Genomic DNA, 57,671 nt, shown 5'->3' with positions numbered 1-57,671 from the left:
ATCTTCTCTAAGCAAAAACTCTCTCAGCAAGATTGGGAAAGTATCCAAGGGAAAAACCATCCTTTGGTTAATCGTGCTCTGAGTGCTTTTCCACCTGCTAGTACCTTCAAAATTGTCACTACAACGGCTGGATTGGAATCGGGTGAATTTTCTCCTGGTACAGTATTACAAACTTTCGGTTCCATTAACATTGGTGGAGTGACTTTTGGTGAGTGGAATCATGCGGGTTTCGGGCCGTTGGGATTTCCCAGAGCGATGGCGATGAGTAGCGATACATTCTTTTATCAAGTTGGTAGAAAAGTCGGCGGCCCAACTTTGATTAAATGGAGTCGTAAATACGGGTTTGGTCAAAGAACCGGCATTGAGTTTGCTAGTGAAGAATCAAAAGGCTTGGTTCCAGATGAGACATGGAAGCAAAAAGCTTGGAAAATGCCTTGGACTATAGGCGACACTATCAATATGTCAATTGGTCAAGGCGCTCTGCAAGTGACACCGTTACAATCAGCGATAATGTTTTCTGTCCCTGCTAATGGCGGATATCGAGTTCAGCCGCATTTGCTTAAAGACAACGAACAAGCAAAAAGCTGGCGAGAATCATTAAATATGAAGCAAACAACTATTAATGTTCTCCGAGATGGGCTGCGGAAAGTAATCACTGAGGGTACAGGTAAGCGTTTGAATGTACCATCAATTGCCCCAGCATCTGGAAAGAGTGGTACTGCTGAAGCAGGTGTCGGTCGCCCAAATCATACGTGGTTTGGTGCTTATGCCCCCGCGAATAAACCAGAAATTGTAGTTGTGGCATTTGGTGAAAACTCTGGGGATCATGGTGGTACTGTTTGCGGCCCTATGGTCTTAGAAGTACTGGAAGCATATTTTCAGCACAAGTATCCAGGTAAGTACGTGCCATCTCAATCAAAAGATTCACCAACCAGCACTGGAGATTAATTGAGGAAAGTTAAATGGATGTAATTCCAGCTATTGATTTACTAGAAGGTCGTTGCGTGCGACTTTATCAAGGAGACTACGAGCGATCGCAAGTTTTTAGCGAAAATCCTGTTGATGTTGCTCAACAGTGGGTCGATGAGGGTGCGACTAGGTTACACATAGTCGATCTAGATGGTGCGAAAGCAGGTAAAGTAGTTAACTTAAGGGCAATTGAAGCGATCGCTCAAGCTGTATCAGTGCCTATTGAAGTTGGTGGGGGATTGCGCGATCGCACTAGCGTACAACAAGTATTCAATTTAGGCGTACAGTGGGCAATTCTCGGAACCATTGCTGTAGAACAACCCCAATTAGTGCAAGAACTCTGTCAAGAGTTTCCCGAAAAAATTATCATTGGCATTGATGCCCGTAATGGATTGGTTGCAACTCGCGGCTGGTTAGAAACCTCAGAAGTTTTAGCAACTCAACTAGCCGTACAAATGCAAGAATTGGGCGCGGCTGCCATTATCTATACTGATATCCATCGTGACGGCACTCTCACAGGCCCGAATTTAGATGCTTTGCGAGAACTTACGGCTGCCATTTCTATCCCTGTAATTGCCTCTGGGGGAGTAAGTTCTGTCACCGATTTGTTGAGTCTATTGGCGTTAGAACCACAAGGCGTAACTGGGGTAATTGTCGGTCGTGCCTTGTATACTGGCGATATTTCTTTGAAGGAAGCATTACGCGCGATCGGGCCGGGACGCATTCAGGACATACCACCAAATCTAGGTTTTTCCACCTTTGCTTGACAACATGAATAATTCAGGCACAAAACTTAATTTTTTAACCGACTAGTAGTCGGTTATTTTTTAGATTTCTGGAATAGCAATTAACACTCTCGTAGTAAAGATAGCAGATTCACTAACAGTGGGTATATTTCTATGACTCGCCGCCAACCTCTTAACAATGGCAAGCCGCGTCAAACTGAGCCAGGTGCTGTCCGCTTCCAAAGCGAGAAAAATAACACCAACGAACAGCAACACAAAAAATTGGATGAAAAAGCATGAGTTACTGAAGCAGATATTTAAATCCTTAAATATATTTGGTCAAGACACCTGCTAAAAATTTTATTTTTTCAAAGTTTAAAAAGAATGGGTTACCTCTTTTATAGAGATGCTTTGATATTCGCATCTCTATTTTTGTGTGTCAAATTTTTGACTATTTCCGAAATCAGTAATATGCTTGTTGTATATAAAGCTTAGAGTCAATTTACAAGTAAAATTTTATGTCTAGCCAACAACCCAATTCCAATCAACCATCCCAGAAAATAGCGAGCACAACAAATAACAATAGAAAAAAACCTCTTAATAATGGAAAACCAGAGAAAACAGAGCAATAAATATCAATAACAAATATTGCAATCATAAATTATTTATGAAAAACAAAATCCCTGACTTTTCAAATAAGTCGGGGATATTTGGCTTTTAGTCAAATATTAATAACTTAGTAACGTCTCTCCAAACTACTTATTTATTTTTAACTTGACTTTTTGCTTGTTCTAAAGCTATTTCTTTGATTGCTTGGTATGAATTCACATTGGCAGTTCCTTCAATAGCCTTAACTGCTAAATCTTGAACTTGTTTGAGTGCTGAGTCAAGCTGTTTAGAAAGGTTTTCAATCCGGGTTTCTTGATTAGTAATTGTTTGTTCTAGAGATTGTAATCTTTGTTCGTAGAAACGCTTTTGCCCTTCTACTTCTTTAGCATATAAATCTGCTTTGACTTTGGCTTGGTAATGAGCAATTCCTTTGCCTTCTTCTGTAGCTTTTTTGAGGGCCGCTTCTTTATCTTTAGGCAAAGCTTCTACCTTAGCTTTAGACTCCTCAAATTGTTTCTCTCGCTCCGAAATTGCTTTTTCTCGTTCAGTCCATTGTTTTTCTGTTTCTTGTTGAAATTCTTCTAATTGTTTAGATAGCGCTTTCTGTCTTTGTTCGTATTCATCAGTCTCTAGTTGGCGCTGGAGTTCTAAATCATATTTATATTCTGCTGTATCTCGTTGGCGAATTTTATTGAGGTTTTCATTCCGTTCTTTAATTGTAACTTTATATTCTTCTTGTTCTTTTTGCCAAGCAATTCTTTGTTCTAGTATTTCTTGGGACAATATTTCATAACGTTGGTTAAACTCATCCTGATAAGTCTTGAAATTATTTTCGTAGGCTTCGATCGAGATATCTAATGTATTTTCAGCAACTTCTAAATTATGTAACTGTTTTAATTGTTCGACTTCCTCTTCTACATCTTGTCTAATTTCTGCCAATTTAGAAGCTTTTGTAGTTAATTGTTCTGATAATTCATTAGCAGCACTACCAAAACCCAACTGAATTTTTGCCAGGCTTTCAATTGTATAATTCATCTTTTGCTGGACAGTAGTAGGCTGATTCATAGTTATATTTTGTTCTACCTTGGGCTTTTCTTTAGTTGTAGATTGGCTATCTTTCTGGACTTGGTTAAGTTGAGATTTAAGTGCAACTGTTTCTTTTGCTAAATCTTCATATGCCTGAAGAATCTCTACTTTTGTACTTTTCTCTGTTGGTTTTTTTACTGGCACAATAAACCTCCACTAATTCAAAGGAAGATAATACAAACACTGACTATTTAGAGCTAGAACTATTAAAAGCTTTCATTGCCAAATCTTGGGACTGCTTTAATGCCGCTTGTAGTTGATTAGAAACACTTTCTATTTGTTCAGTTTGTTTTTTGATTGTCTCTTCCAAGGCTTGGATTTTTAATTCATAACTTTGTTTGTTGCCTTCCCATTCTTTATCAAATAAATCAGCTTCGATTTTAGCTCTCTGACTTGTTTCTTTAATTGCTTCTTCTCTAGCTTTCTTAACTGCTTCTTCCAATTCGCTAGGAAATGCTGAGATTTTTTGTTGATACTCTGTAAATAAAGCTTGGCGTTCGGTCAGTATTTTTTCTCGTTCTGCCCAGTCTTTATCTTTTTGTTGAGTATTTTCTTGGATTTCTCTTTCTAGGTTGCGCTTTTTGGCTTCGTAAGCATCTGTATTTAGCTTACGAGTAGTTTCTAATTTATATTGATATTCTTCTTGTTCTCGCTGGCGTTCTTTAGCAGATGAATCGTTGTATACTTGTAATGCTTCTTCATATTCTGCTTGTTCTTTCTGCCATTCTTTACGTCTAATTGCAATTTCTTTTTCTAGTGCTTCCCGCTTGCTAGCAATATCTTGCTCTAGGGTTTTTAACTTTTCTTGGTGTTCTTGAGTTAAAATATCTAACGTATCTGCTACAACTCTAATTCTTTGCAGTTCTTGTAAACGTTGAGTTGCAATTTCTATCCCTCTATTTAGCTCATCTAATTTGGAGTTTTCCTGAGCTAATTTTTCAGATAGAGAATTAACAATGCTACCAAACTCCAATTGTAAATCTGCCAAGCCTTTGACAATACTATCAACAGTGTATGTAGAAGCCGCAGCCAGAATTTCCTGGTTTTTCGCCTTTTCTGCTTCTTCTTGTTTAGTTGCTATTTTTGATTCTAGTTTTTTTCTTTCTGCCAAGATTTGTTGAAATGCTTGCATTAACTGCTGTTTGTTGTCCTTGACTGCAACTATAGTCATACTCCAACTCCTTTGAATGAGCAAAAATTTATTCGGTAGCAAGTAATACCAAGCACTACCCGATGCAGATATCAGGGTAGCTTTTAAATAAGCGTTTTTAGCACAGTGTAAATACTGGATTAAAGCAACATAAGACACTTAACCCTAAAGAAAACTGTCAATATCAGCGTCCTTGTGTTTCTCAAGTATATTTTCCTGTTTGAGGTTTATAGTATATTTGTACTAAATTATCTCAACCGAATCTGCTATTGTCAAGACAGAATTGCAGCTATTCAGGCATTAAAGATGCAAAAACGCCGAAAATAATCTTGCTCACTTGCGATCGCAGCGATCTATAATAAAGTGCATAATGTAGCCTCTGTTACTTTTTTCCCAAGAATTCACCAAGGTATAACTCATAGATGCACTGTAATTAGATAATGATCTTAATTATCTAAATTGATACAAAAACATTCCCAAACTTAAGTGATATCAATGTACACCAGTGAATCGACTAAGTATTCCGCCACGGATATTGGACAAACAAGCCGCATCCTAGTGGTAGAAGATGAAGAACTAATCCAAGAGATGCTAGCTGTAGCATTAGAAGAGGAAGGTTACGGGGTGATAACCGCTCCAGATGGGCGATCTGCTGTAGAGTACCTGAAAAGTTTTGAACCCTCTTCCGGAGAATTTCCTTTTGACTTGATCATTCTTGATTTGATGCTGCCTCAGATCAATGGACTGGATATTTGCCGCTTGCTGCGTCATCAAGGCAACCCAGTACCAATTTTAATGTTAAGTGCTAAAGGCAGTGAAACTGACCGCGTTCTGGGCTTAGAAGTAGGAGCAGATGACTACCTGACTAAACCCTTCAGTATGCGGGAATTAGTGGCTCGCTGTCGCGCTTTATTGCGTCGCCAGCGCTTAAGTACTTTGCCACAACTGCCAGTCTTGAAATACAAGGATGTCACCTTGAATCCCCAAGAGTGTCGCGTGCTGGTTCGCGGTCAAGAAGTGAGTTTGTCTCCTAAAGAATTCCGGCTGCTGGAATTGTTTATGAGTTACGCGCGCCGAGTTTGGTCGCGGGAGCAGTTGCTAGATCAAGTCTGGGGGCCGGATTTCGTTGGCGATAGCAAAACTGTAGACGTTCACATTCGTTGGCTGCGTGAAAAATTAGAGCAAGACCCCAGTCATCCAGAATATATTGTGACTGTGCGAGGTTTTGGCTATCGATTCGGATAATCTGTTGAGATAGTTGTTAGTTTTTATAAATCACAACGCAACTAGCAACTCAAACCAAATGCTCTTATTGGGATTTATTCTAGGTTTAGCGGTAGGCATTGGGTTTTGGATTTGGCAACAGGTTCAACTTAACCGCTACCTGGAGCGAGTACTCCAGCCTTTAACCTACCGCTCTTCTAAGGTGGCACTGCCGCTGATTCCTCGCTTGCGGCAAGAAATAGCAATGGTGAAGCAGCAGCGACAAGACTGGCAGCAGTCGTTGCAAACTTACCAAGACTTGTTAGATTTTGCACCAATAGGATATTTGCAGGTTGATGAAGAAAATCAACTGCTGTGGTGCAATCAGCAAGCGCGGGAAATTTTGTATTTGCAAAGATGGCAGCCAGGACAGGTGCGCTTATTGCTGGAGTTGGTGCGCTCTTACGAACTCGACCAGTTAATCGAGCAAACTCGCGATCGCCAAAAATCACAGACAATAGAGTGGATATTTCACCCTTCTTGTGATAATGCAGCAGAAATCTCAACAATTAAATCTCTGACTTTGCGCGCTTCCAGCTTGCCTTTGCCCTATGGAAAAGTAGGAGTTTTTCTGGAAAATCGCCAACCCCTGCTGGATATCAATCAAGAGCGCGATCGCTCTTTTTCCGATTTAGCTCACGAACTCAGAACGCCTTTGACTTCGATTCGTTTAGTGGCAGAAACCTTACAACCCCGCTTAGAACCCCCATTAAATCGCTGGGTTGACCGTTTGATGCAAGAAGTCGATCGGCTGATTAGTTTGGTACAAAACTGGTTAGAACTCACCCACATGGAAGCACCAAATATGCAGCTACAAACTGAAGCTGTGGATGTGCGATCGCTAATTGCATCTGTTTGGGAAACACTAGAACCATTGGCACAGCGCCAACGTTTGTCCCTGCAATATTCTGGGCCAGAAAATCTCTGGATTAAAGCAGATCCAGCCCGGATTTACCAAGTTTTTCTCAACTTGCTAGACAATAGCATCAAGTACAGTCCTCCTTGTACCAGTATTCACGTGCAAGCGAAAATCTTATCGAAAAAGGATATTTCTAGGGATAATTCAACTTCCTCATTTTTAGAAATAAATCTTATTGATTCTGGAGTAGGTTTTTCCGAAGCAGATTTGCCCCGCATTTTTGAGCGATTTTACCGAGGAGATAAAGCACGTACTCATTCTTCATTGCCAGAAAGTAATACTATTAGGTCAATTGTGGGCAATGGTTTGGGTTTAGCTATAGTTCGGCAAATTGCGATCGCTCATGGTGGTTCTATTAAAGCCATGAATCATCCAGAAACTGGTGGTGCATGGATACAACTTCAACTTCCTGAAGTTATGGCAAACTCACAAAGCTAAGACTATAGTTAAAAATATCTTCACGTTTGAGATGACAAGTGTGAAAGCTGTCCATTATGGTTCCAATCCTGAATCTCAGTTGGCACGCGCTCTTAGACGCTTAGAACGCGATGTATTGCGTATGGGAGCTTTGGTAGAACAATCATTTCGCCTCAGCCACCAAGCTTTATTTGCCCAGAACTTAACGGCAGCTGAGGAACTTCCCCGATTAGATAAAAAAATCGATCGCTTTTATAGACAAATAGAATCAGACTGTACAGCCATCATGACCATGCAAGCACCCACGGCTCAAGACTTGCGCTGCTTGAGTGCTTTTATGCAGCTAGTAAGAGACTTAGAACGCATTGGCGATTACGCTAAGGATTTAGCTGAGATTGCTATTAAAATCTTTCCTTATCCCCCTCATACGTCTCTAGCAGAAATTGCAATCATGTCTCATCACGCGCAGGCAATGCTAGCAACTAGCTTAGTAGCATTGGCTGATTTAGACGCAGCTAGTGGACGAAGTATCAAGCATCTGGATGATGCTGTAGATAATGCTTACGATCGCCTTTATCAAACTTTAGCCCAGCAACGAGATGTACCGGGCGTAGTCGAACCAATTGTGTTGCTAGCACTAGCGATTCGTTGTTTGGAACGCATGGCAGATCATGCGACTAATATCGGTCAAAGAGTAGCATACATCGTTACTGGTCAACGTTCTTAATTAATCAGAGCTTGGAGATGAATGTTCCTTGGTAGCACTCTTGAGAGTGAGTTTGCTACACTTTGTACGCAAATATAAGTAGAAGGCAGAAGGTAGGAGGCAGGAGGCAGGAGGTAAATGGCAGCTTATGACAGCATTTCATCGATTGGCATTTTACATTTAATTATGCCCATTTATTTAGTTTCATTTTATACTTTTAGCAGTATTGCATTTATATCTTTGTTGCTTAATATACTAGTAGGCTAAAAATTAATTGGTTGTCTAACATACATTTCACGAAAAGCTTACCTTTTCTTAAACTTGCACGAGTAAAGTGACCAAAGTCAGCTAACAATTACTTTCTTGCTAGCTGATGGAAGGACGTATTTAAATTGTCAGTTTTGTGAGGTGCAATGTCTAGCGACAAGCTGTTGCCTGTCTACACAATACCAAAATCAAAAATACGGCTAATCTTCAGCTATTGCCAAAAAAATACTTTGTGTTGGCAATTTCACTTTCTACGGGTCGAGCAATTGCTCTTAAAATCTGTGAATCATTGGGTAATAATTCCATCTGGCACTACCTCAGTAAAGTACTTAGGCTCGTATTTGACTGACAGCTATTGTTACCAAATACTAACTAGACTAAACTCACAGCTCAATCAACGGACAGACGCAAATATCACATCATCTAAACACATTTTTATGAAATTAAATATAAAGTCTTTCTGAAATTATTTACTACATAGATTGATAAACTCTATTGAAAATTACCTAAAAATCTATCCATTTACCGTAAATTAATTTGATTTAAAACTTATTTACGCTTTATTCTTATTTGTTTAGGTGTGAATTATTTATCAATATATAAAATTATTTTTTCTCCAAAGATTCAGAATATTGTCAACTGTTTATTTAGCAAATTATGTACTGAATATATTCTTATGAACTCACTTAAATTTTAATAGTTTTGTTTAGTTTCACACCTGAAAGTATTGTCAATATCTCTTCAAGATAGTTTCATCAATTCAAGATCAAATTTATCCAAATGTCTTCTACAAGTCTTATCCCAAATTCTCCTGTTATATCCAATAACATCTCAAAAGAACAGTTACCACAACAACTATTTACTCGTAGGGAAATCATTCCTTTATGCAACGATGTACTCTGGCGCATTGAGCGTGGTGCTGTTCGGACATTAACCTGGAATGAAGACGGAACATTCGTTACTTTAGGGTACTGGGGTTCTGGGGATCTGATTGGTTATCCCTTATCCAAAGTCCAGCCTTACCACATTGAATGTCTGACAAGTGTAGAAGCGACTATTGTACCGCCTCATTTGTGGCACTTACATATTAATGCTTTCTTGTCCCATATACAACATTCAGAAGAGCTTTTAAGCATAGTACACTATAAACCTATTTCAGTGCGTTTGTGGAAATTTTTGGTGTGGTTAAGTGAAAAATTTGGACGCAACGTAGAACAGGGTAAGTTAATTGACCTTAATGTTACCCATCAAGAGATATCAGAAGTGTTAAATACAACTAGAGTAACAGTAACACGCCTCTTACAGCAATTTGAAGAACAAGGAATAATGTTACGTTATAAACGTCGGATTATTCTACGTTTGCCAAATAAATTAACTAGAAAATAGTTCATAAAATAGTATTGACAAGTTGAGATAACTAGTCTTGTTCGAGACTCCTGGAAAAGCCTTGGAATAAAGACTTTAAATCTCAAATCCCAAATATAAAATTCAAAATTGATACAATTACTTGTGCTAATCACTGCGAATTCTGTATAATCATACCTGAAGTCGTTGGGTAAATTTCCTTAATAGCAAAAGGTTAAGTAGTTTACCATGACTTGTACTAGTTGGTGTGAGGAAAAGTAAGACAATGACCAAACCATTCTGGAATGTTTTGAAGGTCAGTCCAATTGTTGTTGCCGCTACATTTTTTGTTGCTAACAGCACCTTGGCTGCGGAAGCGAACGAACAGGGAACAAGTGTTGCTCAACTGTCCCAAGAAACTGACAACCTCGGACAAGTAACCTCCGTTTCTCAATTTTCAGACGTGCAGCCTACAGACTGGGCATTTCAAGCATTGCAGTCCTTAGTTGAGCGCTATGGCTGTATAGCAGGTTATCCCAATGGTACTTACCGTGGTAATCGTGCTTTGACTCGTTATGAATTTGCCGCTGGTTTGAATGCTTGTTTAGACCGAGTTAACGAATTGATTGCCACAGCAACAGCTGACTTAGTAACTAAACAAGACCTAGCTACCTTACAGCGCTTACAAGAAGAATTTTCCGCCGAACTTGCAACTTTACGCGGTCGTGTTGATTCCTTAGAAGCCCGTACGGCTGAGTTGGAAGCTAATCAGTTCTCCACCACCACCAAGTTAGTTGGGGAAGCAATTTTCAACGTATCTGACGTTTTTGGAGATACGAGAGTTGGTGGTGCTGACTTACAAAGCAACACCACTTTCTCTGACCGGGTGCGCTTGAACTTGTACAGCAGTTTCAGCGGTAAAGACCAGTTACAAATCCGTTTAACTGCTGGCAATATTATCTCTAACAGTGGTGTAACCGGCACTAACATGACCCGCTTGGGCTATGATGTGGCTACAGCGGATAACAGCGTTAGCATCGATAAAATCAACTATGCTTTCAATTTGAGTGATGCCATCCGCGTAAAAGTTGATGCTACTGGTGGAGAGTTATGGGAAAACGTCAATAACTTTAACCCCGACTTTGCTAGCTCTGCTAAAGGTTCTATCTCCCGTTACGGACGTTTCAGCCCCATCTATCGCCAAGGTGCTGGTGGTGCTGGTATAACTGTCACTTTCAATCCTAACGGGCCTCTCAGCATTTCAGGGGCTTATCTAGCAAGCACAGCTAATAACCCCACTGATGGTAATGGTCTTATTGATGGTGCTACTACAGCCTTTGGACAAATATCTTTTAAACCCAATAAAGCTTTTAACTTGGGTTTGAGTTACGCTCACACTTATCAAAATAATTCCAGTAATGTCAATTTGTTTGGCAGCACAGGAGGTGCTTTAGCAAACCAACCATTTGGTAGAGTTGCTACCACATCTAACAACTATGGTGTAGAAGCAACTTTCCTACCCAGCTCGAAATTTATCCTTGGTGGTTGGGCAGGTTACACTGTTGCCACAGCTGAATCTGGTGTAAATACAGGTAAAAACGCCGATGTATTCTACTGGGCTGCTACTCTGGGTCTGAGAGATTTTGGCAGAGAAGGTAATGAACTCGGTGTAATTTTTGGTCAGTCACCCAAAGTCACTGAAAGTGAAGTCGATGGTGGAGCCAATGGAGATACTTCATATCATTTAGAAGGACTTTATAAAATTAAGGTCAGTGATAATCTGCAAATTACACCCGGCTTGTTGGTAATTTTTAATCCCGAACACGACAACGCTAACGATACCACTTACGTAGGTACACTTCGTACAACCTTCAGTTTCTAAAACTAGTCATGGATTAGGAGTGCTGAGTGTGGAGTGCTGAGTGCTGAGTGCTGAGTGCTGAGTATAAACCTAGTTGCTTGATGGCTTTAAGCAATTAACACTGTCCTAACATTAGTTAGTGGCTATGGTTACAAGAAACTAAAAGTAAAAGCCCGCCTCAGGCGGGCTTTTGTTTGAAAAACAAGCTATGTGGGATTACAATCTTGCTTATTAGACAAATCTGTTGGAGGACGATCGCTACTCCACGCCCACCAAACAAAACCACAATGGCAATTATAGAACTCCTGCCATTTGCGACGATGGTTTTCTGTCATCACAGGCGATCGCCGATTAACCCAAACTTGTAGAGCTTCTAAGCTAGTTGAGCGGCAGTTAGGACAGCAAAACTCATAAGCGTGAACTGCCTTATTCGTCCATTCAGGCGGGATGGGAGCAAAAGCGTCCATGTAGTTAAAGTGTAGTCTTATTGGTTATCCAATTTAAGGCTTTGAACTTGAGGGCAAAAGGATACCATAGAATCCCGCCACACTATAAAATCACTTAACCAGTATTTTTATAACTTTATCAGGATACCATTCAACATGCTTCCAAAGCCTAGAAATAGAGCATTTTAAATTTTTAATTTTGCACAGTGGTAAGCTAATAATCATTCAAATTGCATCCCCCGAAGTTTGCTCAACGGGGGGAACCCCCCTTCGGGTTCGCAGTTCCTTCAAGTCGGCAAAGCCGCCCAACGGACTGCTCACCGCATGCAACTTCTCTTTGCGTCTCCCCTTCTCCGCATCCCCGCCTCTTTCTAAAGCAAAGGATTGTGCAACTTAAAGGCAGATTAGCTTATTAGTTACTATGCATATTATGTCCAATAATGAAAATTATGGAGCCTAACCTTGAAATTCGCCGTTTGTTAGATATAATGCCTGCTTCGGCTCGGATGACGACAAAAATCGTCAGTAAGCCACAGCAGCCAAAGATAATAGATGCTTCCTTTCCCTTACCGTGGAATCGCGATCGCCCGATATATATTAATTTTGATTTGTGGAATCGACTGACAAAACCACAACGAGACTTGCTACTGTTGCAAAAAGTTAGCTGGTTAATCGGTGTGAAGTGGTTTAAGCCAGAGCTTTATCAAGGTGTAGTACTGCTAGGTTTATTAGGTGGATTAGTTGAATCAGCACAATCGGATGTTGTGGGTGTAGCTGTAGCCGGAGGATTAAGCGCGATCGCAGCTTTACGGATTTGGCGCAATCATAAATCTCAAGAATCAGAGTTGAATGCTGATATGGCAGCGATTCGAGTCGCTGGGCGGCGCGGATACTCAGAAGTTGAAGCCGCTGGGCATTTGTTATCTGCTATTGAAGCGATCGCTCAGATTGAAGGGCATTCTAGTTTAGATTTTTCTGAGTTAATTCGTTGCCAAAACTTACGAGCGATCGCAGGATTATCGCCTGTTGGTTTGCCAAAAAGTCAATAGTGAGTTTTCGTAGAGACGCGATTAACCGTTGTCTGTACAAGAGTCAATTGTTAGCTATCATTCTGTCTAAAACGTTGCGTGTAATAGCTTGTGCGTCAGGACTAAATACAGAAGGACGTAATTGAGGTGCATTGTAATCATCTAGCCCCCAACTCCATTGCATAGAACCAGTAGCAAACACCGTTGCACCAGAATCTGTAGTATAAATGGTCATATCTGAATATTTTGTGCCACCCTTGTATCGATAAGGCGAATGGGCAATACGAATCGTATTGGCTGGCGCGTTACGAAACATGCGATCGACTTCGTAGCCTAGCAGTCCCTCAAGACGCATTTTGGCAGGTGCTTTACTATTCGTCTCCACAGATGCCGTGGTATTATCTGGATGCAATTGCGTACCAGCAAGCAACCAATCCGGTGCTGTGCGATTGATAACGATATCAGCATTTACTTGAAATGTTTCGTACATAACTCCAATTAGAGCTTCTTCTGGACGATGCACAGGTTTATTTCGCCAAAGAGTTGTGACTAGGAAATCATTCGCGGGATTATTGTCTCTAGCATAAGGATCTAATGCTGCACTTTCTTTATAAGCAACAATAGTACGGTTGATGTCTTGAGTGATGAAGCTAGACTCAAAGCGAATTTGCCAATAACAGGTATTAGCAGAAAAAAAACCAAGACTGACACCGTAATCTCTTGCTGTCTCGACATTTTGCCGCATATTTGCCGACCAATATTCATCATGACCCACTGAGAGAAATGCTTTGTGCAACCAAAGCATCGGTTTGATGCTATGGGTTTCTAAGTTGTTTTCATGTGTGTCAATGTTGGTACAGTAAGTAACATCATAACCAGAGCGTTCTAGCCACCGTACCATGTTGTATTCCCAACCAGCATTAGAAGTTTTCCTTTGCGGTTGGAAGTTAGTAAAAAATTCTCCGGCTCCTACTCCATAGGCTGCTGCTGAGTTAGGACTATTAGCGTAGGGACGGTTAAAAGAAACTTTCAATGCTTGTTTACCGCGACTGTTCCAGCGATAAAGGGACATTCCGCCCCAATTGTTATAAGCTTGGTAGGTGGTGACGCTCGATTGAAACAAAATATCGGAAGCGCGGCTATCATCACGCACTACAAAAATGATGTAGCTTTGCTTACCACTCTTACTCGCAGTCAGTTTTGCTAGATAAAAACCACTCGCCCACTGTGTTGAGTCGTGTGAGTTATCAGGAATTTTTAAAACGTATGGATCTTTCCAATTACATTCAATCAAACCTGTTGCTCGATCTACAATTGGCCTTGGTTGTTTGACTCCTGTTCGTGTAATTGCAGCAGCCATTTGCCGCCCTCCAGCACCTCCATACCAGCCCATACGAAAGATTTCTATTGTGTAGTTCGGCTCTTTTGTATTCACAAAAAATTTGATTTCGCTGCCGCGATTGATACTCGTGAGCGAAGCATAGCCTTCTATTTCTTCTTTAGTGGCAGGATTTGTAAGTTGCCAATTATAAGTACCTTTTTTTTGATTTTCAATGATTGTGGGATTATGCGATCGCTGAGATATCGGTAGATCCATAGTCCCAGTGGATGGTTGTACAATCCTCACAATAGAAATGAAAATTAGCAGGATAGAAATTACAACTTTAATAATAAATATTAATCTATTTTTGAGAAATATTATATTAGGACTTATTTTAATTAACCCGATACATGCAATATCTTTTATTTTGTGATTTTGACGCTTAATATTCATAAAAATGCAATAACAAATAGAACTTTATCTCAAAAGACAGTAGTTTTTACAAAACTCAGTGCTGAGTTATGAGTAACAAGGAGATTACTCAGCACTCTTCATGATGTAATTTTGTTCTGGTTAATACTTAATATTGGCGTAGCGATCGCTTACTTTTTACTGCCTATAAAATTTGATCGTTTGTTTTGAAATACTTGACTTTCTTGCTAACCTGAATTAGATTATGATACTATTTTGCATGTATTTTTATCTGAATTTTCAGTAAATAAATAGTTGGTAGATTTAGTAAAATTTCCAAAAATATTTTTAATTAAGGCTTGATCTTTCAGATGCAGATGCCAATTAAGCAGAATTTTTTTCACGAGTACAATCCGAAAAAATCTAAGTTATCTGTCAAATTTTGGTTTGGTTTAAGTCTAGCTTTTGCTTTATTTTATAGTTTTTTAGAACTACAACAAGCCTTTGCCAGCAAATATGTAGTACAAGATGATGCCAGAGTATATGTATTTTGGTTACAAAGATTTTTAGAGCCAGATATATTGCCCAATGACTTAATTGCCGATTATTTTGCATCTGTAACTCCGGTGGGATTTACTGCTTTCTATCGAGCTATTGGCATGGTGGGTATTGAGCCACTCTTATTAAGTAAAATATTACCAGTATTTTTGAAAATTTTGTGTATTTGCTATTGGTTTGGATTGTGTATGCAGATATTTCCAGTCCCAATGGCAGGATTTATTAGTACGCTGCTACTAGCTCAAAATCTTTCAATGCGGGATGATTTAGTTTCTGCTACACCTCGGTCTTTTATTTTTGTATTTTTCATAGCATTTTTATACTATTTGCTGCGACAATCTTTACTACCGTGTTTAGTTGCGATCGCCTTAGTCGGCTTATTCTATCCACCGTTTTTGTTCGTGATAGCTGGCATCTTAATTTTGAGGTTGTGGCAGTGGAAAGGCAAACTGCCTCATCCATCTTACAATAGTTGCGATCGCCTGTTTTCTTTTGCAGGATTGGTAACTTGTTTAATTTGTATGTTGCCTTATGCTTTGAGTTGTTCTAAGTTTGGCCCGACCATCACAGGAGTAGCAGCAAGAGAATCGCTAGGACTTGCACAAACAGGCAGAATCCCATTTTTCAGTAACGATCCTATTTGGTTTTGGTTATTTAATCAGCACAGCGGTCTGATTCCAAATGTTTTAGAACATCCCATAAATATAATTGGGTTATTTTTACCTTTAATACTTGTGTATTCGCGGCGTTTTCCTTTAACTCAGCATATTACCAATCGAGCCAAAGTTTTATCTCAAATTTCTCTCGCATCTGTGGCAATGTTTGTACTTGCCCATTTACTAATTTATCAGTTGTTTTCTCCGGCTCGTTACACGAGATATACCCTCAAATTTGTGCTGATTATCGCCGCTAGTATAGTATTAGTAGCAGTTTTAGATGCAATTTACCAGTGGGTAAAACAGCATCAATATTCATTTTGGCGACAAATTCTCCCTTTAGTATTTATCAGTTTATTAGGAATATTTTTAGTTTTTTATCCCTGCTTATTGAAACATTTCCCAAACAGCTTTTACCGTGTAGATCGAGCATCAGCAATGTATGAGTTTTTTGATAAACAACCTAAAGACATTCTCATTGCTTCTTTATCAGAAAATATAGATAATATCCCTACTTTTTCTAAAAGAACCATCTTCATCGGCTGGGAATATGCAGTTCCATATCATGTGGGCTATAATAACCAAATTATCCAAAGAGCTACTGACTTGATTCGCGCTCAGTATAGTGAAAAGGTAGCCGAATTACAAAATTTTATTCAAAAATATGGAGTAGACTTTTTTGTAGTGGATAAATCAGCATTTACACCCAAATATTTTGCTAATAACCCTTGGTTTGTACAATGGCAGTCAATAGCAAAAGATATTTCCTCAAAATTACAGCAAGGAACTATTCCAGTTTTATTACGTGACTTAGAGCGTTGTTCTGTTGTAGAAACTGAAGATTTGATTGTCTTACAGGCAGAATGTGTTAAAAAGTCTGAAGCATAAAAAACAACTTCAAACTTTAGCTTGACAGTGATAAACTTTGTACTCATAGCCATTTACTGCTGGCAAAGATTGGGTATCCGCAACACATTTTTTAACTTCCTCTGCTATGGGTGCATGAAAGTTCGCCAGCCACAAGTCAAACGGTCGTGATAGTGCTTTGATTGTATTTGCTAGTGCAGTAGTAGAAGTATTAGGGTTTTGGTCTTGATGAGCCAGCAAAAACAGAGCAGATGAAGTAAGATGATTTTGAATTTTCATTTCTCTAGCTACTCCCATCATTTCACCAATTTGCACATGAGTTATTTGGGTAGTAGCAATGAGGACTGGAACTTGAGATGTTTTTTGAATTAGTTGTACGAAAAGGTCGGGGCGGTAATATTTTTGATAACCAAGATTGCTAACAACTGTTACAGCACTGAGAAATCCCATCAACCAAATGAGGATCGCCGCTTTTTGACCGCTAATTTTCCATCTACCTATTTCTTTATTTTTGCCAATTAATTTCTGTGAATCCCAACAAACCGCAAGACTCGCGCCAAGTAAAACGATGACAGCAGGAAAGTAAACAAAGTTATAACGCGCGCCTCTTGTTAAATCTATATTCAGTAAGTAGGTGAAAATAAAAAATAAAGCGATCGCCCCAACAATTACTCCAGAAAATACTTGAGTTATCAATCGATTCTTTGGTTGTTGTAATTGCATTTTGAAGCCACGAACTAAAATTGGTGCTGCCCAAATCAGGAAAATCAGCATCACCAACCCAGAGGCAATAACAATTGCTAGCTGTGGTGCTTCAACTGGTAGCAAGTAAAGCATGGTTATCCATGCAGCGAAAGCTTGAAAAATTGGGCTTAACCAAGCAAATCCCTCCCGTGGTTGCTGTATCCAATCTGTTAATTTACTACCATAGCTATTATGTAAAAATATTGGTAGCCAAACTGCTCCGGCTGCAAAAGTGCCAATAGCAACAGCATAGATACGTCGCCAAGGAGAAGATAATAAAGAAAAAGGTTTTGCACCACTGCGACTTTGATGCCAAGCCAGCACAATTAAAACTAAAGCTTCTGTGCCAAGAGTCAGGGCGAAGAAATAATGGGTAGCTAGACCCAAAGCATTAACTAACACCCAGGAAAGTGCAATCCAAATAGGTATTTGTGTGCGGTTTTGGATGTGACGCACAGCAACTACAAAGCAAGCCAAAGAAGCAATCACCCACAAAATTGCCAAAGTGTAATGACGGGCTTCTTGTGCTAAAAAAATGCTGTATGGCGATACTGCCATCATAGCAGCGGCTAAATGACCAACTAAGCGAGAACGGAAACCCAGCCAGCCTAAGCCATAGATAGCTGGGATAGATGCAGCACCAAAAATAGCAGCCAGCGATCGCGCCCCCCATAAAGAAACTAAACCCCCTTGTGTCGGAAATAACTGCATCCACCAGTGAGCTAAGAAAAAGTAAAGCGGTGGATGGTTAGTTTCATGGCTGAGGTGCGCCCATACGTCTTGAATGGTGGCGTTTGGTTGTGGTTGCAGAGGTTGCAATAAAATATCAGGTGCGATCGCTCGATCTAGCGGTACTGGTAAAAAACTATTTCCGAGACTAAACACCAAGGTGGAAAACTCATCAGTCCATGGAGGCTTACTAGTCAAGTTGGTTAAGCGCAAGCCCAGTCCAATGAGGAACCAAATCAGGCACAGCAAGGGATGAAGCCAGCGAGAAGGAATAGCGACGTACCGATTATACAAATGCATCCTTTATTAAACAGAAATTTCACTTAGCAGAGGTAGGCAGTGAGATTGTCTTGTTGCAATGGTTGGTATGCACGCCCAACAAAAGTTTTACTGCTATGCCTTTAACAAGTAAATTTGCAAATATGTAGACTTGATATTTTAGATTTAAGTTCGATGTCAACTCAAATATCCTAAGTGTGATTATTTCACATCTGTTACGCGCCAGCTTAATTTCAAGTTAACCCAGAAATTCCAAACGGTAGCAACTGCGATCGCTATTAAGTTAGCGATGTAGCGGTTAGGAATCAAGAAATTAAATACCAAGTTCAACACCAGAACATTCAAAACCAGTCCGGCAAGGCAAATGATGTTGAATTTCAAAAAGCGCTTGAGCCGATGTCGCCATTCTTGCTGCCTCATGCTGACATCAGCAAACGTCCAAGCGTCATTCCACAAGAAATTATTCACAATTGCAATTTCGCCAGCAATAATTTTACTGCGCGTCAAGGGCAAAGCTAAAGTAGTTGGGTCGCTGAGTAAATACAGTATTGCCATATCCACAAATACCCCACTCAGCCCAACTAAACCAAAGCGCAAGAATCTACCAATGGGAAAATTCATTTGTTGATTGACTCGTCCTAGCCTTCCTGTAGATAGCCGCAACCGCACTAAGTGGTGAATGTATTCCACATATTGCTTCCATGTGACTTTACTTTCACCTTCTTTGCGCTCGCAAAATACGTAACCTACTTCAGTAATTTCCCCTACTTTTCCCCGGCCAATAACTTCCAAGAGAATTTTGTATCCTACAGGATTGAGCGTAACATTAGCGATCGCACTCCGACGCACCATAAAATAACCACTCATCGGGTCGGAAACTCTGCCCAATACACTAGGTAAAATAATTAATCCCAAAACTTGAGCGCCACGGGACAAGAAACGCCTGACAACGCTCCAACTACTAACACCGCCTCCTTCTATGTTCCGGCTGGCTACCGCCAAATCTGCTCCCTGTTGAATCCCACTTAACAGTTGCGTCAAAACCTCTGGTGGATGCTGCAAATCCCCATCAATCACCCCTAAAATACGCCCTCTCGCTGCTTGCCAGCCGCGAATCACAGCAGAAGATAGCCCGCGTTCCTGTTGGCGACGCATTACCTGCAACTGTGGATATTTATCCGTCAGCGATTGTGCCACCTCCCAAGTACGGTCTGGACTATCATCATCTACCACAATTAGTTCGTAGTCTCCTGGTATAAATTCATCTAATAACTGACTTAATATCCTGATAATATTCTGGATATTATCACGTTCTTTATAAGTTGGAATTATTAGAGAAAAATAGATGGCTTTATCAGTTCTATCAACATTGATAAAAGGTGATTCCGGAATCTGTAATGAACCAGTCGGAACCGTTAATAGAGATTTGAGGGAATTAAAATTCATAGACGAAGTGTTTACATCTGCTAAAATGTAGTTTATGATACTATGCCTCAGACACAAGTTGTTTTACTAAAACTAAGCAGCCCAAAATTTCTTCATTTATGGTGTCCAATTTGCTTATTCTGGTTTTGGTTAGCTTCAAGTCTTGGTTCATCAGTATTGTTTAGCTCGTTTAATTTTAAACACGAAAACTATTTTGAGATACTAATGTCTCTTCATTTTATTAGTATAAATAATTACCTTTAAAATTAATAAAACTAGTATTTTATCTCTATACAATCTAAATCATAAATTATTTAATTTTAAAAAAGCAATTATATTAAGAGGTCATTTATCAAGTAAATATTAAGTACGCAAGGCTAAAAACAGCGTGGATATTCCTCCCGCTTTATTGCTATTGTGTTATGGCTATGTCAGGATTTAAGAAAAGTATTAGGCGAATAAAATTCGCTATTACACAAACAAAGTCTACTTCCGTGGACTAATGAAAAACTAAGGGTTTTTAACCCGCGCAGGCGGATAAAGTATCGTGTAGCTGCGACTTCTAGTCGCTAGGGTTTTATAAATCATCTCTAAAAGTCAAATCAGTATTTTTATTTGCATAACGTAAAATATCCAATATTTCAGAAACTCAAAACGCTCAATCTATAAGTTTGGGAAACAATGACTAGCAAAACAAGAGCTTTTCATCAAGTTTATCGTTATTGGCTATTATTTTTAATAGTTATTTTATCAGCAGGTATATTTTTCCGTTTTGTCAACCTCGATCGCAAAGTTTACTGGCACGACGAAGCTTACACTTCATTACGAATTTCTGGGTATACTAAAACAGAGTTTGTTCAAAAAGTGTTTGATGGAAGCGTAATTGACGTTGATTCTATATTGAAATATCAGCGTCCCAACCCAGAAAAAGGTGTAATTGATACAATTAATTCTTTGGCAGTGGATGATACTCAACATCCTCCACTTTATTACGTGTTAATAAGATTATGGGTGCAATTGTTTGGAAATTCAGTAGCTACAATCAGAAGTTTATCAGCAATTATTAGCTTGTTAGCTTTTCCTTGCATCTATTGGCTTTGCTTAGAACTATTTGAATCACCAATAATAGCATGGACAAGTGTAATACTTTTGGCAGTCTCGCCTTTGCATGTATTGTATGCTCAAGAGGCTCGCCAGTTTAGTTTGTGGATTGTAACTATCTTACTAGAAAGTGCTGTAATGCTACGAGCAATACGACTTCGTAGCAAGCAATTGTGGAGAATTTATGGAGTTACAGTAGCACTTGGATTATATACATTTTTGTTTTCGGGATTAGTGGCGATCGCTCATGGTATTTATATAATTACTATAGAACGTTTTCGATTTACCAAAACAGTAAAAGCCTATTTGACAGCAACTAGCGCTGCTTTTATAGCTTTCATTCCTTGGATTATAGTTATTATTAATAACTTAGAGCAAATTGACCGCACAACAGCCAGCGCTCAAGCCAGACTATCTATATCAGGTTTGATTTCAGCTTGGATTACTAACATTAGTTATTTATTTGCAGATTTTTGGCGTTACGAACCATTTTTCCCAGATTTAGATTTTCCCGGTTTGCGTTGGGGTCGATTTTTAACTCCTACGATCATAATTTTAGTAATATATTCGTTTTTATTTGTTTATCGTCATACTGCACCACGAGTTTGGTTATTTATTTTTACACTGAGTGGAGTAACTGCATTAGCTCTGATATTACCTGATGCGATCGCTGGAGGTAAACTTAGTGTTAGGGCTAGATACGTTATGCCATGTTATATAGGTATTCAATTAGCTATTGCTTATTTGCTGGCAACTCAAATTATTTCTGCTAAGTTGATAGTTCAGAAATTTTGGCAATTAATCATAGTTATAGTAATATCCACAGGATTTTTATCTTGTGCTGTTAGTTCCCAAGCTGAGACATGGTGGAATAAAGGTAGCCATGCAAATCCGCAAATTGCTCGGATAATTAACCAAACTAATAACCCACTTTTGATTAGTAGTAATTACTCTTTAAATATTGGCGATTTAATGTCTTTAAGTCATTTACTAAATAATCAAGTAAAAATGCAATTAGTAATTGAGCCAACTCTGCCTAATATTCCAGATAGTTTTAGTAATATATTTTTGTTTAATCCATCTAAACAATTCAAGTCTAAACTGGAAAACAAATATCAACTAGTGATAGTTGACAAAAAAGGGAGATTATGGCATTTGCACAATAAAAAGATTTAATTTATTAAAATATTACTACAAAGCAATCATGCTTCAAGATAATAGTAGAAATAAAACTTGGATTTTCTGGATAATAGTAATTCATTGTCTGGGATTACTTGTTCTAGGTTTATTAGCTTATCAAAAAGCAGACGGAAGCCACGACTTAAATTTATACTATAAATCTTCACGTAGTTTATTAGCGGGTAAGCTTCCTTATCGAGACTTTGATTTTGAGTATCCTCCGTTTGCCTTGGCAGCTTTTGTTTTACCTCGAATAGTAACATTAGGATTCCTTGATAACTATCATATTTATGCATTTTTACTGCTTTTACAAAATGTATTATTTAGCAGTATAATTTTAATATTAATATTACGTTTAACAAAATATTATAACTATCATCGCCAGAGAATCATACTAGGATTTTATGTATTATTTGCAATTATTCTTACTCCCTTAATAATCTGGCGCTATGATGTATTTCCTACTCTTTTAACGGTATTATCTTTATTAGCTGTTATATCTACCCGTTCTACATTAGCAGGTATTTCTTTAGGATTTGGTATTGCAGCTAAACTTTATCCGATTGTTTTACTACCAATCTTTACTGCTTACTACTTTGCCCAAAAATCCTATCGTGCCATATTAAATTTATGGATAGGAACTATAGGTGCAGCAATCTTAAGTTTTTTACCGATTGCGATCGCAACTGGCAATCGAGTATTTTCATTTCTACAATATCACGAAGAAAGAGGTTTACAAATTGAATCCTTGCCAGCAGGAATAATTGTATTGGCTCATAAATTGGGTTTGATTGATATGAAAATTAAGGCAGCCTATGGCTCAATTAATATCGTCTCTCCTTTAGATAATTTGATATTGAATATATTGCCTTGGTTATTTATGTTTGGTTACACTTTAATTTTACTAAGTAGCATATATTCTTTTCGACAAGAACGCAATCAAAGTGAATCAATTAAAATCAATGCATTAGTGAATTATACTATTTTGGCTTTATTAATATTTATTGTAACTAATAAAGTTTTTTCTCCGCAATACATGGTATGGATAATACCTTTTGCAGCACTTTTAAAACCACGGAAAGCATGTTTAATGCTAATTATTTGTCTTAGTACTTATATCATGACTTTATCTGGTAGTTTCCGGAATTTAGATGATATGAAAATTCTGTGGTTGAATCTGAGAAATTTTTTAATTTTGGGATTAAGTTTGTGGATATTTTTAAGTTATTTTGCAAGGCAATTGAAAAATCTGTTTAGGTAATTTTTTTAAATAACAAAGTAAACCACAGAAATTTAGCTGATTTTTTTGCGAAAATAATAATATGTGGTTTGCTGATGATGAACTGTGGCTACTATAACTGTTGATGCGATTCTTAACCGTGCCCTAATGGGGTATGATGTATCTCCCCAAGAAGGAGTTATTTTATTAAAACAAACACAACCAGAGGCGATCGCAGCGATTCGTACCACCGCTGACAAACTCCGCCACGCTCAAGCAGGTGATACCGTTACATACATCATCAATCGCAATATTAACTTTACTAATATCTGCGAACAGCACTGTAGTTTTTGTGCTTTCCGCCGCGATGATGGCGATGCTGGCGCTTACTGGTTGGATTGGACACAAATTTTGGAAAAGTCTCAAGATGCAGTGCAACGCGGTGCAACAGAAATCTGTATGCAAGGAGGATTAAATCCCCAAGCGCTGATAAATGGCAAATCTCTACCCTATTATTTAAAACTGGTAGAAACCATCAAACAGGAATTTCCTCAGATACACCTACACGCTTTCTCTCCCCAAGAAGTTCAATTTATCGCCAGAGTTGACGGACTTGAGTATGCTGATGTCATTGCGGCGTTGCGGGATGCTGGTGTTGGTTCAATGCCAGGAACAGCAGCTGAAGTGTTAGATGATGAAGTACGGCGAGTGTTGTGTCCAGAGAAACTTGACACAGCCACTTGGTTAGAAATTGTTAGTACAGCTCACAAATTAGGTTTGCACACCACTAGCACCATGCTATCTGGGCATATTGAGACAGCAGAACAGCAAATTGGGCATTTAGAAAAATTGCGATCGCTGCAAAAAACTGCCCGCGATCGAGGATATCCAGCGCAGATTACAGAGTTTATTTTATTACCCTTTGTTGGTAAAGAAGCGCCTAAACCCCTACGCCGTCGCGTCGGACGCGATCAACCAGTTTTAGCCGATGCGCTGTTATTAGGGGCTGTAGCACGGATTTATTTAGGAAATTGGATTGCCAACCATCAACCGAGTTGGGTAAAGCTGGGGCTAGCTGGTGCAACCGAAGCCTTAGTTTGGGGTTGCAACGATATTGGTGGCACTTTAATGGAAGAACACATCACCACAATGGCGGGTGCATTGGGTGGTACTTGTATGGAAATCGAAACCCTGCAAACTGCGATCGCTTCTTTAGAAAGACCTTATCAACAACGAGATACTCTTTATCAAAAACTTAGAAATTAAAAGTTATATAGCAGAAGGCATAAGGCAGAAGGCAGGAGGCAAGAGGGAAAGTCTTACTATTCCCAGCATTCAAGCTTTGAAAATGTCCTAAAGGGTGTGGCTACAGCTATAAATTTTTAATTCTTAACTCCTCACTTACCACTCCTAACTTCTCACTCAGCACTCAGCACTCAGCACTCAGCACTTTAAGATGATCCCCAAGATACCATTCCAGGATACGATGGACGTTGATTTACGTATTTCAGTTGATGCATATGAAACGTTATTGGTCGCGTCTGCTTGCGCTAGTTTTGGTTGTGGCTATTGGCTTAATAGGTTGTTCTAGTCCTGACAGTTTGTCTGGTGATTATCGTCAAGACACTTTGGCTGTCGTTAACATCATGAGAGAAGCCCTAGATTTATCAGAAGATTCACCAAATAAAGCAGAAGTTAAAGCAGAAGCGCGTCAAAAAATTAATGACTTTTCAGCCCGTTACCAAAGGACTAACGATGTTTCCGGTCTTAACTCTTTTACAACTATACGAACAGCCCTCAACTCCCTAGCCGGACACTACAGTTCTTACCCAAACCGCCCCATACCACAAAAACTCAAGACTCGCCTCGAACAGGAGTTACAGCAGGTAGAGTCTGCATTGAAACGTGGTGCTTAACTTTTTACTAATCCACATTCCAGAGAGTCATGAGTTAAAAGTCAACCCTCTAGACTCATGACTACTTTGCCAACTTTAGCTAAGTCTAAGTTTGGAATTGAGAATTGACAATTGTAACTTTGATAGATGAGTGTAGATAACACGCTATCGTAGTTGGCAACAAACCAAACAAACCTTGTATTCATTAGGATATTGCGCGAGCATTTCCTTGAACGGAATTGAATAAAAAATTAGGCAACACAATTAAGGGTTTGGAAGTCAACGAAAAGTAGGCTTCAAAACCCTTATTGATGATATATCAAATTTGATACATGTCGCCTTTAGTTATCTAATACCTAGTAAGCATCAAAGATAGCAAACCAGACGTAGGGAGGATGAGAAGAATAAGTAAATAAAGGGGAATAATAACTATTCAATCTCCCTTATATCCGCGTCTACCCTGTTCCTCTTGCCTCCCCTGCTTCCATGTCTAACCGTCCCTTGAACCTTGCAAGACCAATGTTATTTTCGCGTCGCCTGTTTGCTGCCGTTCTCAGCAGTATTTTCTTGATTCCTAACTTTGAAAAACCAGTAGGAGCGCAAGTAACAGAGTATTGTCAATTATCGACAGCAGCAACGCAAGCAAAAGAAAACTTACGTTTGTCAGCACTAAAAGGCGATAAAAATGCTCAAAGCCGCTACCAGCAGTTGTTGCAAAAACACGCACAAGAATTGCAAAAGTGCCGTAGTCGTAATTGGCCAAATGTTCAAGCTCTTTGGTTGCGTTTGTATCCGTGTGACATTCGTTCGGGGTCGCTCGATGACATTATGGATCGGATTGTCAACCGTGGCTATAACCAAGTTTATTTAGAAGTTTTCTACGACGGACAAGTACTATTACCAGCAGCAGCTAACCCAACAGTTTGGCCTTCTGTGATTCGCACTCCAGGCGCTGAAAAAATCGATCTGTTGGCCGCAGCAATCCAAAAAGGACGGCAACGCGGTTTAAAAGTTTACGCTTGGATGTTTACCAACAATTTTGGCTATACCTACGCCCAGCGTGCAGATAGAGAAGCAGCGATCGCGCGCAATGGCAAAGGTCAAACAAGCTTATATGTGATAGATGGCAGTTCTCAAGTATTTATCGACCCCTACAACATGCAAGCCAAACGCGACTACTTCCAAATGATACAGGAAGTATTGCGCCGTCGCCCGGATGGGTTGCTATTTGATTATGTGCGTTATCCCAGGCAAACGGGAGGTAATTCCATCGCCACGAAAGTTTCGGATTTATGGCTATACAGTCAAGCCACCCAAGAAGCTTTATTGCGAAGGGCACAAAATTATAAAGGACTGGAGTTAATTCGGCGTTTTTTAAGGAAGGGATATGTAACCGCAGCAGATATAGCTGAAGTCGATAAACTTTATCCCCAAGAAGGCGAACCGATGTGGCAAGGACGCATCCCACCATCAGCGCAAAAGTCAATCCTAACTCCCGCTGACAGACAACCATCTTTGCAAATAGAGTTATGGCAACTCTGTGTTGCCCACGCCATGCAAGGTATTTTAGATTTTGTCGCCGTTGCAAGTTACCCAGCACAACAATTAGGGATTCCTTCTGGGGTGGTGTTTTTTCCTGATGGCAACCAAACTGTAGGCCAAGGTTATGATTCTCGCTTGCAACCTTGGGATAGGTTCCCCAGTTCCTTACAGTGGCATCCGATGTCTTATGCAACTTGCGGTAACGTTAGTTGTATTGTGCCGCAAGTACAACGAGTTTTAAGCGTCGCCCAACCTGGAACGCAGGTGATTCCGGCTTTAGCTGGTAATTGGGGAAAATCCGTGAGTAATCGTCCACCACTAGAATTACAAATGCAAGCACTTCGCAAACTTGCGCCTCAACTGAAGGGAGTCAGCCATTTTGCTTATTCTTGGCAGTTTCCTCAAAATGATAGCGATCGCAAATTCTGTCGCGTTCAGTAATACCAATTCACCAAAATCTTGATACACATGCAAGAATTTGTAGGGGCGCTGTTACGTTCGCCCTTACTTCGTTCAACCCAACCTACAATTTTTTAAGAACACCCTTCAATATATTCGACTTCTGGCAGTTTACCTGCGCGAAACTGAGTGACACGCTTGCCATCCGTCTCAAACACCAAACGATAATTGTGGTCGGCGCGGTCTTTTGGAATGAATGTCAGGTAATGTCCACCTTGTACGTATTTATGAGGAGTAACTTGAATTTGCCCTGGATAAAGAGACTTTATCCGAGCTTCGCTATCCCCGATTTTTGCACCTTTGAGGGTAGTGATTTTGCTATTTCTCCACACATCTACCCTAGATATGCGACCTTCTGTGACCATGAACCCAACATCCTTAGGTTCCGCTTTTGGTTTAACGTAGTAGCAACTGTTATTTGGTGAATCGCCGACTAACCGAGTACCAGCAGCTTTTGCCGCTTGAGAGACATTCATACCAACTCGAACCTCTCCAATACCATTGATAAATAATTTGGATTGGTTTGTCAGTTTCGCCTGTGCTACCACTGTCTGGACTGTCAAAGAGGAAACGGCAAGCATTGTAGTAGCAAGAGTTAATATTTTAGCTTTACTATTCATTTTCTACTTAGATCGAATCAGGGTGAAGTTTTATCTACAAAACCGATGTTGCCAGTTTCGGACTTTCAAGACGAAATCAGCTTCAACCTCTTGATTTACTTGCGTTTACCATCCTCTTAATAAACTTTGCTTTTTCTTAACTTGTCATTAATTGTTAGGGAACAAAATACACAAGTGGAGATTTTGAGCAACTGGTGAGGCAGTGTAGTCATTTCTGAATTTGGGATTTTTCTTTAGCAGTATTTTCACTTTGGCATGATTTTTGGGTGCAAAGAGCGCGCTCAATTAACTATGAGCAAAAATATGGAGATCGAATTTATGCTGAGTGCAACATCTTTAAAAAAGTTATCGCAAACAACTGCCACCGCAGTGCTTGGTTTTTCTATACTTGCAGCTATTGGCACAGATCCTGCCCAAGCTGTCAATTTAAAAACATTTAATATTTCAGGAAATTTTGCTCCTGCGGCTGTTGATGGTTCAGTAGGGCTACCTGTGGAGTTAGCAAATGGTTCTTTTAGTGGAACTTACACAGTGGACACAGATCGATTACCCGCTTCTAGTTCTTTTGTGGATTTGACAAGTTGGACCGTCAACTTAGTCAATGGCAATACTGTTTTGCGGACATTATCCAATAGTTTGGCTGGCAACACAGCTTATATTCAGGAGAACATCCTAGCTTTTGCAGATGCTGGCTTATTGACAGGTCAAAATAATAATTTGTATAGTTTAGAACTTTATTTTAATAGTAATTTTACAGGTAAAGGTAGTACCAATGATGGAATTTTTCTAGACAATAGCGACCTTGGAAGTGTCCAAAGTTCTGGTAGTACTGCCGTTACTTTTGCTAAAGGTGAGTCTGTTCCTGAACCTCGAACTTTTGCCGGAATGATGGTTGCTACTACTATCGGATTGTGGGTGAAAAGAAAGCAAAAAGCTAAAATAGCAGCATATTAATTACGAATTACGAATTACAAATTGCTATAACGCACCATCGATGATATCGAGATGGTGCGTTATTTTGTTAACGTACCCGACAAAAGTTGTAGATTATTAAATCCACGTTCCTGACTCGATCGCAAGTACAAAAGCTTTACCGTAAAGTTACAGCTTTTTTAAATCATGGATACATTTATTACATTTACAGCGTTTTTCAGGTAAATGAGGTACACGGGTAGGGGCGAAGCCTGTTCGCCCTAATTACCCATACCTCACAAAGTTGCAATCTGCTGTATTTCAGTTTGATAAATTTAAATTGATTAAAAAGAGTTAATCTGTTCTTATTTTTTACTTAACTAACGGTTTGAAAAATAAACCTTGTTATGAACCTTTAGCGGTAAAAACTCTAATATTAAATAAAAAAATATGAGTAGCAAAATTCGCAAGAAATGGTTTGATTGTGCATCGATTGGCGTGCTGATTTCAGAACTAGCTGGAGCGAAATCACCTAAAAGATCCGCTTTTAAACGATTTACGAAGTCCTATTTTGCCTTAGCAGCCTTGCTACTACCATCCTCCATCGTCCCGGTTATGTTCGTTGGCTCGGCAACCGCAGACGAATCCTTGCGGCAGGAAGCGTGGCTAGCACACTCAACCGTCACGACTCAGCCAGATGCCACACCGGACGTTGCGAGATACTTAAATGACCCAGAGAAAGAACCCAAGCTACCGCCGAAAGTGCTGGCAAAGCTGCTTCAAGAACGGATCAAGTACGTTTTTGTCATCTTCAATGAGAACCATTCCTTCGACAACGAGTATGGCACGTTACCGGGTGTTAACGGACTCTACTCAGACGGACAAAAGCCCCGCAACCCAGACAAAACGCCAGGCTTCACTCAGACATACACCGATGCCAACGGTATCACCGTCACAGTCCAGCCCTTCCGCATCGGGACTGAGCAGAACGCCAACGTTGTTGACAGCGTTGACCACTCGCATACCGGGTTAGCAACCAAGCTCCATGTCGCGAACGGCAAGCCACAGATGGATCGGTTCGCCTATGACGAGTACACGCGCTTCGCATCCAAAGGCGGAGCAGCCAACATTGCAGAAGGGAAGCAATTCGCGCGTCTTGTAATGTCTCACATCGACTGCGACACCATTCCGTTCTTCTGGAAGTGGGCTAGCCGCTTCACGGTCTTTGATAACATTTTCGCAACCGAGGACACACCCTCCACACCGAATGCAGTAGCGATGATTGCCGGGCAATCGGGTGAGACGCAATGGGTTAAGCACGGTGCGAACGGTCAATCCTATACTGTGGGTAGTCACAGTGGCACGACACAGGGCGTGCCCCTAGTCAACGACCCGCAGCCTTTTTACGGTTCTCAGTTCGACACAACGACAGACAACAAGCAGCCTGCTGGCGCGAAAGAGAGCTACGCCGATAGCAATATCGCCTCAAATCTGACCTTCGCCAGTCTGCCTCTGACTTTCCAGGGGCGAGATATTCAGGCGGTCTTAGCAGGTAATAAAAATCCTTTATTCGATCTAGCCGACATCCAGCAGGATATTCCCTATATCCAACAACTCCGAACTAGGCCTGTCAATTGGCGTTGGTATCAAGAAGGGTACGATCTCGAACCAACCGATACAAATGGGGTTGCCTCGCACAATTCCTATGTTAGCCATCATAACGGCGCGCAGTATTTTGGCTATATTGCTAATACACCGCAGGTGAGCAAAAATCTACGCGGACTAAATGACTTCTTCACCGACATAGCCAAAAATGAACTGCCAAAAGGTGGCGTGTTTTATATCCGTGGCGGCTACACGAACCAGCAGGGATTAAAGCCGCCAATTACCAACCCCAATACACCTGCGGATGAGATTTCCGCAATTAATGCTGCCAAGTCGGGCGACGACGATCATCCGGGCTACACCGATCGCCAGCTCAGCGAGGCAATGGCAGCCAGAGCAATCGACGCGATCGCCTCAAATCAGAAACTCTGGCAGCAGAGTGCAATTATCATTACCTATGACGAATCGGATGGCTTCTACGATCACGTTCCGCCGCGTATCCTATCCTACGGGCCTGACGGGCTGCCGCTCTCCCGTGGTGTCCGCGTGCCGCTGATTTTGATCTCGCCCTACGCGCGGACGCACGCCGTCTCGCATGTCGAGGGCGATCACAACTCGGTAATCGAGACTATCAACACAATCTTCGGTCTGCCTGCACTCGCCAGCTTGCCTGACGAGGCACAAGCACTCGCAGCCGGCAACTCGCCAGATTTTAACAAATTTGGGCCGCCAGGATTTGAGCAAAAGTACCTCGGCCCGCGCGATATCAATTCGCCAATTACTGACAGCTTACTGTCCGGCTTCGATCCCAAGCGCTTGCTCGGCATCGCGCCACCGCTGCCAGCTTCATTTGCCAAGATTCCAGACAGCGTTATCAACACACTACCTCACTACGGCGGGCAAGGCTGTCGGGCCATTGGGATTGTACCGGAGGATCGACGGCAGGGGATAGTCAATAAAATCCCTGCGGGCTTCAATCCGCTACCGAGTACTTATCCAGCGGCTAACCCTTAAACACATAGACGGATGGGATGTACTCCATCCGTCGCTCAATCCAAAATATTTTTTGATAAGTACTTAGACAGAATTAATTAAACAGATTATTTTCCTGTTCCCTATTTTCAGAGGACAATTGATGCGCTTTGTGTTAATCTTGCTGACCTTGCTTGGTTTGTGCTGCTCGATTTCCACCGCTCAGGCTGGTTCTGTTATCAAACGTGTGAAGGCGCGCAATGTAGTTCGCTGCGGTAGCGTCGAACGTGCGGGACTGGCAACTGAAGCTGAGTCAGGTGGCTGGAGCGGTCTTAACGTCGATATCTGCCATGCGATCGCTGCTGCTGTCCTCGGATCTGCCGATCGCATTGAATATCACAAGTACGAGACACCGAAGGATTTTGACGCTGTACGTAACCAGCAGGACGATGTTTATTTCCTTACGGGATCGGAGATTTACGAGCAGAAGCTAGCTGGCAAGCTAGTACCTGGCCCCACCGTCTTCGTAGAATCTCATGCGGTGATGGTGGCTTCTAACTTGGCCGCACACCACGTCAGCGACCTCGCCGGAGATAGTATCTGTTTCATGATTGGTAGTTCCGTCGAGCGGAGCCTTACAGCTTATTTCGGTGCGCTCCACAAGAACTGGTTCCGTCGGGCATTCTCTGAGGACGGGGAAATGATCGATACATACAACGTGCAAAATTGCCATGCGATCGCCGACGAGATAACCACCCTTGCTAATATCCGCCTCGACCAAGGGGTAAACCGATTATCGAGCCGCATCCTCCCAGAGCCGCTGATGACATTTCCAGTGATAGCCGCGACCGGAACCGCAGACGCGCAGTGGTCTGCGATCGTCGCATGGACAGTGCATACATTGATCGATGCAGAGAGACCGGAAACACAGTGGTATGCAGGCGGTGTCGAGGCAATGCCAATCTCTGCATCAGAACTGGGTCTCGACCAGAAGTGGCAGTCCCGCGTTCTCGCATCTGTAGGCAACTACGGCGATATCTTCGATCGCCATCTTGGTAAAGGCTCCCCTCTCAAGCTCGAACGCGGCTTAAACGCAAACTACTTCCACAGAGGACTTCTTCTGAGTCCGTTCCGCGAGTAGTAGACTTGTCCGAAAACTCCAAAGCCAGACTGTTCAAAGCTTTGAGGCAAAACTTTGATATTTGCGTAAAAACGTAGCGATCAGCATTTGAGATAGTTACTGTTAGTTTAGAGGCATAAACATTAACTCCTTCTTTTTAGGATTACTTGACTATTTTTAATAGCTAAATTGGCAGAATTAAGCTACCAATTCTCAGCCTAACCAACCCACAGACTATTAAAATAATCTGCTCATACGTTTCAAGTTTTAAGCGAAATCTTTGTGAGGCTATTCGGAATATTTTAAGCAATCGAAGCATCTGTCTTAAATAAAATAAGCATAAACAAACTTGTTCTTGGATTGATAACAATTCTTTGCGACCTCCACCAGACGCATTAATTCTGATTTTTCGGCTTTCTTGCTGAATTTTAATTTCTTGGTGACGTTTGCCGGCACAATTTAGTAGTGATTGTAATTGTTCGTAACTAATCCCTAAAATTTGTTTTGTTCGGTGTGGGTACTTTTGGATATAATCAAAAACCATAACTAAGTTTGAAAAATGGTAGACACTCAATTCAACGTTTTACCATTTTTCTTTTCCTAAGTTAATATTTCGGACAAGTCTAATGTAAGCCCAAGTATCTTTGGCATCCAATTTAATGATTTGGTTGTAATCAGCGATCGCACCTTTGTAGTCTTGTATGGTATTACGAACTTGCGAACGTTGGTAATAAACCCTAACATCTTCTGTTTTTAATCCCTTTTAATACTTAAAAATATAGTATTTTTGGGCATGGCTGGCAAATTGTAGAAATACCAATTTGATAAAAGGAGTTAACTTAAAAAATTATGCAAATTCATATTTATGCACAGCAAGGAGATATTGCCGGAGTTATGCGTGAAATAGCTAATGGTGTTGATATTGATTGTTTAGAAGATGACCAGCAAACACCATTAATGTTTGCCCTGAGCAGCCCTAATGCAGGTAGTGACATGATTCGCTTTTTATTGGAACATGGTGCGAATGTGAATGCTGTTGAACCAGAACCAGAACATACTGTTCTGGAGTTTGCTGTGCAGTCAGGTAATGTAGAGAAAATTAGATTGGTTCTGGATGCAAGAGCAGATATTAACTATCGCAGGCAAGGAGAATATGATGTCTTAATTGATGCTATGCACGCTCGAAATATTTTGCAGGATGAAAACTTGATAGAGACTTTGAGTTTACTCATCTCTAGAGGTGCGAATGTAAATGGCATGAGTAGCTATGGTGAGACTGCAATTAAAGTAGCGGCTCATTTTGGAAGATTTGATGCTGTTCAATTATTATTGAATGCGGGTGCTGACCCAGAGCAACTGGGATGGACTCAATTAATGTACGCAATAGTTTTTGAGAGTTTAGAGCAAGTCCAATTATTACTTGAACAAGGTGCGGATCAAAATGTGCGTGATTGCTGGAATAGAACGCCTTGGTTATTGAGCATTCAGGTGGGTGAACTAGCTAAAGTCAAATTACTCCTAATGGCAGGAGCAAATCACAACGAGCGCGGAAATTGTGGACAAACGCCGTTAATGTATGCAATAGAAAATAATCGGCTGGAAGTCTTACAGTGGCTAATTACCCAGGGATGTGATATTGAAGCTACTGATGATTTTGGTAACACTGTGTTAATGATGGCCGCAGCGCGTGGTGCGACTGATTGCGTCAGAATTTTATTAGAGGCTGGTGCAAATGCTAGTAAAACCGATGATTATGATAACAAAGCTATTAAGGTAGCGAATAACCTAGAAATAGTGAAAATGCTAGTAGCTGCTGGTGAAGACTTGAGCGATATTAACGATGACACACGGCGATTGCTCACCGGAATTAACAACAGCACATTCTCATTATCAAAATTATCACCAGAACAGTATTTTGCTGGCAAACATCGGCGCTTTGGCAAAACCAATCCAGAGTTAATGGAAATCCCTTTTTGGCAAGCGATGGTTGCTGAATGTTGTTCTGCTTATACAGCCAAAAAGATTTTCGATGATAGAGAAAATTGGCAAGAATTTGCATGGTGCTATCAGCGATTTGGCAGAACCATTACACAATTACCAGACGGTAGAGTTATCGAAATTGCGGGCGAACATGAAGATTACTATGACCCCGATTTTTGTATTTATAACGATGTTGTAGTCTATCAAGGTGATGGGAATTTCCAGATTTTTGGGTATCCCGAAGATGTGTTTTCGCCAACTGATTTTCATTCGGCAACATTAGTTGAAGAATACATCTATATTATTGGTAATTTAGGATATATAGACGCAAGAATATCTGATGAAACTCCAGTTTATCGGTTAAATTGCCAAACCTTAAAAATTGAAAAAATAGAAACTACTGGAGAAAAACCTGGCTGGATTAGTCGGCATAAAGCTTACTATAAAGAATCAAATCAAATTTATATTACTGGTGGTAAATTGTGGCTCATGGATGATGAAAGCTCAGAATATATAGATAACTCAGTTGATCATGTCTTAAATTTAACGAAATTCACCTGGAGCCGTGTAACAGGTTATACCTCTTCTCCAAAATAAAGTAACAAATAATGACACGGAGACGCAGAGAATTTTTAATTGTGAGTGATTTACCGAACATGATATAACAATCAGTAAAACGTAGATGGCAATTAGGTAAAGCAGGTATTGCATAGCAGTATCAAAGCCTTAACTATGCTTAGTATTCCCTGATACGACTTATTTTATTACATATATGCCAATACTGAAAACAAAAATGGGTATGGTTTAAGCACCATACCCATCTCAAAAATTTTATCTCAACAATTACAGTTGCGGAACATACTGATTTTTTTCTGGTACTTCAGTGTACTCAGCTACAATTCGCCGGAATTCTTCGCCGTCAATAGTTTCCTTCTCAATGAGCAAATCTACTAAGCGATCGCAGACGGTGCGCCGATCGCGCATAATCTTCTTAGCGGTTTCATAGCAATCTTCGACAATCGCCCGTACTTGAGCGTCAATACGAGCCGCGATCGCTTCTGAGTAATCAGAACGGGTCATCCAGTCACGACCTAAGAATACTTCGCCTTGCTGACTTTCCAAGGATAGCGGCCCTAAATCAGACATCCCGAACCGAGTCACCATTTGCCGTGCCATTCCCGACAACTGCTGCAAGTCTCCACCCGCGCCAGTTGTGACTTCCGCAGGCCCAAACACTACTTCTTCAGCAGCGCGACCGCCCAAAGCACCAGTAATCCGCGCTTTCAGTTGGGAACGGGAAATTAACCCTTGTTCTTCACTGGGACTAAACCAAGTCAAACCTTGTGCTTGTCCTCGTGGGATGAGGGTAACTTTTTGCACTGGGTCGTGGTCTTTTAACAAAGTTCCTACTAAAGCGTGTCCAATTTCGTGGTAGGCAATCAAGCGCTTGCTCTTGCTGTCTACTAAAGGAGTGCCTTCCATTCCAGCTACTACCCGATCCACTGCATCATCAATTTCGCGGAGGGTGATAGCTTCTTTGCGTCTTCTAGCTGTGAGAATGGCAGCTTCGTTGAGTAAGTTAGCTAAATCAGCGCCAGTAAAACCAGGAGTACGACGAGCGATCGCTTCTAATGATACGCTGGGGTCGAGTTTCTTGTTACGGGCGTGAACTTGGAGAATTTCTAAACGTCCTTTGATGTCGGGTGCATCAACAGTTACTTGACGGTCAAAACGTCCGGGACGCAACAAGGCTGCATCTAGTACGTCTGGGCGGTTGGTGGCAGCAATAATAATGATGCCTGTGTTACCTTCAAAACCATCCATTTCCGTGAGCAACTGGTTGAGGGTTTGCTCTCTCTCGTCGTTACCGCCACCGATACCAGCACCCCGTTGCCGTCCAACTGCATCGATTTCATCGATAAAGATGATACAGGGGGCGTTATCTTTGGCTTTCTTAAACAAATCGCGGACGCGAGATGCACCTACACCAACGAACATTTCTACAAATTCAGAGCCAGAAATGCTGAAGAATGGTACGCCTGCTTCGCCAGCGATCGCTTTTGCTAATAAAGTTTTACCTGTTCCCGGAGGCCCGACTAACAGCACTCCTTTGGGAATGCGCGCGCCTACAGCTGTAAATCTTTCTGGCTGCTTGAGGAAGGTGACGACTTCTTGCAGTTCTTCTTTAGCTTCTTCGATACCTGCTACGTCATCAAATTTCACGCCAGTTTTGGCTTCCATTTGGAAACGCGCTCTGGATTTGCCAAAGTTCATTGCTTGACCCGGCCCGCCTGGGAGGTTGCTAGAGCGACGGAACAAAAAGAACAGTCCAGCAATCAATAAAATCGGAAAAATCAGATTGCCTAATAGTCCCCAGATTGCGCCATCATTCCGCATCGGGTGAGCATCAAAACTAATTCCTTTAGTTTTGAGCTTGTTGATTAACTCAGGAGCGTTAATCGGCAAATCTACACGCCACCGTTGGACGCGATTTTCGATGTCTCGATCGACTGCTTCTATAATTGCTGTTCTGCCGCCTTCGTATAAATCCACGCTGGTGACGCGATCGGCATCCAAGTATTCCAGGAAGCGACCATAGGTCATGCGGGTATTAGCTGCATTCTTACCCATATCGGCAGGAGCATTAGCAAATGCCCCTTGCCAGAAGAAAAAGCCAATTACTAAAGCTGGCAATGTCCAGAGTGCTAAGACTCTCCAGGAAAATTTCATTTTAATTTGCCTCTAGATGCCATTACATTTATTCATTCCTAGCAACAGATGGTGATATCACCCTCCCGGTTGACAGCCGCTGGAGTTAGGAAAACACCACTTGCTACAACTTGGAAAATTAAAGCAACGCAGTCGCTTCCCTACCAACAGCACCGCATTTGCTCTGGGAGGGAAATCCTCCTTTGAACTGCTTGCTGTCTCACCTTAGTTACTAGATTAAGTTTGCAACGGATGTTTCTTAATCCATTTTGTTTAATCTGATATCCAGCCGTGTAACGCCATAGAACCACTGGGGCATTAGAGCGGTACCGACAAGAATCTTAATTAAAGTTAACTTAATTTTAATACAGCTTGGATTATCTAGCAGAAAATTTAAGATAGCGATCGCCATCACCAGGGGAACTCAGAAACCAGTTTTGCTCAGAGAGTGGAAGACTAAGGTTGCGATCGCGTTGGGTCTATAGACACCCTGTAGATTATTGTGTATATTCAAAGTATATACGTAAGACACATAACAGCATTTTGCTTTGACTAAGAAAGCTGAAGCTTAAACGTATAGTTTTCACGAAATTATTTTGGAGCTAACTATGACATCTGTTGTTGCTAAATGGGGAAATAGTTTAGCTATTAGGATTCCAAAATCGATAGCTGAACAAGCACACGTAACTGAAGGCATCAGCATCAATTTTTCTGTAGAAGGAAACAGCATTATTATCACGCCACAAAAAAGAAAAAAATATACTCTTGATGAGTTATTAGAAGGGATGACTCCTGAGAATTTTCATTCTGAATTTGAAACTGGCAATGCTGTGGGGAATGAAGATTGGTAGATAAACCATATTTTCCTGAAAGAGGAGATATTATCAAGTTAGAATTTGGAGCAGAGAAACAGTTTACTGTTAATTCAATTCAGCGTGCATTTGCCCTTCACAAAGCTGAAATGTCATTTGAAGAGATTGCTGTGACGCTGAATAATGAGCTTCAACAACAAGGACGCGAGCAACAGGGCTACCGCCCTGTTCTCGTTATATCTCCAATTAAATACAATCAAATGTCTTCTCTAGTTTTGGCGTGTCCCATAACTAGTAAATCAAAAGGGCTTAAATTTGAAGTTCCGCTTACTGAAAACATGAAAACAGCAGGAGTTGTGCTAGCCGACCAAATTAAAACACTTGACTGGAAAGCTAGAAAAGTAAAATTTGTTGAAACTGTTTCAATAGATTTAATAGAAGAAGTGCAAGCAAAGTTAGAAACGTTAATTTTCTAAATTAGCTTTTGTATAATATTTTAATCAAAAAATAATAATATAGGACTCATATTTGATTTCTGAAAAACTCAGTACATCTTAAAGAGCATTCTTTTCTGTTCCCTGTTCCCTTACTACGTAGATCGTTTCAGAAATCAAACCGAATTCCTATAGTATTCCTTTATCTTCATTAATGCCTTTATTTACTTAACTTCTGTAATTTGTAGCGTGTAAGGAAAATACTTGCCTTTTTCATATGAACCTACCCAAATTTGGTATTTTCCAGGAAGCCATTCACCAATTATACCGGGATTTTTACCATCAAAATCGTCGTTGCACCAAGTGCCGCCAGGGCCTTTGATCGTGATGGTGGTGTCTTGAGGACTTTGCACTTGCAATTTCAAGTAATCAAATTTACTTGAGAGTACCAAAGTGTGGTCTGGTGCTTCATCTACAAATCCAGTACACGGGCCAGTAGGTGTTTCTGTTCTGCCAGCAATTTGGTTTTCAGGTACTGAACCGCCACTCATACCTCTAACTACCAAGGGATCTGGAGAAAATTGGCGATCGATAGTGACATCTCCAAATATTGGTGGCGTTTCTTGTGCATCAGCTATTACATGAATGTTAGGTGTGAAGCACAGCGTAACTACCATCAATGATAATCTTATGCCTTTGGAGAGAGTAGTTTTTGACATTGCAATTATGTAAAATCTCAGTGTTTCAGAAGACACTAATTTTACACAATGAGTTCCCAATACGAGAGTAATTGGCTACCTGTTTGAGATTTGGTGTGAGAGATGAGCGTGAGTAAATAGCCAGCGATTTGCTGTAATTTTGGCTGCTGCTGATAAATAAGGACGCACAAATGTGCGCCCCTAAAATTGTTCTAAACCTGCAAGTAGTCGCTAATTAGCTGCTGCGATCGCCGCGTTCAAGCGCAACTTATCTAAGCCGATCTGATTCAAGAGTAACCAGGATTGAATCAAATCGGGACCGTGAACGTCTCCAGTTAAAGCTGCTCGAAGCGATCGCATCACTAAGCCTTTCTTGACGTTTTGTGCTTTCACCACCTGTTTAATAATGTCTTGAGCTATTGCTTCTGATAGCGGCTGATTTTCTAAGACTGTAAGAATTTCCTTCAAAGCAGCAACAGAACCTTCTTGTTTCAGTTGTTGGCTGGCTTCATCGCTAAATTCAACTGTATCGCTGAAAAACAGTTGGCTGATAGCTACGGCATCTACTAGACGAGTCAGACTTTGACTAATCAAAGTTACTAACTGCTCTAACCAAGGGCGCTCTCTTCCACCGTCAAATTTATATCCAGCTTCTTGCCAATAGGGTATAACTAAATCTGTTAATTTATCTATTGGCATGTTATGGATATACTGACTGTTTAACCAATCCAGTTTTGCCCAATCAAATTTTGCGCCTGCTTTATTGACGCGCTCAAAGCCAAATTCTTTGGCTGCTGCTTCTAAAGTGAATATTTCCTGAGTGGAGTCTGGCGGCGACCAACCCAGCAATGTCATGTAATTCACCAAGCCTTCAGGGGTAAAACCCATTTGCTTAAAGTCAGAAATCGAAGTTACTCCATCCCGCTTGGAAAGCTTACGCCCTTCCATATTCAAAATCAGAGGCGAGTGAGCAAATTCTGGAATTTTTGCTCCTAAAGCTTCATAAAGCAGAATTTGCTTGGCGGTATTGGCTATGTGGTCTTCTCCCCGGATGATATGGGTAATTTGCATATCTATGTCATCCACCACAACGACAAAGTTGTACAGTGGTTGCCCTGTACCTTCTTCTGAGGCACGGGCGATGACCATATCGCCACCTAAATCGCTACCTCGCCAAGACATCGTTCCCCGTACTAAGTCGTTCCAGACGATTTCTCGCTCATCTTCAATTTTGAAGCGAATCACAAAGCTGCGTCCTTCAGCTTTGTAGGCAGCTTCTTGTTCTGGCGTAAGATTGCGGTGACGATTATCGTAACGGGGGGCTTCGCCTCTGGCTTTCTGGGCTTCTCGTAGTGCTTCTAGTTCCTCAGAAGTGGTGTAGCAGCGATAAGCTAGTCCTTGCTCTAAAAGTTTTTCTACTGCTTGTTTGTATAAATCTAGACGTTGAGATTGGAAATATGGGCCTTCATCCCAATTCAGTCCTAGCCAACTCAAACCTGTAAGGATATTTTCCGTGTATTCGGGACGCGATCGCTCTAGGTCTGTATCTTCGATTCGCAGAATAAATTTTCCGCCGTGGTGGCGGGCAAACAACCAGTTAAATACAGCCGTTCTGGCAGTGCCAATATGTAAATTTCCGGTTGGACTTGGAGCTATACGGACTCTAACAGTCACAGTTGATTCTCTCTTTCACAAAGAATGACAAATTTAGCTTATGTCCTGAGTCTGTAGAGATGCGATTCGTCGCGTCTGTACTGAGTCTAGGAACTATGGACTTTTCGGTACTCCACATTACCTACGTCCAATTCATATCATACTCAGGACTCAGCACTCATAACTTTTTACGGGACTGACGGGGCTCGAACCCGCAACTTCCGCCGTGACAGGGCGGTGCTCTAACCAATTGAACTACAGTCCCTTAATTGGCAACTTTGTTATTATGCCTATTTTTTTTTAAATTGTCAAGTATATGGGAGTAAGTAATTTAAAAGAAGTCAGTAGGCAGAAGTCGCAAGTCACAAGTCACAAGTTATTCTCCCTCATCCTCCTCATCTCCCTCATCTCCCCCTGCTTCCCCAGCCTCCCTCATCTGCTCATATTGAACCTGATGCTACAAACTGTGATTTTGATGCCAGATGCCGTAGTATCCGAGATTGCAATTGTTTGTACTGCTGCTTCAATAATTGTTTGCTCAACTGAGGTTGAGAAGAATGCGGTAATTTTTTGCTTTGTTCTACCCAGACTTTCAACATCTGCCGTTGGGTAGGATCGATGAGACTGCTGAGAACATTCGCGCAGGAATGGGGTGCTTCTAAAGCAAAGCAAATTAAAGGGTAGCGTTCGTTTTCCGCCAATGAATATACTAATCGCTGAACTTGGGGATTTTGCATATCTAGATAGCAGGGTAGCCATTTAGGGCCAAGTTCTTGATTGTAAAGTACTGTCACCCATAGCAACATCGGGTGCGGGGATGTCACGAAAATAAACTGGTTATAACGCTGAGAAAGCGAACGTTTTTTAATTTCTTGTTTTGGCAACATCAGCCATAGCGTCGCTGTAGTTCCTTGTGTAGTGTCTAGTAACTGAGGAAAAACTATTTCCTGAATTGGTTTATCTTGAGGCCACACAAGTTGCCAACAGGCTTGTTCTATTGCTAGAGGTAATCCAGAACCCAAGGGAATATTAGAAGTGGGTCTTGAGGATAAAGTTGTAGGAAAATTGGGACAGTTGGAGTGTTCTAAGCTGTTTAATATTTGCAGGATGACAGTGATATTTTGAGGGCGATCGCTAGCTGATTTCGCTAGACAAGCTACGATCAAATCATTGAGCTGCTGAGGTATTTTGAGTTGGGGATTTACGTCTGCGATCGCTCTTGGTGGTTCAAAGTGATGAGCTTTATACCAAGCACCAAACATGTCTGTTTCTGGCTTCCAAGGTTTATCACCTGTGAGCATTTCAAACATCATCACGCCCAAGCTATAAATATCAGAGCGACTATCTAAATCTCCTCCTTCTAATTGTTCGGGAGAAGAATAGGGTAAAGTGCCATTAAATCCTTTATTTGTACTAATTGTAGCTGCATAATTTAAAAATTTAACAATCCCAAAATCGAGTATTTTTACTAACTGACCTAATATGGGATCGGGAACAACTAATATATTAGCGGGTTTAATATCTCTATGAACTAATAGATAAATTTTGCCGTCAATATTAATACCTTGATGAGCGCACTGCAAGCCTAAACAAATTTGACGGGCTAGAGTCAAAAACTTAGGTAAAGGCATAGGAATCAAATCTTTCAAGCTCCTGCCGTTCAAATATTCCATGACATAGAACGGTTTACCTTCTTCGCTAACACCGTAATCGTATGCTCGCACAATATGTATAGTTTTTTGACTCAAAGCTGCACTAGTACGTGCTTCCCGCTCAAAGTCTTTTTTAATTTTTTGATTGACAAAAGTCTGGGAAAGGAATTTTATAGCAACTGGTGTTCCTCCTAGTAAAACATCTTCTGCTAAAAAAACTTCACCCATGCCACCCCTACCAATCAACTGCTTAAGTTGGTAACGATTGGCAAGTAACTTTGTAGTGTGTGGTGACACAGATGCGCCTTGATTCACTTTTACAACCTCTGCTGTTGCCGCAAGTCAAAATTAATAATTCACAAGCTCAGATGATATAAACTAATTTACCCAGATTTCAATTATTATGAGCTAAAATTTGGAAAAATCTCTCAAACAATTTAGATACCCAAGTTCTAAAACTGCTTTTACTAATTTGTGGGTTTACTGCCAAATTTTGCAAGATTTCCAACTTGAGTTTTTCGTACTCGGTTTTTAAAAGAGTTCTAGCTTGGTTAGACGAAATTAACTCATCTGAGTTGTGATTTAGGGCTAACCAATCTGCAAGCTGCTGACGTTGAGTAGCTGTAAGGGTTAAAGTCATGACATGAGCACAACGCGTCGGTTCTTCCAAAGCAAAAAACAGCAAATGGTAGTAGCCTCTCTCTGCTAAAACACGGACTATTTTTTGTCCTCTATTGTCTTTCATATCTAAGAAATAAGATAGCCAGCGTGTTAGAGAAAGTTGAGCATCATATAATACTGTTACCCACAATAGCATTGGGTATACATTGATTTTGGCAATAAACTCAGTACCATATGTTTTATCTAAAAACTTGGTGATTTCTTGTTGTGACAACATTGCCCAATAAGTTGCTACAGTACCTTGATTTGTATGTAACAAATGAGGAAAACCAATTGGAGCAATTGGTTTATTTTTTGGCCAAGTTTTTTGCAAACATTCTTTTTCAGATACAGAAGTAACAGGTACTAGTTGAACTGTAGATAAGTTTTCTAAAGAGTCATTGTTAATGGGTTGAGCATCATAATTTTGCAACTTAACACTTTCTAAAGTTTCTAATATTTGACTAATATTTTGTGGGCGATCGCTTACTTCTTTAGCCAAACAACTCATCACTAATTGTTGTAATTCTTGGGGTACTTTTACTTGGGGATTAACTTCTGTAAATGCAGGTGGAGTTTGAAAACGATGAGCTTGATACCATGTACCAAAGGAGTTACTTTGCGTTTGAAAAGGATGTTTGCCCGTCAACATCTCAAACATTAACACTCCCAAACTGTAAATATCAGAGCGCACATCTAGTAGTTTGCGTCCTTCCATATGTTCTGGAGAACAGTAAGGCAAACTACCAATAAAAGAATCAGTCAGTGTCATCCCACTTCGCTCTGTTAAAAACTTAGCAATGCCAAAATCGAGAATTTTCACGATCTCGCTTTTAGCATTATCAATTAGGAATATATTTTCTGGTTTGATATCTCGGTGAACAATGGGATAAATCTCTCCTTTGAGGCTAATACCTTGATGAGCGCACTGTAAACCTAAACAAATTTGCTGACAAATATCCAAAAATTTTGTAATTGTTAATGGCTCAACTTTGAGGATTTGTTTTAAATTTTTCCCTTGGAGATATTCCATGACATAAAAGGGAGTTTTGTCCTCTGTGACTCCGTAACTTAACACGCGGACAATATTCTTACTTTTACGCCCCAATTGCGCGCCGATAAAAATTTCTCTAGCAAAACGTTGCGATATTTGCTGATTTGCCAAATTCAGCATCAAAATTTTTACTGCAACTGGTATACCACCTTTGGCTGCATCCTCTGCAAGGTAAACCCTGCCCATTCCCCCTTTGCCAATCAAATCTCTTATTAAATAGCGATTATTTAAAAACTTTCCAATATAAACATCTACTTCTGTTTTGGGCTTTAGCATATTTGGAAATTTTACGCTATAAAATAATTTATAATATCCTGAAAACTATTAAAATAATTTCCTTCAACTCTTAATTGTATCCAGTAAAAATTTCCAGAAAGTTAGAGAATTGATTGTAGAAGATAAAAATATCTCAAAGAGAAAGTTAACTTTTCATCAAAATACTTCAAAATCTTATGCAAATTTTCTTAAATATTATGTAACATATTAATCAAGCAAAATGTATGGGAGAATTTACTGAATCAATTAACATACTGGCTTTCTTTGCTTATATACAGTAGTAAATTCACGTAAAAAGCAGAAAAATGTCAAGAAGGTCTCTTTAGCTCCACGATCTAAATATGTAAATATTACTCAATTATTGGCAAAATTTAGAGTTTAGAATCAGGTAATAGACGGCGTAAAAATCTAATAATTGGCGGTTCGATTTTCAGATTAAAAGCTAGGAATTGGGTGCGTTGTAGGCTGTTAAAGTTATTGTCACTAACTAGGATTAATGAATGCTGTTTATCGGGTAGCCTAGAACCGAGAGTTAAGCCTTCAATGTTGTCTAGTGCTACGTCTAGAGTTCTAAAATCTAATAGCAATTTTTTCTTAACTAATTTGATTTTCGTGAAGTCAACTGCCAAAATACTATTGATATTGTGAATATCATCAGCTCCTTCTAAAGAAACTTGAAACAATAAAATAGCAAACCCCAAACCAGTAAAAGACCGCTCTAAACTCAGGAAGTGTCCTTGATTATCTAAGGCAAGTAGATCGGGTAATCCGCTAGCAAACTTGCCAGTTATATTGAGAAATGGTGCTATGGGTTCAGTTTGGTAGAGAAATTCTTTTTCTGGCTGATTAGTGAGTAGGTTGTATTGTAAAATTCGACAAAGAGTACTGATATTTGGTTTAGCTGCTGACCCATCTTGAATGAGAGCGTTTTCGGTGGCTGAAAACAGATGTTTGTTGTCTGGTGTAATAGTGAGGCTTTCAAACGCTAAATTATCACGGATACCTTGCTTGCCGCTTTTATCTGGCAAAAACTTCTTGGGTATGGGTAGTGTAGTAATTGCCTTGCCAGAAGATAAAGAGAACTCTTGAATAAAAGGGTCGATTAATTTACTAACATTGCCTTCTGAAGAAATAAACACAGTTTTCTTGTTACTGAAAGCAATTCCTTCTGTATCGCTTTCACCAACAGGAAAGACTTTACCATTATCATTTAATAGCGTCGTTACACCTACAGGAACAACACCTCCACTTTGTAGCGAACCTTTACTCAAGTCGATTTTAAGGGTGTAGAAACGGGCGGCAGCTTTTTGTCCGCGGTCGTCGGAAATGGCATAATAAAGGTTATTCTTGGCATTGTAGGTAATTCCAGATAATCCTCCAACTTCTGTTTTTTGGAAAGATAATTTATTTGGTAAAGTGGCCTGTCCGATAAACTTTATTTCACTTATCTCAACATTACCTGTAGATAAATTAATGAAGAAGAAGCTGACAATGAGAATTACTACGCCAAAATAAAAAATTTTGGGCAGGGCTAAAAGTTTTTTAAGTAGCTTCATAGATAATAGTTGCTTAAGCGGGAAAATCACCAACACGATAACTTTTTGTTGACTGATGACTGTTGACAGGCAATGAATTTAATAAGTCATTGTGCAATTTAGATGGGTAACAGCTTATTTTATCTGCGTTGTTTAAGCAAGTCGGCAACTATATTCATCTCGAACAAAGTTGACAAACCAATCTTTGACTTTGCGGGTGGCGAGACAGTCGTCTTCGTTGTAAAGTTGGATACTTTCTAATAAAGTGCGATCGCCTGTTTCGAGCCATCGATCGTACCAGTAAATACACTTAGCTCCATTAGCTTCTTTGTTGCGCCACTCAAACCCTAGCCAACGAGCGATCGCTTTTAAGGCATAGCTTTCTATTGGTAATGCTACACTTTGGGTTAATTGTTCGTAGACATCGACAAACCGATTCAGTACGGGCTGTACTGAGGAGTAGGAAGTGCGATAAAGTTTTGCCAGCCGTTTGACTGTATCAAATTCGTAAACACAAAAATGATAAATTGGTGCTTCGGGATATTGCCAAACCAAATCTAGAAATTGCTGCCAAATTAATTCTTCTTCTTCTGGATTTTCTGCGAGGAAAGAATAAAACTGTTCTGTGTTGGCTTGCCTATCAACGACCAAAACCCCCAAAAGATAATTTAAATCTAAGTCTGGTTGAGCTTCAATATCAAAATAAAGCTCCACTGGAGCTGTAATTGTAATATTTTCTACTGATAACAAGTTGGGTAAAATCAACGGTCGTCTTTGCAGTGTTGATTGCGCTTGTACTATTAACTTGGGTGCGACTTCCCCATCGAAACCAACTAGATTTTCTAAGATGAGAGGATTGGTATTGGCAAGAGATTCCAATGTTGTGATGGAGAGAGATTGCAGTTGATTGTAGCGAATCGGTGTAACTCCCGGTAACAAGGAGAGGTGTTTTTGCGATTGGGCGATCGCATAACATTGACTGTACCAATGACAAAGATTACACTTCTGACGAGAGATAAACACTTCCGGCGCATCTAGCGATTCTAAAACTTGCACGAACTCCTCCAGAATTTGCTGCGTCTGTGGTGTCCATTTAGCTAAATCCACTGGATGATCGATCTTTTTAGTACGCAATATCAGCCAAGCTGTTGGAGGTGCAACTTTCTGTACTTTTTCCAACACTAGGGCGTGAAAGGTGGCGACAACTTGGTATTCTTGCTTGGGACGCTTACCTAGTTCGATGTTAGCTGGAACGTAGATCCAATCTCCAAAACAAGACTGTCCCGGCTGTTTTACAAGTAAATCTGGACGGCTGAGGAGAGTATATCTTTCATGGTGAGGCGATACAATATTCTCACTTACCGCATTTATCAACTCTTGGCATTTAGTTAACAACACTCCTTGATGGATGTACTCAACTCCACGCTGCATCAATTCTAAAGTGGCTGTATGACCTTTTTCCCAGTTGCCTTTTGGGTAATCTGGTTTTTCACAGGTAAAATGCGCCAAAATACTCTTTCGATGAACAGTTTTATCTTGTTGTAGTTTGAGTAACAATTCATTAGGCACATCGCGCTGGCTTTGGTCAGCGTGAGTATCTAAAAAAGGTCGGCGCTGACAGCGTTGGTATTGCAGTAGGAGTTCAGCATTAATTAACATTCCTTTAAGCTAACAAGAATTAGCGCTATCTGGCAGTAATTCGGAGAAATTGGGGATTGGGAATTGGGGACTGGGGACTGGGGATTGGGTATTGAAAGTTTACTTGTTACCTGTTGCCTTCTGACAACTGACTTTTGTACAGACAAGGGTTAATCGCGTCTCTACGACAACTGACAACTGACAACTGACCACTGACAACTGACTTAACTATGACCAATATTTCTACTTTAGAAACTAGGTTGCATCAGCATCGAGAGCAATTTCCAGCTTTAGCGAATAAGACTTATTTTAACTATGGGGGGCAAGGGCCGATGCCTCTTAGGGCAATGGATGCTATGACTCAAGCCCAAGCACATATGCAGGATATCGGCCCCTTTGGTTATGACGCGTATATCTGGATTGTCCAGGAAAAGCAAGCTATGAAAGAAGCGATCGCTTCTGAGTTGCACGTACCATTAGAAACTATTACCCTCACTGAAAATGTAACTGTTGGCTGCAATATTGCCATGTGGGGTATTGACTGGCATCCTGGCGACCATATGCTGCTTTCGGACTGCGAACATCCAGGTGTCATTGCTACAGCACAAGAAATCGCCCGTAGATTCTCTGTGGAAGTTACCACTTGTCCTACGATCGCAACTTTAAATGAAGGTGACTCGGTGAGTGCGATCGCTCAACATTTACGCCCGAATACTCGCTTAGTTATCCTCAGTCACGTCTTCTGGAATACAGGTCAAGTTTTACCGCTTGACAAGATTGTAGAAATATGCAGACATAATAATTCTTTAGTTTTAGTAGATGCTGCCCAGTCTGCGGGTTTATTGCCTTTAAACTTGAGTGAATTAGGGGCAGATTTTTATGCTTTTACTGGTCATAAATGGTTATGCGGCCCGGCAGGTTTGGGGGGTTTGTATGTACGGCCAGAAGCGCGAGAAAGCTTGCAACCGACATTTATCGGTTTGCGTGGCGTTGTTGTAGATAGTCAAGGTCAACCTGTGACTTGGCAATCGGATGGGCGAAAATACGAAATATCGACATCAGCTTTTCCATTGTATGTTGGGTTAAGGGAGGCGATCGCCACTCATCAGCAATGGGGAACGCCACAGGAACGTTACCAGCAAATTTGTCATAACAGTGAGTACCTTTGGCGAAGGTTAGCAGCCCTCAGCGATGTTAAATGTCTGCGAAATACTCCACCTGAAAGCGGTATAGTCTCGTTTCAACTAATGCAGCAGCAACCCCAGGCTAGTCTCAAGTTAGTACAATTTTTAGAGTCACAAAGAATATTTACCCGCACAATTGCCGATCCTAACTGTATCCGTGCTACCGTTCATTACTTTACTTTAGAATCTGAAATTGACCTGTTGGTTGAGCAGGTGCAAAAATTTTGTCAAACTTAGAAAACAACTTTCGTGTATTGTTTGTACTAACTCTGAATTTATAGCTTTTTTAAAAAGCCATATATTATTTCTGTTTGCAGCTTAGTTCGGGAATACTAAGCCAAATACGGAATGTATATATGGCATTTTTACACAAATTTACTCACAAGCTTTTAGGTAATAACTCTCAAAATGTCTCTGAGATAAATTCATCTGTAGTCCAACCAGCAAAACCAAAAACTCTGGCTGAATTAGAACAAGAAATAGCATCAGTGCAGGTTAGCAATGCATCCCATCAAAACAGGCGTAGCAAAGCCAAGGGAGGTATAGGTAGTAAGCTGATATGGATGGCAATACTTATCGGCATTCCTGCAAGTGTGGTTTGGTTAGGCGTTGTTGCGTGAATAAGGAAAATGGTAAATTTTACCTATATCCTGTGTCCTGTCGCCGCCCTTAGCCCAAGATGAAGACGAAAGCCCAGTATAAAGTTCAGAATTGGAACGCCTATGATGCGGCACTAAAACTTCGAGGCAGTATAACCTTCTGGGTGAATGAAGAAGTAATCGAGCAGTGGCGCAACCAGCAGAAAACAGGGACAAAGGGAGCATCGAATTATTATTCAGATACTGCGATGTCTGACGACAAGCCGCTAAGAGCGTCTACGCTACAATGGGAACGATTCAGTCGGTATTTCATTTACCTGGACGGCAAGCGGAGGGGTTCTTAGAATCGCTGTTTATGCTGATGGGAATTGAGTTACAAGTCCCGGATCACTCTACCCTATCGAGGCGTTTAAGCAAGTTGTCGGTAGAACTGCCAGTAATTCCAAAGGATAAGGCTGTTCATGTAGTCGTAGATTCAACCGGGGTGAAAGTTTATGGTGAAGGCGAGTGGAAAGTCCGCACACATGGAGTAGGAAAAAGAAGGACGTGGCGCAAGCTGCATCTTGGCTGTGATGAGGGTAGTGGCGAAATTCTGGGTGCAGTGGTAACTACTAATGATGTCGCTGATTGTGAAGTGCTGCCTGACATATTGGAGCAGATCGAGCAGCCAATAGAGCAAGTATCTGGTGATGGTGGCTATGACACAAAAGGTTGTTACGACACCATTTCACAACGCGGGGCAAAAGCGATAATTCCACCGCGTAGTAACGCCAAAATTCAACAATCAAATAATGAAGCACAGCCACACCCTAGAGATAAAAATCTGCATCGGGTAAACCAAGTCGGGCGTAAGCAATGGAAACAAGAGTCTGGTTATCATCGACGTTCATTATCTGAAACTGCCATCTTTCGGCTCAAAACTATTTTTGGCGGTAAGTTGAGACGACGGTTTTTTGACAATCAAGCTGTCGAGTTATTTCTACAGTGTGCTGCCCTTAATCGCATGATCCAGTTAGGTAAGCCTAACTCTTATAAAGTTGAAGCTTAATTCCTATCTTTACTTCGGATTGGGGTGTCCTTTTTTCCTTTCATGCAACAAAGCCATAATTTGCTGGAAAAATGTGAACGTTCCGTTCACATTTTGCCGACGAATGAGTGGCAAGTTAGACCACTGACAAAGCTAGACCCAGACATTCAACCCGAAGCATGGCAACAAGCAGTAGAATCTGCCAAGGGGAAAGTACCATCTCATCGCATCGTCAAAGACGCTGTGCAGCGTATTATGGAGCGAACGAAAGTACCAAACACCTACCAAATCGGGGAAGTATGCCAAATCCTTGCTAAGGATAACCCTGAACTCAGGGGTAAAGGTGGGTGTTGGGGGATAGTCAGCCAAGTAAACGAGTTTAGCTGCACTATGAGGCTGTGGGATGGTGAGTACACGGTTGGGTTGCAGTACCTAAAATCTTATGAATACTTGCCTGCTGAATGTCAGCAGATGCAGGTAATCTGCGATCGCCTTGCTCGAATATATTCAGATTCTTTGGAGGAGACAGTCAAAAATCTGTTGCAGTTGTTGGGGAAGGTAAATCGGCCTTATCTTACTGCCGTGGAGGAGAAGCTGTTGAGCTTGATCGAAAGAGAATACGGCATCATAGATGAAATACCACGTAATTCTCAATCAACTAAGGAGTAGGAGAAGAAAGTAATGCAAAGTATAAAGTTATGTTCTCATGTTGGGGCTGACGGCATTTTGCACCTTGAGATTCCGGTTGGCATGACAGACAAAGAAATGGAAGTCGTGGTGATTTATCAACAGATAGAGCCATCCACTGCCCCAAAAACACCTGAAGAATTAGGATGGCCGCCAGGATTTTTTGAGCAAACAGCAGGGTCATTAGCAGATGACCCAATCCAAAGATATCCCCAAGGGGCATATGAAGCTAGGGAGTCCTTAGAGTGAGATATTTGTTAGATACTAATGCTTGCATTGTTTATCTGAACCGTCCGATATCTGGGGTGAGGCAAAGGTTAGAATCGCTATCACCAGCAGACATTGCTGTTTGTTCGGTAGTAAAAGCTGAACTATTTTATGGTGCAATGCGAAGTAACAACGCTACGCGCACCCTAGCATTACAAGAAGCATTTTTAACTAATTTCGTATCTTTACCTTTTGATGATCGGGCGGCTCGGATTTTTGGCACAATTCGGGCAGAGTTAGGGACGCTTGGTACACCAATTGGGCCTTATGATTTGCAGATTGCTGCGATTGCAATAGTCAACAACTTAACATTAGTCACACACAACACCAGAGAATTCAGTCGTGTCAGTGGATTGGCGATTGAAGATTGGGAGTAGGAGCAATGACATCTTTTGTTTGTTCTAGCCTTGGACAATCCGCAATTCAAAGGCAAAGGCTGTTGTTGGGCAATTGTCAGCCAAGTCAATGACTTTAGCTGTACCGTCCCTGGGATAGAGAATTGACGGTTGGGGTGCAGCATCTCAAGTCTTTCGATTACCTGCCTGATGAATGCCAGCAGATGCAAGAAATCTGCGATCGCATTTCACGGGTGTATTCCAGTAGGTTAGAAGAATCGGTGCAGAGGTTTTTGGAGTCGTTGGTTCAGCTGAAACGGGATTATTTGACGGCTTTGGAGGAGAAGGTGTTGAGTTTGCTAGAGTTGGAAACTGGCGGCTGATGCGAGAATTATCAGCAGGGGTACTATGGCTACGAGTTGTGGAATGAGGGCGATCGCAAGCGTCAAGTCATCGAAGTACATCCCCACGCGATTGCTCAATTGAGTTTAACAGATGGAGCAAGAGAAAGGACTTGTTAGGGAGATATTACAAGTGTTGAGCGTGAAGAAATGATGATTTTGAGGCTATCATCCACCTTTTATTGAAGCGAAGAGGTAGTGACTGGGTGTAGACGGTAGGGGGGCTGTAACTGTAGAATCCCAGGCATCAGAAGAAACAATTAAGCAGATAGTTCAATCTGCTAGCTATGCTATAGAAGATTATTAAACAATCGTTACTTAAAAGGCTGCCCCCACAACTCCCAATTTTCTTGGTTGAATGGGGAGCGCCACTTCAGAATTAGGCTTAATTTCAACTACTGCCTTGCCTGTTGCTCAACTGGAGTATCCCACCAAAAATCAATATTAACTGCCGTCTCTATTCGGTAGACTTTTTGTGTTATCCCAGTGGAGTCCAGTTGCATAAGTGCTGTTGTCGCTACATTATTAGCACTTGTTCGGGTAGGAGCCAGTTGCTCCAAATGCTACCAAAACGAAAGCCGCAACACAAAATTACGAATTAGCTTGCTTGTACGTCAGATATGTTTAAACAACAAAATATACTGCTAGTTTGATTTATGGTGTTGATGCTGCAATGATATAAGTCGGAGTAAGGGTGGGCATAAGAAAACCACTACTGCGCTTTGTGTTAGGTAAAAAGCCTTTGTATAAACGGTTAGCGTTTGCTCCCGCTGGTTCATAGAACTCAGCCTGTCGTAAAGCATAGCTTCACAGTATGTAATTCAGTGTAATTTAAGATAAATACAATGTACGAACAAATTTCTCACTCACTGTTAAATTCAATACTGGATGATTTAAAGCCAGAAATTCGTCGGCAAGATTTACGACATTTTTATACCCGTCTTGGCGCAAACTTTTACGCGATTCATTCGCTATTCTTTACGCTATATGGGCATCGGGATGATTTTAAACTGCAAATGTTACGGCTAGTTGAAACAATGGCGAAAGGCTATATCGATCGCTCTCCAGAGTTAGAAGAGTTGGATATTCAACGTGAGCAAGACCACAATTGGTTTTTGTCGCAAAAATGGGTAGGGATGGCCCTTTATTCCAATGGTTTTGCAGAAAACCTTGCAGATTTAGAGAACAAAATAGGCTACTTTCAAGAGCTAGGTATCAATATGGTACATATTATGCCAATTTTGATGTGTCCAAATGGTCAAAGTGATGGGGGCTATGCCATTAGTGATTTTAGACAAATTGACGAGCGCGTTGGAGATTTAGAAGATATTCGCCGAATCGCTAAGGAGTTTAGAAAGCGTGATATTTTGCTGGTTCTAGACATTGTGCTTAACCATACTTCTGACGAACATGAATGGGCGCAAAAGGCGAAGATGGGGGAGAGAAGTTTTCAAGATTACTATTTTATTTTTGAAAATAGAGAAATCCCTGATATGTTTGAGCAAAATATGCCAGAAGTTTTTCCCCAAACAGATCCGGGCAATTTTACTTGGAATGGCGAGATGGAAAAATGGGTGATGACGGTTTTCCATGATTATCAATGGGATCTAAATTACAGCAATCCCAAAGTTTTTATTGAAATGCTCGACATTATTCTTTTTTGGGCAAATCAAGGTGTAGATATTCTCCGACTCGATGCAGTTGCTTTTTTATGGAAAAGGATTGGTTCTTCCTGCCAAAACGAGCGCAATGCACATTTAATTTTGCAGTTAATGAAAGATTGTTGTCAAGTAACTGCGCCTGGCGTGTTGTTTATAGCTGAAGCGATTGTTGCTCCTGTGGAAGTGATTAAGTATTTCGGTGAGGATGCGATCGCCGCTAAAGAATGTGAGATTGCTTATAATGCAACATTAATGGCATTAATATGGGATGGAGTAGCAACTAAAAATACTAACCTACTTTACCAAGGCATAAAAAGTTTGCCTAACAAATTAGAACGTGCTACTTGGCTAAACTATGTGCGTTGTCATGATGACATTGGCTTTGGTTTTGACGATAGTGATATTCGCGCAGTCGGTTATGAACCGAAAGCACATAGAAGATTTTTAGTTAATTACTTAAGTGGTCAGTTTGAGGGATCATCATCTAGGGGACTGGTGTTCATGCCTAATGAAGCTACAGGAGATGCGCGTATTTGCGGTTCATTAGCTTCTTTGGTGGGATTAGAATCTGTGCTGGAAACTGGTGATGAGGATTTAATCGCCCTTGCAATTAATAGAATTTTATTAATGCACGCAATTATCTTATCTTTTGGAGGAATCCCTCTAATTTATAATGGCGATGCAATTGCTGTACTTAATGATTACAGTTATATTGATGAGCCAAGTAAAACCAATGACAATCGCTGGGTACACCGACCTAAAATTAATTGGGAAAAAGCCGACTTACGCAAAAAACAAGGCACGGTAGAATACAGAGTATTCAATGCTACGAAAAAAATGATCGCTATCCGTAAAGAAATTTCTGCATTTGCTGATTTTAATAACCGTGAATTGCTGCACCTCGAGAATGAACACTTGTTATGTTTTATTCGTTTCAATCATCAACGTCCATCAGAAAAAGTGCTGGTTATCGCCAACTTTGATGCAAATCCGCAATACCTATCTTTAGAGCCGCTTAGGACTGTAGGTTTCAATAGTTATAGTAAGTTTGTTGATTTATATACTGGGATAAAGCCAGAGCAATGTGATAGTCGTATTATTCTACAAGGATATCAATTTTATTGGCTCACAGAGACTTAATCGGTTGCCCCCACAAATCCCAGTTCTCTCTATTAAACGGCGATCGCCACAATGAAGAATAAGAGAAAATCAAAGTTAATTAAATTCATATAACCGTAGTAAATATGACTGCATAGGTGAAGTATGCCAAATTCTAGCTAAAAACAATCGTGATTGACTTCTTAAAGGCAGATGCTAGGCAATTTCCCTCCAACTCATGACTTCAGTTGTACTGTAAGAACTTTAAACACTTGTTAAATAATATTTGGCTGTCACGATCGTTACCCTCTGGTTGAAATAAGCTATTTATGTAGTATTAAAGGGATTGACCCAGATGCCAAAAAAGAGCCAGAGTAAATCTAAGGGCAATGCCCCAGCACAAAACTCTATTGGTTCGCGCATCTTGGAAGCACTTACCGAAGATGAAATTTCCCAGCTACTCGATGAATTATTTATTGTTTTATCCGAAGAACAGCGAGTCACTGCATTTACTCAACTGCAAGCGGATACCCAGGAAACTTTAACTCAAATCATCACTCCACCTCAAACAGTAGAACAGGTAAAAACAAGCAATATTCGACCAACTTCTAATGCAAAATTAGCTCAAACTTGGTCGCAATTATGGTCACAATGGAATCAGATTATTTGGCAAGCATCGCAGGAGGAAGGGAAATATATAGTTCAAGAAGTCAGTTGGGAAGAACCTTATTTTGATGATTGTGCTTTTGTGGAAGATTTAGAAGCAGTTGCACAAAAGATGAAGCCATTGATAAAAACAGCTTTTGAGAATGGCTTTAGTCATGACGATGGTTTTGCAGCCAGTTTGTTATCAGCAGAAAGCGAAATTTCTAATGGAATACCCGACTGGATGGAAATTGCTAACGGGATTCATTTGGAAGGAGCGACAACAAGCTGCTTGTTGGAGTGGGAATGGTTGTTAGTGCAGTCACAAGGACAAGATGGATTCAAATTAGCTCAAAAAATTAGGGAATGGTCAGAAGAATTCACTGATACTAGTTTAAATGATGATGCTGTAATCGATTTCTTCTGTAATTTACCTGATGTTCAAAAAAAAATAATTTTAGATGGAATGACAGCCAATAGACAAGGTAAAGAGTGGAAGTTGGAACTGGAAAACACTTATTCCTATTGGCATATAATTTATATGGAATTGATGCAGCAATTCGCAACACCAGAGATATATTTGAATAATCTCAGGGCTACTATTTCTCAGCAATGGCAAAATGGTTTACCTGTGATTGAGGATTTGTTGGCTAAACAGAAATATCGAGAAAGTCTGATAGTAATTCAAGAAACTTTGGATACGTTGTTAAAAAACAAACAAGATAAAAATCCCTGGACACCAGAAAATTCGCTGTTATTTGTTATTATGGATGGATTTGCTTACAATTCTGGAAATGGAGAAAAGCAAAAAACTTTACTTCGCTATTATCAACAAGCTGTTCGAGAATTGGGAGAAATAGAACGAGCGAATGCTTTAGAAATTCAGCAGATTACTTTTGAATGTTGTTATGACTGGTCGAGTATGTTCAAAGCTTTTGCTGAAATATCAGTTAGTAAAAATACTCAGCAAGCCTTGTTTACATCTTGGCGTGAATCGATAATTAAACGTGCTACACCTTACAGATACTCAGATTTTTTTACAAATGCAAAAGCAGTAGATACTTGGTGGTTGCATTGGTTACTCGATAGTATTACGACTAAGGAGAAAGGACTTGCTTGGTTTAGGCAACAAATTATCGAGTGGTTGGAGAATTTACCTGGAGATCCGGTACAACTGGGTAGGGAATACAATGTAATACATTTGCTAACAGGCGATTTGATCCAAATAAAATACCAGGGACAATTCCCATTACCTAAATTTCATGAGGTTGTGATTCAACCAAACCAACTATCGACACCGGATGCAGTTTCTAGGAGAAAGTATCTCCAAGAATATGCACCCCCCGATTTGTGGGAAAGAGTAATGGCTTATTGGCGAGCAAACTTACACAAATTCGTCCCATTACCAGAAGCATCCAAAAGCTCAGATTATACGAAAAATGCACAATGGATGTCTGCCTTAAAAGAGTTAGCACCAGAGAATTATCAGAGCTTGTTGTCCCAATGGAAAGTCCAGCACAAGCGACGACCTAATTTGTGGAAAGCGATGAAAGAGTTGGGATTGATGTAAGATCGCCAGATAACGGGAGCGAATGAAGATACCTTATTGAAGGAAAATCCAGCTTCTGCAATTATTGATGTTCCTGCTGTTGAAGTACCTGAGTTAACTGAGCAAGAGCGATCGCCTGCACTTGAAATGGGAGGTTGAGAGAGCATTCTTTGAGGCTGGCAAAGCACTAATGGAATTGCGCGTTCGTCCTTGACCTTGGCGCAGCCATCGCAGATTGTACAGATCCACTCACAAAACCTTCGAGGAGTATTGCTGTGATAGATTTGGTCACAGCCGTCGTCAGCCCTACCATTTAATGGAAGCTGCGGTTATTTTTGATAATTTGCTGGAAAAATGTGAACGGAACGTTCACATTTTGCCGACTAATGAGTGGCAAGTTAGATCACTGGAGTTTAGACTAGTTCGCGGTGCGAAACCCAAAAGCCTTACAGTGATTGAGATAGAGAAAAATGTACTCAATCGGAAGGCAGACAATAGGTGTTACAGAAAAAATATCACATTGACAGAGAGTTCAAGATTATCTTGCTCCTTTTTGGTGAAATGGATGAGCAAATGACTCAAATTGACCATCTGCTCTGTGATGACAACCTGCTTGAGTTAATGGAAGCAGACTTGTCAAAACGTTATCCACTCTCCAGCAAGACCGGAAGAAAATCAACTCCAGTAGAAGTGATATTCAGGATGTTAACTTT

At 40.6% G+C, this 57,671-nt stretch carries 43 protein-coding genes, 1 tRNA gene and 2 pseudogenes (1 of these 46 running past the window's edge); 31 read left to right on the top strand and 15 right to left on the bottom strand.

What is annotated here, in order from left to right; translation table 11 throughout:
- From mrdA to I8752_RS37930, 3 genes are all read left to right on the top strand, one after another.
- Window positions 1-948, top strand: the 3' portion of a protein-coding gene (gene mrdA, locus I8752_RS04605) for a penicillin-binding protein 2 (RefSeq protein ID WP_214431147.1). It extends 885 nt beyond the left edge of the window; the window shows 948 of its 1,833 coding nt (coding positions 886-1,833); its start codon lies off the left edge, out of view; it ends in the stop codon at window positions 946-948.
- Between the two features lie 14 nt (window positions 949-962).
- A complete protein-coding gene (gene hisA, locus I8752_RS04600) occupies window positions 963-1,736 on the top strand; it encodes a 1-(5-phosphoribosyl)-5-[(5-phosphoribosylamino)methylideneamino]imidazole-4-carboxamide isomerase (protein ID WP_214431146.1) in 774 nt (257 codons plus the stop codon).
- Window positions 1,737-1,868: 132 nt separating this feature from the next.
- On the top strand, window positions 1,869-1,994 hold the full coding sequence (locus I8752_RS37930) for a hypothetical protein (protein WP_263985283.1): 126 nt from the start codon (window positions 1,869-1,871) through the stop codon (window positions 1,992-1,994).
- 459 nt (window positions 1,995-2,453) lie between these two features.
- On the opposite strand, the gene I8752_RS04595 is transcribed toward I8752_RS37930, so the two are convergent.
- Window positions 2,454-3,533 (bottom strand): coiled-coil domain-containing protein, encoded by a 1,080-nt coding sequence (locus I8752_RS04595; protein ID WP_214431145.1) that lies wholly within the window; start codon window positions 3,531-3,533, stop codon window positions 2,454-2,456.
- 43 nt (window positions 3,534-3,576) lie between these two features.
- Complete coding sequence (locus tag I8752_RS04590; protein WP_214431144.1) at window positions 3,577-4,560, bottom strand: coiled-coil domain-containing protein; 984 nt, start codon at window positions 4,558-4,560, stop codon at window positions 3,577-3,579.
- Window positions 4,561-5,034: 474 nt separating this feature from the next.
- Between I8752_RS04590 and I8752_RS04585 the strand changes: the two genes are divergently transcribed.
- The 5 genes from I8752_RS04585 (at window position 5,035) to I8752_RS04565 (ending at window position 11,337) form a co-directional block, all read left to right on the top strand.
- Complete coding sequence (locus I8752_RS04585) at window positions 5,035-5,784, top strand: winged helix-turn-helix domain-containing protein (RefSeq protein WP_214431143.1); 750 nt, start codon at window positions 5,035-5,037, stop codon at window positions 5,782-5,784.
- Between the two features lie 58 nt (window positions 5,785-5,842).
- Window positions 5,843-7,159: a sensor histidine kinase gene (locus tag I8752_RS04580; RefSeq protein ID WP_214431142.1), complete on the top strand. Its 1,317-nt coding sequence runs from the start codon at window positions 5,843-5,845 to the stop codon at window positions 7,157-7,159.
- A 40-nt stretch (window positions 7,160-7,199) separates the two neighbouring features.
- Entirely contained in the window at window positions 7,200-7,865 is a 666-nt protein-coding gene (phoU, locus tag I8752_RS04575) for a phosphate signaling complex protein PhoU (protein WP_214431141.1), read from the top strand.
- Window positions 7,866-8,891: 1,026 nt separating this feature from the next.
- A complete protein-coding gene (locus tag I8752_RS04570; RefSeq protein WP_214431140.1) occupies window positions 8,892-9,497 on the top strand; it encodes a Crp/Fnr family transcriptional regulator in 606 nt (201 codons plus the stop codon).
- A 244-nt stretch (window positions 9,498-9,741) separates the two neighbouring features.
- A complete protein-coding gene (locus I8752_RS04565; RefSeq protein ID WP_214431139.1) occupies window positions 9,742-11,337 on the top strand; it encodes an iron uptake porin in 1,596 nt (531 codons plus the stop codon).
- Window positions 11,338-11,522: 185 nt separating this feature from the next.
- Here the strand turns inward: I8752_RS04565 and I8752_RS04560 are convergent, their stop codons facing one another.
- Window positions 11,523-11,783 (bottom strand): hypothetical protein, encoded by a 261-nt coding sequence (locus tag I8752_RS04560; RefSeq protein WP_214431138.1) that lies wholly within the window; start codon window positions 11,781-11,783, stop codon window positions 11,523-11,525.
- 428 nt (window positions 11,784-12,211) lie between these two features.
- On the opposite strand from I8752_RS04560, the gene I8752_RS04555 reads away from it, so the two are divergent.
- The gene (locus I8752_RS04555; protein WP_214431137.1) at window positions 12,212-12,811 is read left to right on the top strand and encodes a DUF3318 domain-containing protein; all 600 of its coding nucleotides are present in this window, start codon (window positions 12,212-12,214) and stop codon (window positions 12,809-12,811) included.
- A gap of 43 nt (window positions 12,812-12,854) precedes the next feature.
- On the opposite strand, the gene I8752_RS04550 is transcribed toward I8752_RS04555, so the two are convergent.
- Window positions 12,855-14,387, bottom strand: a complete 1,533-nt coding sequence (locus tag I8752_RS04550; protein WP_225895439.1) for a N,N-dimethylformamidase beta subunit family domain-containing protein — start codon at window positions 14,385-14,387, stop codon at window positions 12,855-12,857.
- Window positions 14,388-14,899: 512 nt separating this feature from the next.
- Here I8752_RS04550 and I8752_RS04545 point away from each other — a divergent pair.
- Window positions 14,900-16,624: a hypothetical protein gene (locus tag I8752_RS04545; RefSeq protein ID WP_214431136.1), complete on the top strand. Its 1,725-nt coding sequence runs from the start codon at window positions 14,900-14,902 to the stop codon at window positions 16,622-16,624.
- A 9-nt stretch (window positions 16,625-16,633) separates the two neighbouring features.
- Here I8752_RS04545 and I8752_RS04540 read toward each other — a convergent pair whose 3' ends face one another.
- Together I8752_RS04540 and I8752_RS04535 are read right to left on the bottom strand one after the other, a co-directional pair.
- Entirely contained in the window at window positions 16,634-18,376 is a 1,743-nt protein-coding gene (locus I8752_RS04540) for a glycosyltransferase family 39 protein (RefSeq protein WP_214431135.1), read from the bottom strand.
- A gap of 180 nt (window positions 18,377-18,556) precedes the next feature.
- On the bottom strand, window positions 18,557-19,801 hold the full coding sequence (locus tag I8752_RS04535) for a glycosyltransferase (protein WP_214431134.1): 1,245 nt from the start codon (window positions 19,799-19,801) through the stop codon (window positions 18,557-18,559).
- A 660-nt stretch (window positions 19,802-20,461) separates the two neighbouring features.
- Between I8752_RS04535 and I8752_RS04530 the strand changes: the two genes are divergently transcribed.
- The 5 genes from I8752_RS04530 to I8752_RS04510 all read left to right on the top strand — a co-directional run bounded on the left by I8752_RS04530 (window position 20,462) and on the right by I8752_RS04510 (window position 27,157).
- Entirely contained in the window at window positions 20,462-22,057 is a 1,596-nt protein-coding gene (locus I8752_RS04530; RefSeq protein WP_214431133.1) for a glycosyltransferase family 39 protein, read from the top strand.
- Between the two features lie 28 nt (window positions 22,058-22,085).
- Window positions 22,086-23,321: a glycosyltransferase family 87 protein gene (locus I8752_RS04525; protein WP_214431132.1), complete on the top strand. Its 1,236-nt coding sequence runs from the start codon at window positions 22,086-22,088 to the stop codon at window positions 23,319-23,321.
- Between the two features lie 84 nt (window positions 23,322-23,405).
- Window positions 23,406-24,545, top strand: a complete 1,140-nt coding sequence (cofH, locus tag I8752_RS04520) for a 7,8-didemethyl-8-hydroxy-5-deazariboflavin synthase subunit CofH (RefSeq protein ID WP_214431131.1) — start codon at window positions 23,406-23,408, stop codon at window positions 24,543-24,545.
- Window positions 24,546-24,799: 254 nt separating this feature from the next.
- On the top strand, window positions 24,800-25,195 hold the full coding sequence (gene psb27, locus I8752_RS04515) for a photosystem II protein Psb27 (RefSeq protein ID WP_214431130.1): 396 nt from the start codon (window positions 24,800-24,802) through the stop codon (window positions 25,193-25,195).
- A gap of 465 nt (window positions 25,196-25,660) precedes the next feature.
- Window positions 25,661-27,157, top strand: a complete 1,497-nt coding sequence (locus I8752_RS04510; protein WP_214431129.1) for a family 10 glycosylhydrolase — start codon at window positions 25,661-25,663, stop codon at window positions 27,155-27,157.
- Window positions 27,158-27,249: 92 nt separating this feature from the next.
- On the opposite strand, the gene I8752_RS04505 is transcribed toward I8752_RS04510, so the two are convergent.
- Complete coding sequence (locus tag I8752_RS04505; protein ID WP_214431128.1) at window positions 27,250-27,795, bottom strand: hypothetical protein; 546 nt, start codon at window positions 27,793-27,795, stop codon at window positions 27,250-27,252.
- 303 nt (window positions 27,796-28,098) lie between these two features.
- Between I8752_RS04505 and I8752_RS04500 the strand changes: the two genes are divergently transcribed.
- The 4 genes from I8752_RS04500 to I8752_RS04485 all read left to right on the top strand — a co-directional run bounded on the left by I8752_RS04500 (window position 28,099) and on the right by I8752_RS04485 (window position 34,981).
- Window positions 28,099-28,749 carry a PEP-CTERM sorting domain-containing protein gene (locus I8752_RS04500; protein ID WP_214431127.1) on the top strand — a complete coding sequence of 217 codons (651 nt, stop codon included), beginning with the start codon at window positions 28,099-28,101 and terminating at the stop codon, window positions 28,747-28,749.
- Window positions 28,750-29,157: 408 nt separating this feature from the next.
- Window positions 29,158-31,326, top strand: a complete 2,169-nt coding sequence (locus tag I8752_RS04495) for a phospholipase C (protein WP_214431126.1) — start codon at window positions 29,158-29,160, stop codon at window positions 31,324-31,326.
- 121 nt (window positions 31,327-31,447) lie between these two features.
- Entirely contained in the window at window positions 31,448-32,425 is a 978-nt protein-coding gene (locus tag I8752_RS04490) for a type 2 periplasmic-binding domain-containing protein (RefSeq protein WP_214431125.1), read from the top strand.
- A gap of 828 nt (window positions 32,426-33,253) precedes the next feature.
- A complete protein-coding gene (locus I8752_RS04485) occupies window positions 33,254-34,981 on the top strand; it encodes an ankyrin repeat domain-containing protein (RefSeq protein ID WP_225895438.1) in 1,728 nt (575 codons plus the stop codon).
- Window positions 34,982-35,227: 246 nt separating this feature from the next.
- Here I8752_RS04485 and ftsH2 read toward each other — a convergent pair whose 3' ends face one another.
- Window positions 35,228-37,114: an ATP-dependent zinc metalloprotease FtsH2 gene (ftsH2, locus tag I8752_RS04480; RefSeq protein WP_214431124.1), complete on the bottom strand. Its 1,887-nt coding sequence runs from the start codon at window positions 37,112-37,114 to the stop codon at window positions 35,228-35,230.
- Between the two features lie 587 nt (window positions 37,115-37,701).
- Between ftsH2 and I8752_RS04475 the strand changes: the two genes are divergently transcribed.
- Together I8752_RS04475 and I8752_RS04470 are read left to right on the top strand one after the other, a co-directional pair.
- A complete protein-coding gene (locus I8752_RS04475) occupies window positions 37,702-37,944 on the top strand; it encodes an AbrB/MazE/SpoVT family DNA-binding domain-containing protein (protein ID WP_214431123.1) in 243 nt (80 codons plus the stop codon).
- Window positions 37,938-38,381, top strand: a complete 444-nt coding sequence (locus I8752_RS04470; RefSeq protein WP_214431122.1) for a type II toxin-antitoxin system PemK/MazF family toxin — start codon at window positions 37,938-37,940, stop codon at window positions 38,379-38,381. Before I8752_RS04475 ends, I8752_RS04470 begins: the two co-directional genes overlap by 7 nt.
- A gap of 182 nt (window positions 38,382-38,563) precedes the next feature.
- Here the strand turns inward: I8752_RS04470 and I8752_RS04465 are convergent, their stop codons facing one another.
- From I8752_RS04465 to I8752_RS04435, 7 genes are all read right to left on the bottom strand, one after another.
- A complete protein-coding gene (locus tag I8752_RS04465; RefSeq protein WP_214431121.1) occupies window positions 38,564-39,058 on the bottom strand; it encodes a hypothetical protein in 495 nt (164 codons plus the stop codon).
- 210 nt (window positions 39,059-39,268) lie between these two features.
- Entirely contained in the window at window positions 39,269-40,711 is a 1,443-nt protein-coding gene (gene gltX, locus I8752_RS04460; protein ID WP_214431120.1) for a glutamate--tRNA ligase, read from the bottom strand.
- A 170-nt stretch (window positions 40,712-40,881) separates the two neighbouring features.
- Window positions 40,882-40,955, bottom strand: a tRNA-Asp gene (locus I8752_RS04455).
- Between the two features lie 175 nt (window positions 40,956-41,130).
- Complete coding sequence (locus I8752_RS04450) at window positions 41,131-42,657, bottom strand: serine/threonine protein kinase (protein WP_214431119.1); 1,527 nt, start codon at window positions 42,655-42,657, stop codon at window positions 41,131-41,133.
- A 79-nt stretch (window positions 42,658-42,736) separates the two neighbouring features.
- Window positions 42,737-44,332, bottom strand: a complete 1,596-nt coding sequence (locus I8752_RS04445) for a serine/threonine protein kinase (protein WP_214431118.1) — start codon at window positions 44,330-44,332, stop codon at window positions 42,737-42,739.
- Window positions 44,333-44,703: 371 nt separating this feature from the next.
- Complete coding sequence (locus I8752_RS04440; protein ID WP_214431117.1) at window positions 44,704-45,888, bottom strand: esterase-like activity of phytase family protein; 1,185 nt, start codon at window positions 45,886-45,888, stop codon at window positions 44,704-44,706.
- A gap of 132 nt (window positions 45,889-46,020) precedes the next feature.
- Window positions 46,021-47,526 carry a TM0106 family RecB-like putative nuclease gene (locus tag I8752_RS04435; protein ID WP_214431116.1) on the bottom strand — a complete coding sequence of 502 codons (1,506 nt, stop codon included), beginning with the start codon at window positions 47,524-47,526 and terminating at the stop codon, window positions 46,021-46,023.
- A 209-nt stretch (window positions 47,527-47,735) separates the two neighbouring features.
- Between I8752_RS04435 and I8752_RS04430 the strand changes: the two genes are divergently transcribed.
- The 10 genes and pseudogenes from I8752_RS04430 to I8752_RS04375 form a co-directional block, all read left to right on the top strand.
- Window positions 47,736-48,926 carry an aminotransferase class V-fold PLP-dependent enzyme gene (locus tag I8752_RS04430; protein WP_214431115.1) on the top strand — a complete coding sequence of 397 codons (1,191 nt, stop codon included), beginning with the start codon at window positions 47,736-47,738 and terminating at the stop codon, window positions 48,924-48,926.
- Window positions 48,927-49,045: 119 nt separating this feature from the next.
- On the top strand, window positions 49,046-49,309 hold the full coding sequence (locus tag I8752_RS04425; protein WP_214431114.1) for a hypothetical protein: 264 nt from the start codon (window positions 49,046-49,048) through the stop codon (window positions 49,307-49,309).
- 59 nt (window positions 49,310-49,368) lie between these two features.
- Window positions 49,369-50,336: pseudogene (locus I8752_RS04420) on the top strand (IS5 family transposase).
- 42 nt (window positions 50,337-50,378) lie between these two features.
- Window positions 50,379-50,984, top strand: a complete 606-nt coding sequence (locus I8752_RS04415) for a hypothetical protein (protein ID WP_225895437.1) — start codon at window positions 50,379-50,381, stop codon at window positions 50,982-50,984.
- A gap of 12 nt (window positions 50,985-50,996) precedes the next feature.
- Window positions 50,997-51,251 (top strand): hypothetical protein, encoded by a 255-nt coding sequence (locus tag I8752_RS04410; RefSeq protein ID WP_214431113.1) that lies wholly within the window; start codon window positions 50,997-50,999, stop codon window positions 51,249-51,251.
- Window positions 51,248-51,646, top strand: coding sequence for a type II toxin-antitoxin system tRNA(fMet)-specific endonuclease VapC (gene vapC, locus I8752_RS04405; protein WP_214431112.1), 399 nt, complete (start codon window positions 51,248-51,250; stop codon window positions 51,644-51,646). Before I8752_RS04410 ends, vapC begins: the two co-directional genes overlap by 4 nt.
- A gap of 134 nt (window positions 51,647-51,780) precedes the next feature.
- Window positions 51,781-51,987 carry a hypothetical protein gene (locus I8752_RS04400; RefSeq protein WP_225895436.1) on the top strand — a complete coding sequence of 69 codons (207 nt, stop codon included), beginning with the start codon at window positions 51,781-51,783 and terminating at the stop codon, window positions 51,985-51,987.
- Window positions 51,988-52,850: 863 nt separating this feature from the next.
- Window positions 52,851-54,806 (top strand): amylosucrase, encoded by a 1,956-nt coding sequence (locus tag I8752_RS04390; protein ID WP_214431111.1) that lies wholly within the window; start codon window positions 52,851-52,853, stop codon window positions 54,804-54,806.
- 313 nt (window positions 54,807-55,119) lie between these two features.
- A complete protein-coding gene (locus I8752_RS37175; RefSeq protein WP_225895435.1) occupies window positions 55,120-56,979 on the top strand; it encodes a hypothetical protein in 1,860 nt (619 codons plus the stop codon).
- A 477-nt stretch (window positions 56,980-57,456) separates the two neighbouring features.
- Window positions 57,457-57,671, top strand: a pseudogene (locus I8752_RS04375) (ISNCY family transposase); the annotation flags it as partial.

Origin of the sequence: Dendronalium phyllosphericum CENA369 (genome assembly GCF_016056275.1) — a bacterium.
Taxonomy (GTDB): Bacteria; Cyanobacteriota; Cyanobacteriia; order Cyanobacteriales; family Nostocaceae; genus Dendronalium; species Dendronalium phyllosphericum.
This window is presented reverse-complemented; position numbering and strand designations above follow the sequence as displayed.

Excerpts from the sequence above, each read along its gene's own strand:
- psb27 (WP_214431130.1), top strand. The coding sequence starts at position 24,800 with ATGAAACGTTATTGGTCGCGTCTGCTTGCGCTAGTTTTGGTTGTGGCT.
- I8752_RS04435 (WP_214431116.1), bottom strand. The coding sequence starts at position 47,526 with ATGTTAATTAATGCTGAACTCCTACTGCAATACCAACGCTGTCAGCGC.
- I8752_RS04410 (WP_214431113.1), top strand. The coding sequence starts at position 50,997 with ATGCAAAGTATAAAGTTATGTTCTCATGTTGGGGCTGACGGCATTTTG.
- I8752_RS04550 (WP_225895439.1), bottom strand. The coding sequence starts at position 14,387 with ATGGATCTACCGATATCTCAGCGATCGCATAATCCCACAATCATTGAA.
- I8752_RS04540 (WP_214431135.1), bottom strand. The coding sequence starts at position 18,376 with ATGCATTTGTATAATCGGTACGTCGCTATTCCTTCTCGCTGGCTTCAT.
- I8752_RS04415 (WP_225895437.1), top strand. The coding sequence starts at position 50,379 with ATGCAACAAAGCCATAATTTGCTGGAAAAATGTGAACGTTCCGTTCAC.
- I8752_RS04430 (WP_214431115.1), top strand. The coding sequence starts at position 47,736 with ATGACCAATATTTCTACTTTAGAAACTAGGTTGCATCAGCATCGAGAG.
- I8752_RS04445 (WP_214431118.1), bottom strand. The coding sequence starts at position 44,332 with ATGCTAAAGCCCAAAACAGAAGTAGATGTTTATATTGGAAAGTTTTTA.
- I8752_RS04465 (WP_214431121.1), bottom strand. The coding sequence starts at position 39,058 with ATGTCAAAAACTACTCTCTCCAAAGGCATAAGATTATCATTGATGGTA.
- I8752_RS04570 (WP_214431140.1), top strand. The coding sequence starts at position 8,892 with ATGTCTTCTACAAGTCTTATCCCAAATTCTCCTGTTATATCCAATAAC.
- I8752_RS04485 (WP_225895438.1), top strand. The coding sequence starts at position 33,254 with ATGCAAATTCATATTTATGCACAGCAAGGAGATATTGCCGGAGTTATG.
- I8752_RS04425 (WP_214431114.1), top strand. The coding sequence starts at position 49,046 with ATGGCATTTTTACACAAATTTACTCACAAGCTTTTAGGTAATAACTCT.
- I8752_RS04560 (WP_214431138.1), bottom strand. The coding sequence starts at position 11,783 with ATGGACGCTTTTGCTCCCATCCCGCCTGAATGGACGAATAAGGCAGTT.
- I8752_RS04545 (WP_214431136.1), top strand. The coding sequence starts at position 14,900 with ATGCCAATTAAGCAGAATTTTTTTCACGAGTACAATCCGAAAAAATCT.
- I8752_RS04505 (WP_214431128.1), bottom strand. The coding sequence starts at position 27,795 with ATGAATAGTAAAGCTAAAATATTAACTCTTGCTACTACAATGCTTGCC.
- I8752_RS37175 (WP_225895435.1), top strand. The coding sequence starts at position 55,120 with ATGCCAAAAAAGAGCCAGAGTAAATCTAAGGGCAATGCCCCAGCACAA.
- I8752_RS04475 (WP_214431123.1), top strand. The coding sequence starts at position 37,702 with ATGACATCTGTTGTTGCTAAATGGGGAAATAGTTTAGCTATTAGGATT.
- I8752_RS04390 (WP_214431111.1), top strand. The coding sequence starts at position 52,851 with ATGTACGAACAAATTTCTCACTCACTGTTAAATTCAATACTGGATGAT.
- I8752_RS04530 (WP_214431133.1), top strand. The coding sequence starts at position 20,462 with ATGACTAGCAAAACAAGAGCTTTTCATCAAGTTTATCGTTATTGGCTA.
- hisA (WP_214431146.1), top strand. The coding sequence starts at position 963 with ATGGATGTAATTCCAGCTATTGATTTACTAGAAGGTCGTTGCGTGCGA.
- I8752_RS04495 (WP_214431126.1), top strand. The coding sequence starts at position 29,158 with ATGAGTAGCAAAATTCGCAAGAAATGGTTTGATTGTGCATCGATTGGC.
- I8752_RS04500 (WP_214431127.1), top strand. The coding sequence starts at position 28,099 with ATGGAGATCGAATTTATGCTGAGTGCAACATCTTTAAAAAAGTTATCG.
- I8752_RS04565 (WP_214431139.1), top strand. The coding sequence starts at position 9,742 with ATGACCAAACCATTCTGGAATGTTTTGAAGGTCAGTCCAATTGTTGTT.
- I8752_RS04590 (WP_214431144.1), bottom strand. The coding sequence starts at position 4,560 with ATGACTATAGTTGCAGTCAAGGACAACAAACAGCAGTTAATGCAAGCA.
- I8752_RS04555 (WP_214431137.1), top strand. The coding sequence starts at position 12,212 with ATGGAGCCTAACCTTGAAATTCGCCGTTTGTTAGATATAATGCCTGCT.
- I8752_RS04440 (WP_214431117.1), bottom strand. The coding sequence starts at position 45,888 with ATGAAGCTACTTAAAAAACTTTTAGCCCTGCCCAAAATTTTTTATTTT.
- I8752_RS04525 (WP_214431132.1), top strand. The coding sequence starts at position 22,086 with ATGCTTCAAGATAATAGTAGAAATAAAACTTGGATTTTCTGGATAATA.
- I8752_RS04580 (WP_214431142.1), top strand. The coding sequence starts at position 5,843 with ATGCTCTTATTGGGATTTATTCTAGGTTTAGCGGTAGGCATTGGGTTT.
- I8752_RS37930 (WP_263985283.1), top strand. The coding sequence starts at position 1,869 with ATGACTCGCCGCCAACCTCTTAACAATGGCAAGCCGCGTCAAACTGAG.
- I8752_RS04535 (WP_214431134.1), bottom strand. The coding sequence starts at position 19,801 with ATGAATTTTAATTCCCTCAAATCTCTATTAACGGTTCCGACTGGTTCA.
- I8752_RS04585 (WP_214431143.1), top strand. The coding sequence starts at position 5,035 with ATGTACACCAGTGAATCGACTAAGTATTCCGCCACGGATATTGGACAA.
- I8752_RS04510 (WP_214431129.1), top strand. The coding sequence starts at position 25,661 with ATGTCTAACCGTCCCTTGAACCTTGCAAGACCAATGTTATTTTCGCGT.
- I8752_RS04490 (WP_214431125.1), top strand. The coding sequence starts at position 31,448 with ATGCGCTTTGTGTTAATCTTGCTGACCTTGCTTGGTTTGTGCTGCTCG.
- ftsH2 (WP_214431124.1), bottom strand. The coding sequence starts at position 37,114 with ATGAAATTTTCCTGGAGAGTCTTAGCACTCTGGACATTGCCAGCTTTA.